Source organism: Prevotella sp. C561 (genome assembly GCF_000224595.1).
Classification (GTDB): Bacteria; Bacteroidota; Bacteroidia; order Bacteroidales; family Bacteroidaceae; genus Prevotella; species Prevotella jejuni.
This window is the reverse complement of the sequence record NZ_JH114148.1, coordinates 1-57,671: the sequence shown is the minus strand read 5'-3', so window position 1 is coordinate 57,671 and position 57,671 is coordinate 1. Positions and strand designations below refer to the sequence as shown.

At 42.7% G+C, this 57,671-nt stretch carries 39 protein-coding genes, 5 tRNA genes, 1 rRNA gene and 1 pseudogene (1 of these 46 running past the window's edge); 18 read left to right on the top strand and 28 right to left on the bottom strand.

Annotation, left to right across the window (positions count from 1 at the left end; translation table 11 throughout):
* The 3 genes from HMPREF0666_RS10690 to HMPREF0666_RS10680 form a co-directional block, all read left to right on the top strand.
* Positions 1 to 1,389 carry the 3' portion of a TonB-dependent receptor domain-containing protein gene (locus tag HMPREF0666_RS10690; RefSeq protein ID WP_009012382.1) on the top strand. The gene continues 1,431 nt to the left of window position 1, outside the view, so 1,389 of the gene's 2,820 nt are visible here — the last part of the coding sequence; its start codon lies off the left edge, out of view; its stop codon occupies positions 1,387 to 1,389.
* A gap of 16 nt (positions 1,390 to 1,405) precedes the next feature.
* Positions 1,406 to 2,692 (top strand): hypothetical protein, encoded by a 1,287-nt coding sequence (locus HMPREF0666_RS10685; RefSeq protein ID WP_042856298.1) that lies wholly within the window; start codon positions 1,406 to 1,408, stop codon positions 2,690 to 2,692.
* A gap of 329 nt (positions 2,693 to 3,021) precedes the next feature.
* Complete coding sequence (locus HMPREF0666_RS10680) at positions 3,022 to 3,708, top strand: four helix bundle suffix domain-containing protein (RefSeq protein ID WP_009012380.1); 687 nt, start codon at positions 3,022 to 3,024, stop codon at positions 3,706 to 3,708.
* Between the two features lie 344 nt (positions 3,709 to 4,052).
* Here the strand turns inward: HMPREF0666_RS10680 and HMPREF0666_RS10675 are convergent, their stop codons facing one another.
* The 18 genes from HMPREF0666_RS10675 to rpsU form a co-directional block, all read right to left on the bottom strand.
* A complete protein-coding gene (locus tag HMPREF0666_RS10675; RefSeq protein WP_004361672.1) occupies positions 4,053 to 4,382 on the bottom strand; it encodes a DUF3467 domain-containing protein in 330 nt (109 codons plus the stop codon).
* A gap of 276 nt (positions 4,383 to 4,658) precedes the next feature.
* The gene (gene rpoC / locus HMPREF0666_RS10670) at positions 4,659 to 9,029 is read right to left on the bottom strand and encodes a DNA-directed RNA polymerase subunit beta' (RefSeq protein ID WP_009012378.1); all 4,371 of its coding nucleotides are present in this window, start codon (positions 9,027 to 9,029) and stop codon (positions 4,659 to 4,661) included.
* 28 nt (positions 9,030 to 9,057) lie between these two features.
* Positions 9,058 to 12,867: a DNA-directed RNA polymerase subunit beta gene (rpoB, locus tag HMPREF0666_RS10665; protein ID WP_009012377.1), complete on the bottom strand. Its 3,810-nt coding sequence runs from the start codon at positions 12,865 to 12,867 to the stop codon at positions 9,058 to 9,060.
* Positions 12,868 to 13,015: 148 nt separating this feature from the next.
* Entirely contained in the window at positions 13,016 to 13,393 is a 378-nt protein-coding gene (gene rplL / locus HMPREF0666_RS10660) for a 50S ribosomal protein L7/L12 (protein WP_009012376.1), read from the bottom strand.
* 63 nt (positions 13,394 to 13,456) lie between these two features.
* On the bottom strand, positions 13,457 to 13,975 hold the full coding sequence (rplJ, locus tag HMPREF0666_RS10655) for a 50S ribosomal protein L10 (protein WP_009012375.1): 519 nt from the start codon (positions 13,973 to 13,975) through the stop codon (positions 13,457 to 13,459).
* Between the two features lie 18 nt (positions 13,976 to 13,993).
* Positions 13,994 to 14,686 (bottom strand): 50S ribosomal protein L1, encoded by a 693-nt coding sequence (rplA, locus tag HMPREF0666_RS10650; protein WP_009012374.1) that lies wholly within the window; start codon positions 14,684 to 14,686, stop codon positions 13,994 to 13,996.
* A gap of 21 nt (positions 14,687 to 14,707) precedes the next feature.
* Entirely contained in the window at positions 14,708 to 15,148 is a 441-nt protein-coding gene (gene rplK, locus HMPREF0666_RS10645; RefSeq protein WP_009012373.1) for a 50S ribosomal protein L11, read from the bottom strand.
* 54 nt (positions 15,149 to 15,202) lie between these two features.
* Positions 15,203 to 15,751 (bottom strand): transcription termination/antitermination protein NusG, encoded by a 549-nt coding sequence (gene nusG / locus HMPREF0666_RS10640; RefSeq protein ID WP_009012372.1) that lies wholly within the window; start codon positions 15,749 to 15,751, stop codon positions 15,203 to 15,205.
* Between the two features lie 11 nt (positions 15,752 to 15,762).
* Positions 15,763 to 15,954, bottom strand: a complete 192-nt coding sequence (secE, locus tag HMPREF0666_RS18695) for a preprotein translocase subunit SecE (RefSeq protein ID WP_004361442.1) — start codon at positions 15,952 to 15,954, stop codon at positions 15,763 to 15,765.
* 17 nt (positions 15,955 to 15,971) lie between these two features.
* Positions 15,972 to 16,044: transfer RNA gene (locus HMPREF0666_RS10630), tRNA-Trp, on the bottom strand.
* A 60-nt stretch (positions 16,045 to 16,104) separates the two neighbouring features.
* Positions 16,105 to 17,301 (bottom strand): elongation factor Tu, encoded by a 1,197-nt coding sequence (gene tuf / locus HMPREF0666_RS10625; RefSeq protein ID WP_009012371.1) that lies wholly within the window; start codon positions 17,299 to 17,301, stop codon positions 16,105 to 16,107.
* 71 nt (positions 17,302 to 17,372) lie between these two features.
* Positions 17,373 to 17,444 (bottom strand) — tRNA-Thr (locus HMPREF0666_RS10620).
* Between the two features lie 10 nt (positions 17,445 to 17,454).
* Positions 17,455 to 17,527 (bottom strand) — tRNA-Gly (locus tag HMPREF0666_RS10615).
* 18 nt (positions 17,528 to 17,545) lie between these two features.
* Positions 17,546 to 17,627 (bottom strand) — tRNA-Tyr (locus HMPREF0666_RS10610).
* 27 nt (positions 17,628 to 17,654) lie between these two features.
* Positions 17,655 to 17,728: transfer RNA gene (locus HMPREF0666_RS10605), tRNA-Thr, on the bottom strand.
* A gap of 88 nt (positions 17,729 to 17,816) precedes the next feature.
* Entirely contained in the window at positions 17,817 to 18,116 is a 300-nt protein-coding gene (gene hpf / locus HMPREF0666_RS10600; protein WP_009012370.1) for a ribosome hibernation-promoting factor, HPF/YfiA family, read from the bottom strand.
* A 22-nt stretch (positions 18,117 to 18,138) separates the two neighbouring features.
* Positions 18,139 to 19,023: a tyrosine recombinase XerC gene (xerC, locus tag HMPREF0666_RS10595; RefSeq protein ID WP_009012369.1), complete on the bottom strand. Its 885-nt coding sequence runs from the start codon at positions 19,021 to 19,023 to the stop codon at positions 18,139 to 18,141.
* A 71-nt stretch (positions 19,024 to 19,094) separates the two neighbouring features.
* Positions 19,095 to 19,286: a 30S ribosomal protein S21 gene (gene rpsU / locus HMPREF0666_RS10590; RefSeq protein ID WP_009012368.1), complete on the bottom strand. Its 192-nt coding sequence runs from the start codon at positions 19,284 to 19,286 to the stop codon at positions 19,095 to 19,097.
* A gap of 667 nt (positions 19,287 to 19,953) precedes the next feature.
* On the opposite strand from rpsU, the gene HMPREF0666_RS17400 reads away from it, so the two are divergent.
* Positions 19,954 to 20,148 (top strand): hypothetical protein, encoded by a 195-nt coding sequence (locus HMPREF0666_RS17400; protein WP_232214098.1) that lies wholly within the window; start codon positions 19,954 to 19,956, stop codon positions 20,146 to 20,148.
* 162 nt (positions 20,149 to 20,310) lie between these two features.
* On the opposite strand, the gene HMPREF0666_RS10585 is transcribed toward HMPREF0666_RS17400, so the two are convergent.
* Positions 20,311 to 22,095 (bottom strand): aminopeptidase P family protein, encoded by a 1,785-nt coding sequence (locus HMPREF0666_RS10585; RefSeq protein ID WP_009012367.1) that lies wholly within the window; start codon positions 22,093 to 22,095, stop codon positions 20,311 to 20,313.
* A gap of 266 nt (positions 22,096 to 22,361) precedes the next feature.
* Here HMPREF0666_RS10585 and HMPREF0666_RS10580 point away from each other — a divergent pair, with 266 nt between their 5' ends.
* Positions 22,362 to 23,354, top strand: coding sequence for a malate dehydrogenase (locus HMPREF0666_RS10580; protein WP_009012366.1), 993 nt, complete (start codon positions 22,362 to 22,364; stop codon positions 23,352 to 23,354).
* Positions 23,355 to 23,579: 225 nt separating this feature from the next.
* On the opposite strand, the gene HMPREF0666_RS10575 is transcribed toward HMPREF0666_RS10580, so the two are convergent.
* From HMPREF0666_RS10575 to gltX, 8 genes are all read right to left on the bottom strand, one after another.
* Positions 23,580 to 24,827: a hypothetical protein gene (locus HMPREF0666_RS10575; protein ID WP_009012365.1), complete on the bottom strand. Its 1,248-nt coding sequence runs from the start codon at positions 24,825 to 24,827 to the stop codon at positions 23,580 to 23,582.
* A gap of 115 nt (positions 24,828 to 24,942) precedes the next feature.
* Positions 24,943 to 27,117, bottom strand: coding sequence for a TonB-dependent siderophore receptor (locus tag HMPREF0666_RS10570; RefSeq protein ID WP_009012364.1), 2,175 nt, complete (start codon positions 27,115 to 27,117; stop codon positions 24,943 to 24,945).
* Between the two features lie 1,358 nt (positions 27,118 to 28,475).
* Complete coding sequence (gene nanU / locus HMPREF0666_RS10565; protein ID WP_009012363.1) at positions 28,476 to 30,065, bottom strand: SusD family outer membrane lipoprotein NanU; 1,590 nt, start codon at positions 30,063 to 30,065, stop codon at positions 28,476 to 28,478.
* A 19-nt stretch (positions 30,066 to 30,084) separates the two neighbouring features.
* A complete protein-coding gene (locus tag HMPREF0666_RS10560) occupies positions 30,085 to 33,438 on the bottom strand; it encodes a TonB-dependent receptor (protein WP_042856294.1) in 3,354 nt (1,117 codons plus the stop codon).
* A 647-nt stretch (positions 33,439 to 34,085) separates the two neighbouring features.
* On the bottom strand, positions 34,086 to 35,174 hold the full coding sequence (gene trpS / locus HMPREF0666_RS10555) for a tryptophan--tRNA ligase (RefSeq protein ID WP_009012361.1): 1,089 nt from the start codon (positions 35,172 to 35,174) through the stop codon (positions 34,086 to 34,088).
* A 40-nt stretch (positions 35,175 to 35,214) separates the two neighbouring features.
* A complete protein-coding gene (locus tag HMPREF0666_RS10550; protein WP_009012360.1) occupies positions 35,215 to 35,703 on the bottom strand; it encodes a hypothetical protein in 489 nt (162 codons plus the stop codon).
* On the bottom strand, positions 35,700 to 36,935 hold the full coding sequence (locus HMPREF0666_RS10545) for a 3-deoxy-D-manno-octulosonic acid transferase (RefSeq protein WP_009012359.1): 1,236 nt from the start codon (positions 36,933 to 36,935) through the stop codon (positions 35,700 to 35,702). The genes HMPREF0666_RS10550 and HMPREF0666_RS10545 overlap by 4 nt, the downstream gene beginning before the upstream one ends.
* 33 nt (positions 36,936 to 36,968) lie before the next feature.
* Positions 36,969 to 38,486, bottom strand: a complete 1,518-nt coding sequence (gene gltX / locus HMPREF0666_RS10540) for a glutamate--tRNA ligase (protein WP_009012358.1) — start codon at positions 38,484 to 38,486, stop codon at positions 36,969 to 36,971.
* 140 nt (positions 38,487 to 38,626) lie between these two features.
* On the opposite strand from gltX, the gene HMPREF0666_RS10535 reads away from it, so the two are divergent.
* The 13 genes and pseudogenes from HMPREF0666_RS10535 to priA all read left to right on the top strand — a co-directional run bounded on the left by HMPREF0666_RS10535 (position 38,627) and on the right by priA (position 56,042).
* On the top strand, positions 38,627 to 40,678 hold the full coding sequence (locus HMPREF0666_RS10535; RefSeq protein ID WP_009012357.1) for an HD family phosphohydrolase: 2,052 nt from the start codon (positions 38,627 to 38,629) through the stop codon (positions 40,676 to 40,678).
* A gap of 532 nt (positions 40,679 to 41,210) precedes the next feature.
* Positions 41,211 to 42,896, top strand: a complete 1,686-nt coding sequence (locus tag HMPREF0666_RS10530) for a membrane protein (RefSeq protein WP_009012356.1) — start codon at positions 41,211 to 41,213, stop codon at positions 42,894 to 42,896.
* Positions 42,897 to 43,154: 258 nt separating this feature from the next.
* Positions 43,155 to 43,763 (top strand): hypothetical protein, encoded by a 609-nt coding sequence (locus tag HMPREF0666_RS10525; RefSeq protein WP_009012355.1) that lies wholly within the window; start codon positions 43,155 to 43,157, stop codon positions 43,761 to 43,763.
* Positions 43,764 to 43,799: 36 nt separating this feature from the next.
* Complete coding sequence (locus HMPREF0666_RS10520; protein WP_009012354.1) at positions 43,800 to 44,375, top strand: cob(I)yrinic acid a,c-diamide adenosyltransferase; 576 nt, start codon at positions 43,800 to 43,802, stop codon at positions 44,373 to 44,375.
* A gap of 53 nt (positions 44,376 to 44,428) precedes the next feature.
* Positions 44,429 to 44,650, top strand: a complete 222-nt coding sequence (locus tag HMPREF0666_RS10515; protein ID WP_004337463.1) for a DUF2795 domain-containing protein — start codon at positions 44,429 to 44,431, stop codon at positions 44,648 to 44,650.
* Between the two features lie 580 nt (positions 44,651 to 45,230).
* Positions 45,231 to 46,184 carry a type IX secretion system membrane protein PorP/SprF gene (locus HMPREF0666_RS10510; RefSeq protein ID WP_009012353.1) on the top strand — a complete coding sequence of 318 codons (954 nt, stop codon included), beginning with the start codon at positions 45,231 to 45,233 and terminating at the stop codon, positions 46,182 to 46,184.
* A 9-nt stretch (positions 46,185 to 46,193) separates the two neighbouring features.
* Positions 46,194 to 47,675: an SUMF1/EgtB/PvdO family nonheme iron enzyme gene (locus HMPREF0666_RS10505; protein WP_042856286.1), complete on the top strand. Its 1,482-nt coding sequence runs from the start codon at positions 46,194 to 46,196 to the stop codon at positions 47,673 to 47,675.
* On the top strand, positions 47,676 to 48,473 hold the full coding sequence (gene gldL, locus HMPREF0666_RS10500) for a gliding motility protein GldL (protein ID WP_009012351.1): 798 nt from the start codon (positions 47,676 to 47,678) through the stop codon (positions 48,471 to 48,473).
* 64 nt (positions 48,474 to 48,537) lie between these two features.
* Positions 48,538 to 50,128, top strand: a pseudogene (gldM, locus tag HMPREF0666_RS10495) (gliding motility protein GldM).
* Positions 50,129 to 50,246: 118 nt separating this feature from the next.
* Positions 50,247 to 51,290, top strand: a complete 1,044-nt coding sequence (gene gldN / locus HMPREF0666_RS10490; protein WP_009012348.1) for a gliding motility protein GldN — start codon at positions 50,247 to 50,249, stop codon at positions 51,288 to 51,290.
* Between the two features lie 259 nt (positions 51,291 to 51,549).
* The gene (locus HMPREF0666_RS10485) at positions 51,550 to 52,179 is read left to right on the top strand and encodes a porin family protein (protein WP_009012347.1); all 630 of its coding nucleotides are present in this window, start codon (positions 51,550 to 51,552) and stop codon (positions 52,177 to 52,179) included.
* Between the two features lie 712 nt (positions 52,180 to 52,891).
* Positions 52,892 to 53,731, top strand: a complete 840-nt coding sequence (locus tag HMPREF0666_RS10480; RefSeq protein WP_009012346.1) for an alpha/beta hydrolase — start codon at positions 52,892 to 52,894, stop codon at positions 53,729 to 53,731.
* A 4-nt stretch (positions 53,732 to 53,735) separates the two neighbouring features.
* Positions 53,736 to 56,042 (top strand): primosomal protein N', encoded by a 2,307-nt coding sequence (gene priA, locus HMPREF0666_RS10475; protein ID WP_009012345.1) that lies wholly within the window; start codon positions 53,736 to 53,738, stop codon positions 56,040 to 56,042.
* A 1,388-nt stretch (positions 56,043 to 57,430) separates the two neighbouring features.
* Here the strand turns inward: priA and rrf are convergent.
* A 5S ribosomal RNA gene (rrf, locus tag HMPREF0666_RS10470) occupies positions 57,431 to 57,543 on the bottom strand.
* Positions 57,544 to 57,671: the final 128 nt, after the last annotated feature.

Here is a 57,671-nt window from a genome sequence, read left to right as displayed (position 1 = left end):
CTCTCACAGATTGCACGTCAGTATGAAACACTGAACAGTATATCGGCTTCACGCTTTAGAAGTGATATTGATAACCTATCAGCTGCTACCGAACGGACGGTGACAGAATCGACCTTTGAGCAACGAACATGGGGTCTTTACGGCGAGGCTTTCCTAAATTATGACAACCGACTGTTTATTAATGCAGGCCTAAGACGTGACGCATCCAACCTCATTGGTAGGAATGTGGCAAGTATCTTCTATCCTTCTTTAAGTGCGTCATACAACCTCAAGAACCAAAAGTTCCGCATTGCCTACGGTGAGAGTGGTCGACTCCCCTACCCTACAGATGCCCGCACATCCTACGTGATGAGTGGGACCAGCGCCTATGGTCCTATTGTCAAGCCACAATACAAAGGAAACCCAGACATTAAACCAGAGCGCATGAGGGAGATTGAACTGGGAACAGACTGGACTATTCGTAACAACCATACGCTAAGTCTGACACTCTATGCGCAGTACACATCGGATGCCATTATCTATGATGAGCTCCTTTCGAGTGATGGATGGATTGGAAGTATCCCTCGCAACGTTGGACGTGTAAAGGGTCATGGACTTGAGTTAAGCTACAATGGAAATCTGTGGAGGCAGGCCAATCGTCATTCTCTCGATGTATATGCAAACCTTAACTATCAGATGAATAAGGTGACTGACACTGGTGGAAGGGATATTGACAACTATCCTAATGTAGTGAAAGAGGGTCAACCAGTTTATGCATTCTATTATCATACAGTAGAGAAGCCAGCCTTCAATGCTGATGGTACATATAATGCAAATATAGGAGCAATAGAAAGCAAGGATTATCAGTATCTTGGTAAACCCTTCCCATCGGTCAATGGTTCGTTTGGTTTCGATTTGAAACTATTTAAGAACATCACTTTCGGAACAAAATGGAACTATGCATTAGGGGCATCAGTCTATAACCAAAGTTTCTATAACGTAGCTGGATTGGGCGATAACCTCAAGAAACGTAACGATCAACTGCAAGCATTGGCTAACACCACAGTAGGGACAGCAGAATACAATCAGATAGCTGAGGAGTTAGCTCATAGTGCACGCTATAGAGCAAACTACATAGAGAAAGCCGATTTCCTGCGTCTGTCGACCCTTTACTTAGGTTATGACCTTTCGTCACTCTCACGTAAGCTAACAAAGAATGTCGTTAATGGTATGCGTTTCTCCTTTGCTATACAGAACGTGTTTGTCCTTACCAACTACTCAGGTGCTGACCCTCAAGTAGAAGGCAATGGTGGAACACGCAAACAAAGAGGTATCGGAAGCTTGTCACGTGACATCACCAACACGCCTCATCCACGTACTTACACAGCAACGCTAAGTTTCACATTATAAAAAAGAACACATGACAATGAAGAAGTCAATATATACCCTCCTTGCCCTCGCACTACTGCTCACAAGCTGCGACTCGTGGGTAGAGAACGCAGGGACGCCAAGTAATACACTTACAAAAGAACAATTGAATAAGTCTGCGATGATTGCTATCGTCCAAACAAATACTATCAGTGATGGTCCATTGACAGCTTATGTGAAGACACTACAGGGTGATGCAGCTTCAGCAGCCTTCCTCGCATTAGGTACGACAGTCGACGAACTGACCGAAGGGACAATTCCTAATGCTCTCCTTTACCGCCAGATAGCAACAGACAACCTCACTCCTACATCCGGAACACAAAGTGACTTGTGGAATAAAATACACAACTACTATGCTCGAAGTGTCGAACTGTCAGAGATTGCAGGTCAGATAACAGGAGCTAACGCTGAACAGACTGAGATTATAAAGGCATACGGCAAATACGTGGGACACCTCCATGCTGGCTATGCACTTCAACTGCTTGCTGAGTCGTTCTCAACCACTCCTGCAGCAGAAGGTGGTTCTGTCATCCTTAACAAGACTGTGGTGTCACACGAAACGATGCTAAATCAAGCTAAAGAACAGTATGAAGCAGCAATGAAAGAGGTTCAGTCTGACGCACTGAAGAACTATAGGGGGTTTGACAATGAGGCTGCCAGTAGACAGATAAAAACCTATGAACTGAAACTCGCTATGCACCTTGGACAGTATGCTGAAGCAAAGTCCTTGATAGGAGATGCACTGAAAGATGGTGAGAGCGTAGAGGTTATCTATAACAATGATGGGACTGATAACCCTCTTTACAGTGCGATTGGTCCTAATAGTCGTGACGTACAGGTAAGTCCGTCATTAGAGGCTGCAAGAACAACAGATGCTGAGAAGAAAGCTCTTCCACTGGCCCATGCAAGTGTCGACAAGAAGAACCCTAATCGTTATAACATTTATGCTTCGGCTTTAACAAGAAAGGGTACATTGACAATATCAGACGAGAATGATATCCATCTCGTCAAAGCAGAACTCATTGTAAGGGGTGTTATGACAGGTGATGCACTGACAGAAGTAAACAAAGTCATTGGGAAGTATGATACTGCAAGTCAGCTATCAACGGTCCCTACACTCCCTCAGATAGCCGCTCTGCGTCGTATCTTCCTTGCTTTTCGTGGTGAACGAACTGCAGATATCCGCCGTGGTTTGGAACAAGGAACAGCTGCAACAACTTGGTCAAACCGTAAGATTAAGTGGCTGCCAATGCCTGAGAAAGAATTACAAAGCCAAGGGCTATAAAGCATATCATATAACTATATTATCTGTAACGGACGCACAATCTCTGCGTCCGTTATTATTTTCTTCTCTTTCAAACAGGTGTAAACCTAAATAAGAATAGATGTTTGACGAGTTTTCAAGGGAGTGTTTGTAGGCCCTCAAAAAGATATCTTCTTGAAATCTAACGGTCATTAAGTCATAATCAACTCAGTACCTATATTATCTAAGCCATGCTTTCTACGTCGCTATAAGCTAACTATTAATTCTATGGGAGGAATAACTTTTGAAAGACATCTATTGACTTTATTCCTCTCTTTTTGTATCTTTGCTTTCAAAAGAAAACAATTTATATGAAAACAAACCTACCTGAGAGTGCTCAAGATAATAATGAGGACAAAAACATACTACGAAAGAACCAACAATGGAAGACATTGCGTTTCTATCAAAAGACTGATACTCTATATCAGTTAACTTTCTCCTTCTGTAAACGATTTCTTCCTCTCTATGGAGACCGCACAGTTGACCAGATGGTACAAGCGGCTCGGTCGGGAAAGCAAAATATCATCGAAGGAACAGAAGATGGTGTGACGTCTACTGAAATGGAGCTGAAGCTTATTAATGTAGCACGTAGCAGTCTACAAGAACTAAGAGCTGATTACGAAGATTACATCAAATCGCGACATCTTCAATTGTGGGGAAAGAATCATCCTCGCTATATCCCTCTCCTCAATTTCTGCAGGTTGAATAATGATTATGCTGCCTATAAACCATTCATCTATCGGTGGACAGCAGAAGAGTTCTGTAATACTGCTATAACCCTCTTACATATAACTGACCGAATGATGTGTCGCTATCTTGAACATCTTCAGAAAGCTTTCATTGAACAAGGAGGGATTAAAGAGCGAATGTATGCTGCCCGAACTGGCTATCGAAGGCAGCAAGACGAACTTATAAAAAGACTACAGGAAGAAAACAATGAACTGAAAGCTGAAAATGAGAGGCTAAGAAATGAGTTATTAATAATGAAGAATAAATGACAAGAGTATTTCTTTAGAGAAACAAGCAGGACTGCCAGAATTGGCAGACTCATCAGTAAAAGCAAATAACCAATAAGCTGATTGCTTAGCATGGCTAAGAATGCTAGCATGGCTAGAAATGCTAGCATGGCTAGGAATACTAGCATGCCTAGGAATACTAGTATACCTAGAAATGCTAGTACGGCTAGGAATGCTAGCTTGCTAGAGACGCTAGCTTGCTAGAGACGCTAATATAACCAGAAGGACCCTCACCGCCCTCCTATCCCACACCATCCTATCATATAAACAACAAAGCCACCCAATACCTTGGGCGGCTTCATTATTTATTCCTTAAAGAGAGCTGTTTATGCATCAACCTTACCAGGACCGAATGGAGCAATCGTACGTGGTTCCTGCTCTGGCTCATGGCGATCAATCTTTCCAAACTCTTTCTCATAACGAACGACATTGTCCTGCAAAGCTGCAAGAAGACGCAATGCATGTTCTGGAGCTATGATAACACGACTTGTAACAGTTGCCTTTGGTACACCTGGAAGAAGTGTAGCAAAATCAAGTACAAACTCTGAACTTGAATGAGAAATTATCTGGAAGTTTGTATAAACACCTTTAGCGATTTCTGGTGAGAGATCAATCTGTAACTGCTGACCCTCTTGATTCTGATTGTTATTGTCCATTTTAATTAAAAGATTTAGATAATACTTTATTACTAATGCAAAGATAATACATTATTATCATTTGCCCAAATGTAATAACAAAACTTTTTACCTCATATATACATGGCAATAGAGAGAACACAAATAAGGAATAACTACTAATCACATAATGATTAAACTACACATTACGCTTTTGCTTATGTGCATTAGACAACTTAAGCCTATATATTAAAACTAAAAAGGGATCTGCAGAATAGACTGCAAATCCCTTATTATCTATGTATGAAAGGCTAAGGATTACTCCTGCGTAGCCTCTGCTTCTTGCTTAGAGAAATCAAGAACATTCTTCTTGTTTGCCTCCATGCGCTCATGCTCCTCCTGAGAACCAACGATAATCTTCTGCCACTGACGAAGACCAGTACCAGCAGGGATAAGGTGACCGCAGATAACGTTCTCCTTCATACCCTCAAGACTATCACTCTTACCACGGAGAGCAGCTTCATTAAGAACCTTTGTTGTCTCCTGGAAGGAAGCAGCACTCATGAAGCTCTTCGTTCCAAGAGCAGCACGTGTGATACCCTGGAGTATCTGGGTAGCAGTAGCCTGAACAGCATCACGCACCTGAACGAGCTTGAGGTCACGGCGCTTAAGACTTGAGTTCTCATCACGCAACTTACGTACTGAGAGGATCTGACCCTTATAGCAGTTCTCAGAATCACCTGGATCGGTAACAACCTTCTTACCCCAGATACGGTCATTCTCTTCTGCAAAGTCGAGCTTGTCAATAAGCTCCTGCTCAAGGAATGTAGTATCTCCTGGGTCATCGATACGTACCTTACGCATCATCTGACGGACGATAATCTCAAAGTGCTTGTCATTGATCTTCACACCCTGAAGACGATAGACATCCTGAACCTCATTAACGATGTACTCCTGAACGGCGGTAGGACCCATGATAGACAAGATATCAGCTGGGGTGATAATACCATCAGACAATGGTGTACCAGCACGAACAGCATCATGTTCCTGTACAAGAATCTGCTTAGACAAGCTTACGAGATACTTACGCTGCTCACCTGTCTTAGAAGTAACGATAATCTCACGGTTACCACGTTTCACCTTGCCCATAGTAATCTCACCATCAATCTCAGATACAACAGCAGGATTAGATGGGTTGCGAGCCTCAAACAGCTCAGTTACACGTGGAAGACCACCAGTGATATCACCAGCACCACCAACAGAACGTGGAATCTTAACGAGTGTCATACCCGTCTTAATCTCAGCACCATCGAGAAGTATCTGCTCCAAGTGACCACCTACAGGAAGGTTGTATGTTCCGAGGATATCAGATGCAGCATACTGTCCATCAGCACCCTTCTTAGCACCAACCTTAACAATGTCAACTGTAGGAAGTTTTGTCTTATCACGTGAATCTATAATGATACGCTCAGTAAGACCTGTTGCATCATCAGTCTCTGCCTTATAGGTAACACCTTCTATCACGTCGTGTAGACGGAGAATACCAGCATACTCACTTACGATAACGGCATTGAATGGGTCCCACTTACAAATCAAATCACCCTTCTTAACAGTATCACCAGACTTGAAGTACAAAGAACTACCATAAGGAACATTATCTGTAAGCATGACAATACCTGTAGTTGGATCAACGAAGCGAATTTCAGCCAAACGGCTTACAACCATTTGACACTCCTTGTCTTCATCGTCAACGAATGGTACGACACGAAGCTCGTCGAACTCAATCTTAGCATCATTCTTAGCTGTGATAGTTGCATTTGCTGCAGCATTACCAGCCACACCACCGGCATGGAACGTACGAAGCGTAAGCTGTGTACCTGGCTCACCAATAGCCTGTGCAGCGATGACACCAACAGCCTCACCCATCTGTACCATACGGGCTGTAGCAAGGTTACGTCCGTAACACTTCTTACAAACACCCTTCTTACTCTCACAAGTGAGTACAGAACGAATCTCAACCATCTCGATTGGAGACTCCTCAATAGCCTTGGCCTTTGATTCTGTGATTTCTTCACCAGCAGCAACCAAAATCTCACCTGTAGTAGGATTGATAACATCATGAACAGACACACGACCTAAGATACGCTCATAGAGACTTGCAATCGTTTCATCACCATTCTTTAAGGCACGACACTCAAGACCACGAAGTGAACCACAGTCCTCCTCATTGATGATAACATCATGAGAAACGTCTACAAGACGACGTGTCAAATATCCAGCATCGGCAGTCTTCATAGCCGTATCAGCAAGACCCTTACGAGCACCGTGAGAAGCAATAAAGTACTCCAACACAGACATACCCTCCTTAAAGTTAGAGATAATTGGGTTCTCAATAATCTGAGCACCTTCAGCACCTGCCTTCTGTGGCTTAGCCATAAGACCACGCATACCAGCAAGCTGTGCAATCTGGTCAGCAGAACCACGGGCACCAGAGTCAAGCATCATATATACAGCATTGAAACCCTGGTCGGCCTCTGTCATGTGTTTCATAACGGCCTGCTTAAGGTTATTGTTTACGTGTGTCCACGCATCAATTACCTGATTATAACGCTCCTTATCTGTGATGAAACCCATTTCGTAATTAGCCTTCACTTGGTCTACCTCACTCTGACCCTTACCTACGATATCTGTCTTCTCAACAGGAACAATGATATCATCGAGGTTGAAGGAAAGACCGGCAACGTAGGCCATACGGTAACCGAGGTTCTTAATACCATCAAGGAACTCACAAGCACGTGCCATACCGACAGCCTTAATTACATCGGCAATAAGTCCACGAAGAGATTTCTTTGAGATGATACCATTGAAGAAACCAATCTCAGTTGGAATAATCTGATTGACAATTACACGACCAACTGAAGTCTCAACCATACGCTTCTGGAGTTTACCATCAACGAGGTCATCAACAATTACCTTTACCTGTGAGTGGAGGTCACACTTCTTCTCATTGTAAGCGATAATTGCTTCCTCAGAGCCGTAGAATGTAAGACCTTCTCCCTTAGCACCTGGACGAATCTTTGTAATATAGTAGAGACCAAGCACCATATCCTGTGAAGGAACGGTGATAGGGGCACCATTAGCTGGATTAAGGATGTTATGACTCTGAAGCATCAACACCTGTGTCTCCAACACTGCCTCATTACTCAATGGGAGGTGAACAGCCATCTGGTCACCATCGAAGTCAGCATTGAACGCTGTACATGCCAATGGATGCAACTGAATAGCCTTACCTTCAATAAGTTTAGGCTGGAATGCCTGAATACCAAGACGGTGAAGTGTCGGAGCACGGTTCAACATTACAGGGTGACCCTTCATTACATTCTCAAGGATATCCCAAATTACTGGCTCACGACGGTCTACAATCTTCTTAGCACTCTTTACAGTCTTCACAATACCGCGCTCAATGAGCTTACGAATAATGAATGGCTTGTAAAGCTCTGCTGCCATCAACTTAGGTAGACCACACTCGCCCATCTTCAACTCAGGACCAACAACGATAACTGAACGTGCAGAATAGTCGACACGTTTACCGAGGAGGTTCTGACGGAAACGTCCCTGCTTACCCTTCAAAGAGTCAGAGAGTGACTTCAAAGGACGGTTGCTCTCGCTCTTCACAGCTGAAGACTTACGACTGTTATCGAAGAGTGAGTCAACAGCTTCCTGTAGCATACGCTTCTCATTACGGAGAATTACCTCAGGAGCCTTAATCTCCATCAAACGCTTCAAACGATTGTTACGGATGATAACGCGACGATAGAGGTCATTAAGGTCAGATGTTGCGAAGCGGCCTCCATCCAATGGGACCAATGGACGAAGCTCTGGTGGAGTAACAGGGATAATCTTCATAATCATCCATTCTGGATTATTCACACCGATTGACTGACGGAAGCCCTCTACAACCTGCAGACGCTTCAAAGCTTCTGTCTTACGCTGCTGACTTGAGTCAGTTGTTGCACGGTCACGCAATTCTCCAGCCAAACGATCAAGGTCAATGCCTGTGAGGAGGTCGTAAATTGCTTCTGCACCCATCTTAGCAATGAACTTACTTGGGTCAGAATCATCCAAACGCTCATTACCCTCTGGGAGTTTATTATCAAGGATATCGAGATATTCATCTTCAGAAAGAAGGTCGAACTTATGAGAACCATTCAAATCCTCATCTGTATCGGCATTCTTCATACCCTCTACGACACCCGGCTGGATGACAACATATTTCTCATAGTAAATAACAGCATCAAGCTTCTTGGTTGGCATACCGAGAAGATAACCAATCTTGTTAGGAAGGCTACGGAAATACCAGATGTGAGCAACAGGGACAACTAACTCAATATGTCCAGCACGTTCACGACGCACTTTCTTTTCTGTTACCTCAACACCACAACGATCGCAGACAATACCCTTATAACGAATACGCTTGTACTTACCGCAGGCACACTCGTAGTCCTTGGTAGGACCAAAGATACGCTCGCAGAACAAACCATCGCGTTCTGGTTTATAGGTACGATAGTTGATAGTCTCTGGCTTGGTTACCTCACCAAAAGAGTTCTCGAGAATCTCTTCAGGTGAAGCCAGTCCGATAGTAATCTTGCTGAAATTACTCTTTACTTTATTATCTTTCTTAAAAGCCATGTTTTACTTCTATTATGGGGTGTACGTATTAATCAAGTTTGATACTCAGACCGAGACCACGAAGCTCGTGTAACAACACGTTGAGTGACTCTGGAATACCTGGAGTAGGCATTGGCTCACCCTTAACGATTGCCTCGTAAGCTTTTGAACGTCCTACAACATCATCAGACTTGATTGTCAAGATTTCCTGAAGAACATGAGAAGCACCGAAGGCCTCGATTGCCCAAACCTCCATCTCTCCGAAACGCTGACCACCAAACTGTGCTTTACCACCGAGTGGCTGTTGAGTAATCAATGAGTATGGACCGATACTACGAGCGTGCATCTTATCCTCAACCATGTGACCAAGCTTCAAGAAGTAAGTAATACCTACTGTAGCTGGCTGATCGAACTTCTCACCTGTCTCACCATCATAGATATAGGTAGAGCAGAGATTTGGCAGACCTGCCTTATCTGTCCACTCCTTCAAGTCAGAAAGCTTAGCACCATCGAAGATTGGAGTAGCAAACTTAACACCCAGCTTACGACCTGCTGCACCAAGGATAGCCTCGAATATCTGACCAAGGTTCATACGTGAAGGCACACCCATTGGGTTCAATACCAAGTCTACAGGACTACCATCCTCAAGGAATGGCATATCTTCGGTACGTACAACCTTTGATACAATACCCTTGTTACCGTGACGACCAGCAAGTTTATCACCTACCTGAATCTTACGTTTCTTAGCGATATAAACCTTAGCCATCTGCAGGACACCAGAAGGAAGTTCATCCCCAATAGTGATAGCAAATTTCTTACGCTTCATCTCGGCATCCATCTGCTTGTACTTACGGATGAAATTCATAATCAACTTCTGAATAAGAAGGTTGGTATGCTCATCATCAGTCCAGCCATTTGATTGGATACCCTCATAATCAAGGTTCTTCAATGCAGCTACAGTGAACTTGCTTCCCTTAGTGATAATCTCTGCGTCAGAGTAGTCTTTAACACCTTCTGAGACCTTATCTTCTGTCAACTCAAGCAACTTATCAACCAAGAGATCCTTCAAGTCATTTATCTTAGCCTCCTGCTCTTCGTCAATCTTAGCAAGAATATTCCTATCCTGACGCTTGCTCTCACGAGTCTTAATAGCGCGGCTAAAGAGTTTCTTATCGATAACAACACCACTCAATGATGGGTTAGCCTTCAATGAAGAATCCTTAACGTCACCAGCCTTGTCACCAAAGATAGCACGGAGAAGCTTCTCTTCTGGAGAAGGATCACTCTCGCCCTTAGGAGAAATCTTACCTATCATGATATCGCCTGGCTCTACACGAGCACCAATACGGATAATACCATTATCGTCAAGATCCTTAGTAGCTTCCTCGCTCACGTTAGGAATGTCAGCAGTGAACTCCTCAACGCCACGCTTTGTTTCACGAACTTCAAGTGAATACTCATCAACATGAACAGAAGTCAAAACGTCTTCACGAACCATTCGTTCGGAAATAACGATAGCATCCTCATAGTTATAACCTTTCCATGGCATGTAAGCCACAACAAGGTTACGACCCAATGCCAACTCACCATTCTCTGTAGCGTAACCCTCTGTGAGGATATCTCCCTTCTTCACACGCTGCCCCTTATCACAAATAGGACGAAGGTCTACAACCATATTCTGGTTAGTGCGACGGAACTTAGGAATACGATATTCTTTCAGAGCAGGCTCAAAGCTTACAAACTCCTCATCATCTGTACGATCATAGAGAATACGGATTGTTGTAGCATCAACATACTCGATAACACCATCGCCTTCTGCTGTAACCATAGTACGTGAATCTTCACATACCTGCTTCTCAAGACCTGTACCAACGATAGGTGCATCATTATGAAGCAAAGGAACAGCCTGACGCATCATGTTACATCCCATCAAAGCACGGTGCCCATCATCATGCTCCAAGAATGGAATCAGACCAGCTGATACAGACGCAATCTGCTGTGGAGAAACATCAATAAGTGAAACAGAATCAGGAGCAACAACTGGATAGTCAGCATCCTGACGACACTTAACGACGTCACGAATAAATGTACCATCTGCATTCAATGGAGCATTACCCTGTCCGATAATCCTATCCTCTTCCTCTTCAGCTGTTAAGAAGACAACATCCTTATTGTCCATGTCAACCTTAGCATCATGTACACGACGATAAGGTGTAACAATGAAGCCAAGATCATTAATCTTAGCATACATACAGAGTGACGAAATCAAACCGATGTTAGGACCTTCAGGAGACTCAATAGGACAAAGGCGACCATAGTGTGTATAGTGAACGTCACGTACCTCGAAACCTGCACGCTCACGAGACAAACCACCAGGGCCAAGAGCAGAAAGACGACGCTTATGAGTTACCTCTGCCAATGGGTTGGTTTGATCCATAAACTGACTCAATGGATTAGTACCAAAGAATGAGTTAATGACACTTGAGATAGTCTTTGCATTAATCAAATCCGTTGGCTGGAACACTTCACTGTCACGAACGTTCATACGCTCACGGATAGTACGATTCATACGTGCAAGACCAATAGAGAATTGGTTAGCTAACTGTTCACCTACAGTACGAACACGTCGATTTGATAAGTGGTCGATATCGTCTACTGTCGCATTTGAATTAATCAAACTAATGAGATACTTAATAATCTCAATGATATCGTCCTTTGTCAGCACACGTACATCCATATCCGTTTCCAAATTCAACTTCTTATTGATACGGTAACGGCCTACCTCACCCAAGTCATAACGCTTGTCTGAGAAGAATAAGTTCTGGAACACCTCACGTGCACTTGCATCATCAGCAGCATCAGCATTACGCAACTGACGATAGATATAATTTACAGCCTCAATCTCTGAGTGGCTTGGATCCTTAGCTAATGTGTTGAAGATAATAGAGTACTTACTTGCAGCCTCTTCATCTTTATGTAGCAAGATTGTTGAAACAGAACTATCAAGAATCTGATCAACATTATCTTCTGTAATGATAGTCTCACGTTCAACAACAACCTCATTACGTTCGATAGATACAACTTCACCGGTATCCTCATCAACGAAGTCCTCAGTCCATGACTTCATCACGTTACCGGCAATCTTACGACCAATAGCTGCCTTAAGGTTTTTCTTATTTACCTTTACCTCCTCACAGAGATCAAAGATTTGAAGAATATCGCGATCCGTCTCATAACCAATAGCGCGAAGCATTGTGGTTACAGGCAACTTCTTCTTACGGTCAATATAAGCATACATAACATTGTTAATGTCAGTAGCAAACTCTATCCATGAACCCTTGAACGGGATGATACGTGCACTGTAAAGAACAGTACCATTTGCATGAACACCTTGACCAAAGAACACACCCGGAGAACGATGTAACTGGGAAACAACAACACGCTCAGCACCATTGATAACGAATGTACCATTGCTGGTCATGTAAGGGATTGTACCCAAAAATACATCCTGAATAAACGTTCCGAAATCCTCGTGATCAGGGTCAGTACAATACAGTTTCATCTTAGCCTTCAAAGGTACACTGTATGTCAATCCACGCTCTAAACACTCATCAATAGAGTATCTTGGTGGATCAATATAGTAATCCAGGAACTCAAGGACGAAATTATTACGCGTATCGGTGATAGGGAAATTCTCTGCGAACACCTTATACAAACCGTCATTCTTGCGTTCCTCAGGCGGAGTATCCAGCTGTAGGAAGTCACGGAAAGACTTCAACTGCACATCGAGGAAATCCGGATATGGATACGGATTCTTAACGCTGGCGAAATTTACTCTGGGTTTATTTTCTAATGCCATAACTGAAATTAAATATTCAAATGTTTAAAGTCCAGCGGCGGACTAAAAAGGGGAAAGTACCCTTATATATGTCAAGAGACACAAAAAGGTTAGGACTCACCTACTTGGTAAATCCTAACCATATTATATTATGTAAGGAGAAGTAGAATTACTTCAACTCTACCTTAGCACCCTCAGCCTCAATAGCAGCCTTCAGGTTCTCAGCCTCAGCCTTAGCCATGCCTTCCTTCAAAGTAGAAGGTGCACCGTCTACGAGGTCCTTAGCTTCCTTCAAACCAAGACCACAAGCCTCCTTAACTGCCTTAACAACCTTGAGCTTGTTAGCACCAGCTTCAACGAGAACTACGTCAAACTCTGACTTCTCTTCAGCTGCGCCACCTGCAGCAGCTGCAGCAGGACCAGCTACAGCAACAGCTGCAGCTGCAGGCTCAATACCATACTCGTCCTTGAGGACAGTTGCCAACTCATTTACTTCCTTAACAGTAAGATTTACTAACTCTTCTGCAATAGCTTTTACGTCTGCCATTTTATTCTAAATTTTAATTTTTTGTTCTAAAAATAATATATCTATTTGACTTTATTAGATTTTTTACTCAGGACGCTCGCCTAAAGTCTTAAGCACACCATGGATGGTGCCAGCACCTGACTGGAGAGCAGAAACAACGTTCTTTGCAGGAGACTGCAGCAATGCCACAACATCTGCAATAAGTTCGTTCTTGCTCTTGAGAGCTGAAAGTTCTTCGAGTTTTTCAGCACCAACGAACAGAGACTCCTCTGCGTAAGCAGCCTTAAGAGCAGGAATACCTTCCTTCTTATACTCCTTCAACAACTTTGCTGGTACGTTAGCAGTATGTGTAAACATAACTGCAGTATTACCCTTTAAAGAACTATACAGTGGTTCAAAATCTACATCTGAAGCTTCAAAAGCCTTATGAAGAAGATTATTCTTCACGACAACCATATTGATTTCGCTCTTGAAACACTTGCGGCGAAGAGAACTTGTAGCCTCTGCATTCAATCCAGTTACATCAACCAAATAGAAATGAGGATAGTTCTTTAACTTCTCACCGAGTTCAGCGATAATTGTATCTTTTACTTCTTTTTTCATTGTACAAAACTTTTAGAGTTATTCAACTGATTTAGGATCAATCTTGACACCCTTACTCATTGTGCTAGAAATAAAGATACTCTTGATATATGTACCTTTAGCAGCAGCAGGCTTCAACTTGATAACAGTAGAGATAAACTCCTTAGCGTTACCATAAATCTGCTCAGCAGTCATGCTAACCTTACCGATTGAAGTATGGATAATACCAGCCTTATCAACCTTAAAGTCAATCTTACCCTGCTTAACATCCTTAACTGCCTTAGCAACATCCATAGTTACAGTACCACTCTTTGGGTTTGGCATCAATCCACGAGGACCGAGGACACGACCCAAAGGACCTAACTTACCCATGCATGATGGCATAGTGATGATAACATCAATATCAGTCCATCCGCCCTTGATCTTTTCGATATATTCATCGAGACCAACATGATCAGCACCAGCTTCCTTAGCGGCAGCTTCCTGATCAGGAGTACAGAGACAGAGCACACGTGTGACCTTACCAGTACCATTTGGAAGTGACACGACGCCACGAACCATTTGGTTAGCTTTACGTGGGTCAACACCGAGGCGAACATCAACATCTACAGAAGCATCAAACTTAGTAGTAGTAATATCCTTTACCAACTGTGCTGCTTCATTCAATGAATATGCCTTCCCTGCTTCAACCTTCTCAGCTACTGATTTCTGATTTTTTGTCAGTTTACTCATTTTTACTTTTGAAGTTTAAAATTATTTACCAGGGAAGTCCCCTTTTACAGTGATACCCATACTACGAGCTGTACCAGCAATAAGTTTCATTGCACTCTCTACTGTGAAACAGTTGAGGTCTGGCATCTTATCTTCTGCGATAGCCTTTACCTGCTCCCAAGTTACGGATGCAACCTTTCTGCGGTTTGGCTCTCCAGATCCGACCTTCACCTTGGCAGCCTCCATCAGTTGCACTGCAGCAGGAGGAGTCTTGATGATAAAGCTGAAAGACTTATCGTTGTAGTAGGTAATAACGACTGGAAGAACTTTACCAGCCTTGTCCTGGGTACGGGCGTTGAACTCCTTACAGAATCCCATAATATTAATACCCTTAGAACCCAATGCTGGGCCTACTGGAGGGGAAGGATTTGCAGCGCCACCTTTAATCTGTAATTTGATTAATCCAGCTACTTCTTTAGCCATTTCTTTGTTAATATTAAAAATTAAACTATAAGTTGAATAGTATCCGTAACAACACTATTCCTCTTTTGCGACTTGCATAAAACTTAGTTCCAATGGATTTTGACGACCAAAAATCATCACCATCACCTTCAGTTTATGTTTCTCAGCATTAACCTCTTCGATTATACCATGGAAACCACTGAAAGGACCATCAGTAACCTGAACAGTTTCACCAACTACGTATGGTACATTCTGAACTTCTTCAAGTTCAGTATCTTCCACATTACCCAACAGACGATTAATATCTGCCTGGCGTACTGGTGAAGGGTCAGACATACCTCCGAGAAAACCTAAGACATTAGGCATAAAACGCAACGTAGAAGCGATATCAGCAGTCATGTTAGCTTGAACAAGTACATAACCAGGGAGACTTAACTTCTCCTTTACAACACGCTTCCCATCTTTACGCACAGTAGCGTGTTTTTCCATAGGTAACAAAACCTCAAAAACACGCTCAGCAAGTTTTTCGTTCAGACGCAATTGAGCATCGATATATTCCTTTACCTTTGCCTCTTTGCCACTGACAGCACGAAGAACATACCATTTCTTTTCTGTCTCTGCCATTTCCTAATGAATTATCTTGGGTATACAAATTCCATAACACGCTGGAAAACTGAATCCATAGCAAACACTACCAATGCAATGATAACGGAAGCAGATATAACTACCATTGCACTATGTGTAAGCTGTGCGCGTGATGGCCATGTAGTTTTATGCGCAAGTTCGTCGTAGCAAGCCTTGCAATAATTAACTATCTTATTAAACATAAAATCTATTCTTTTTGCACGGGTTGAAGGGCTCGAACCCTCGACACCTGGTTTTGGAGACCAGTGCTCTACCAACTGAGCTAAACCCGTAAGTTAGTTCCCGATTCCCAAGAAAACCGGGAACTATATCTTGTAATATAAGATTACTGATTAGTTTACGTCTGGGAGAATCTCTGTAATCTGACCAGAACCTACTGTACGACCACCCTCACGGATAGCGAAACGAAGACCCTCGTTCAAAGCAACCTTATAGATCAATACAACCTCAATCTCTACGTTATCACCTGGCATAACCATTTCAACGCCCTCTGGGAGGTGGATTTCACCTGTACAGTCCATTGTACGGAGGTAGAACTGTGGACGATATTTGTTACCGAATGGAGTATGACGACCACCCTCTTCCTTCTTCAATACATAGATAGATGCCTTGAAGTGATCGTGAGGAGTGATAGCTCCTGGGTGTACGACAACCATACCACGCTTAACCTCAGCCTTATCGATACCACGGAGGAGGAGACCTACGTTGTCACCAGCCTGACCAGTTGGAAGGTTCTTACGGAACATCTCAACACCAGTGATAACAGACTTCTTGTCCTCACCGAGACCGAGCAACTGAACCTCATCACCTACCTTACAGATACCAGTTTCGATACGACCTGTAGCAACAGTACCACGACCTGTGATAGAGAATACATCCTCAACAGGCATCAAGAATGGCTTGTCAATCTCACGCTCTGGCTCTTCAATCCAAGTATCAACAGTGTTCATGAGCTCCATTACAGAGTCAACCCACTTCTCAACACCATTAAGAGCACCGAGTGCAGAACCACGGATGATAGGAGTATCCTCCTCATAACCGTACTGCTCGAGAATCTCACGAACCTCCATCTCAACGAGGTCAAGCATCTCCTCATCGTCAACCATATCACACTTGTTCAAGAATACAACCAAGCGAGGTACGTTTACCTGACGAGCGAGCAATACGTGCTCACGAGTCTGAGGCATAGGACCGTCAGTAGCAGCTACAACCAAGATAGCACCATCCATCTGAGCAGCACCAGTTACCATGTTCTTAACATAGTCGGCGTGACCCGGACAGTCTACGTGTGCGTAGTGACGGTTAGCTGTTTCGTACTCAATATGTGCAGAGTTAATGGTAATACCACGCTCTTTCTCCTCAGGAGCATTATCAATCTGATCGAAAGACTTAACATCTTCTGTACCGAAGCCCTTCTCGTGAAGAACCTTTGAGATTGCTGCAGTAAGAGTGGTCTTACCGTGGTCAACGTGACCGATAGTACCAATGTTTACATGCGGTTTGGTGCGCACGAATTCTTCTTTAGCCATAGCTTTTTCTTATTTAATATTAAATGAATAATCTGTGCTTTTAGTTACACTAAATTAATAACAATTAGCAGAGCTGTAACTGAGAGTTGAACTCAGGACCTCTTCCTTACCAAGGAAGTGCTCTACCACTGAGCTATTACAGCAAAAGCTTAGAGCGGAAAACGGGGCTCAAACCCGCGACCCCCAGCTTGGAAGGCTAGTGCTCTATCAACTGAGCTATTTCCGCAAATTACATTTCTCAATGTGGGTAGTGATGGATTCGAACCACCGAAGCTAGAAGCAGCAGATTTACAGTCTGCCCCATTTGGCCACTCTGGAAACTACCCTCAGAAATGTATCCCCCTTTCAAGGAGAGCCTCTTGTCGGATTCGAACCAACGACCCCGAGATTACAAATCACGTGCTCTGGCCAACTGAGCTAAAGAGGCATTACTTTGCAGCCGAAGGCTACTTGTCGTAAAACGGCTGCAAAGGTAAGACTTTTATTTTAATCTCCAAAATATTTGAGAGATTTTTTTAATGCTTTCTTTGTTTTTCCTTAAACTTGGTGAGCTGAACCTTCATCGCATCTAAACAATTATCGATACCTTCTTCAAAAGTATCGCAAGTCTTTTCAACAAACAAGGTGTTACCTGGTACTGTTACTGATAGACTTGTTGTTTTATTTAAAGCTGTTGCTGGTTTCTCAACCTTCAATTGCACCTCTACTTTCTGAATGTCTTCGTAAGACTTTTCTAACTTCTCAGCCTTCTTGGTGATAAAGGCCTGTAACTTCTCGGTTGTGTCGAAATGAATCGACTGGATCTTAATTTCCATAGTTACCTCCGTTTTTAAAAGGTTAAGCCCTTGGATGGGCATTTTTATAGACTTTCTTCAACTGCTCAAAGGTTGTATGAGTATAAATCTCTGTCGTTGACAGACTCTCATGTCCAAGCAGTTTCTTTACACTTTCCAGTCCTGCATCATGATTGAGCATTGCCGTGGCAAATGTATGGCGAAGAACGTGTGGCGAACGTTTTTTCAACGTTGACACCTTTGATAGGTTTTTCTTAACCAATTCTCTCACCTGTTCACCTGTCATCCTTTTACCCTTCTCTGTTTGAAAGAAGGCTACGGAATCACCTTTTACAGTCGTATTGCGTACCTGTTGGTACTGTGCAAACAACTCGGTGAGTTCCTTTCCAAAGGGGATTATTCGTTGCTTATTTCTCTTACCTGTTACTTTGATTTCACAAGTGATATTATCAATATCCTTATCATCAAGACCTATCAATTCCGACAGACGTACACCCGTCTCATAGAATGTCACAATGATTGTACGTGCAAGTACATCCTTATAACTATCTGTCCACATCTTTGGATCCAGCAGTCTATCCATCTCCGACTCCTTAAGGAACTGAGGGAGCGGCTTTTGTTTTTTAGGACCTTGAAGACCATGAACAGGGTCTTTCTCAATAAGTTTACGGCGAAGTGCAAATCGATAGAACGATCTCAGCGCACTGAGCCTTCTATTGACCGACGAAGCAGAGTTACCTCTGTCCATCATGTACTCCATCCAATTTCTGACAACATCAGAGTCTACAGACTCCCAAGAGAGCAGCGGATCAAGTTCTTTATAAAACCGTTCAAACTCTATCAAGTCTTTACGATAATTGATTACCGTCAGTGGAGAATAATTTCTCTCGAACTTTATGTAATCTAAGAACTTATCTACCATCGGCACATTGTCAAACCATTTATATGGCAACGAATTTACGGAAATTAATCCAGACCACCAAATTTTTAAAGAAGATTTTACTCTTCTGCGTCGCGAAGATGCTGTACGTAAACGGCACGTTCCATCTTCAGGCGCTTCTTAACAGATGGTTTGTCAAACTGCTGACGAGCACGAAGCTCCTTAACAACACCTGTCTTCTCAAACTTTCTCTTGAACTTCTTGAGCGCGCGCTCGATGTTCTCACCGTCCTTTACTGGTACAATAATCATGCTTTTTGTTTTAAATTATTTATTAGTTAAACGTATTCAAAAGGGCATGACGCCACTTTTGCGCCTGCAAAGTTACACTTTATTCTCCTAACCTCCAAACGTTTGTGGATTTTTCTGCTTTGTTACCTCGTCTAAACATGTCAAACAGAACATTTCTTTATGCTAATTATCTACTGTCTTAATCAACTATCTAATTTATCGTAACAAGACTAATGTGCGTCTTATTATATGAGAGTTTTAGTTTATAACTCCATATTTTGGGAGAACCAAAAATATGTTCTTTTTTGAGAGAAAGTCCCCGAACCAACCCTATAAGGACCTTGATAAAAGAAGATAAAGTACGACACACGTGAGCAAAATTTTGTAGGGATAATTCATTCTTCCTTTTCCTCTCCATTCGAGAAGGGCTTGGGGATGATTCGAGAGAGGCCCCTTCTACATTCAAAAACATGCCCCTCTTGCCTAAAGAAGACGCCCTTCTTGGGGCAAGAAGGGCATCTTTTTCAACGCTATATATAACCTACTGATTTATTGCAGATTACAAGTTCTAACATAGAAGATATCTTACCCTTGTTTAAAGGGAGTTTAGCTCAAAACGTTGTAAGGATTTTTTTATTTTACTTTACCCTCCAAAGAATGGATTTATAATCGAGTTACTCGCATGGAGATGACGACAACTATAATAGCGCATATCATGCTTACAGGTTTCCACAGCCGAAACAGATATATAGTCACCCAAGCAGGGACTATGGAGAATGGTGGTTACTCCTCTTTCTACGAGTTCCCAACGTGTGCTACAAGCTGTCGCTCTATAAAACCAGACCATGAGAGAACGAAAGCCTCATCAACTTGTGCTACATAAAAAGGGACTACGTGGAGCACTCTCATGCATCATTACGGCATCTAAACACTTGCAGAGAAATAGAAACACAACCTATAAGTTCTGTTTGAAACATACCTCACAACGTTTGATATGTCCTACCTTCTTCGTATTGGGACAGAAGTTTTTTACGTACTATTGTACTTAAATAGCTTGAGTAGCTTCCTTCAGCCATGTTTTTTCAGCCTCATCAAGATAAGGCGACAGGGTCTCGTAGACACGACGATGATAGTTGTTCAGCCACTCACGTTCCTCAACACTCAACATCTCAAGTACTATCGGGGTTGTATCAATCGGTGCAAGTGTAAGTGTCTCAAACTTGAGGAACTCACCAAAAGCGGTTGTCTCCGCAGGAACAATGAGTAAAGTATTCTCTATGCGCACACCGAATTTCCCTTCAAGATAGAGTCCTGGTTCGTTGGTTACCGTCATACCAGCTTGCATAGGTGCTGGTCGCCACTCCATACGAATTTGATGAGGACCTTCATGTACATTGAGGTAACTCCCTACCCCATGTCCTGTACCATGCAGATAATTATAACCTTCACGCCACATCGGTGCACGAGCTATCGCATCCAACTGTGTTCCACAGGCTCCTGCAGGGAAATGAATCCTATCAAGTTGGATATGTCCTTTCAAAACTAAGGTATAGACTCGTCGTTGTTCCTCTGTCAGTTCACCCAAGGCAATGGTTCTCGTTATGTCTGTCGTACCATCTAAATACTGTGCACCACTATCAATAAGTACCAATCCATGTGGCTTTACTGGGATATCCGTCTCTGGTGTTGCCTCATAATGTACGATTGCTCCATGTTCTTCATACCCCACAATGGTGTCGAAGGAGATACCCTGAAACATAGGTTGCTCTGCACGTAGACCCGTCAAACGCTCGTCAAGCGATATCTCTGTCTCTCCGCCTTTCTCAACAGCAGCCTTAATCCACGCTAAAAACTTAACCATTGCGACTCCATCACGCAACATAGCCGCACGGAAGCAGTCCTGTTCAACCTTGTTCTTTATGGCTTTCATCATCGGTATTGGAGACGTTCCTACATGTAACTTTTCACTCTCCACCGCAGTAGATAAGTTGTAGTTAGTAGAACTAACGTCTATCAAAAGCGCTTTCCCAGCATATCTCTTCAAGCCCTCCACAACCACATCATACTCCTCTACATCTACATGCTCTGTAGAAAGATAGGCCTGCACTTCTTCTGATAATTTATCCTTATATATATATAAGGTAACTTTATCAGGAGCTATTAATAGATAAGAGACAAAGACCGGATTACAATGAACATCGTTTCCACGCAAATTCAGCACCCAAGCAATCTCGTCTAAGGCCGTAACTAACAGTCCGTCCGCACATTGTTTAACTAAACACTCACGTATTCGAGACAGTTTACTTTCTGTCGTCTCACCAGCATACTTCAATGGATGAAGACAGATCTTATTATTAGGAATGACAGGTCGGTCAAGCCATAGCACATCCATTGGATCATCAACACAACGCACCTGCATGTTCCCTTTTGTCGCCAAACTCTCTTTCAAATCAGCAACACTAACAAAAGTATTGACACTTCCGTCCACTCCAACAATAGGACTATCGTATTCTGTCAGCTCACTTGCTAACCACTCACTAATAGAAGGAGTACCTTCTACACGTTCTTTCATCAATAGAAACTCACTCCCCGCAAGTTCTTTTGCAGCTGCAATAAAGTAACGAGAATCCGTCCATAAGGCGGCGTGATGCAACGTTACTACGGCTGTACCAGCCGAGCCCGTGAAACCAGATATCCATTCACGAGTCTTCCAGTGGTCGGCCACATATTCACTATTATGGGGGTCACTACTTGGGAAAATAAAAGCAGTAAGCGCATTCTCCTTCATCCATCTGCGAAAAGCAACAAGGCGTTCATTGATTGTTTGCATAATATTTATTGGGTTAGAGGTTATAAAACAATACAAGAAAAGAAAATCTCTCCTATCCGCCTGCTAAGTTAATCAATAATTTCATAACATCCAAATCAAGAAGAACAAGAAATATCTATAAATGCAAAACCGACTTTACAAAGGCCCGCCCTTTTATAAATAATAACACAAATAATTCATTCTTTTTCTTCTCACATACTCTTTTTTTATTAACTTTGCGGTATCGAACAAAAGGGAAAATATACTTTTAAAATAAAATATTTATTATGAATTACTTAACAAACGAGAAACTTGTTATCGTCGGTGCAGGCGGTATGATTGGTTCAAACATGGTTCAGACCGCTCTCACACTCGGTCTTACTCCTAACATCTGTCTATATGATATCTATGAGCCAGGCGTTCATGGTGTATTCGACGAGATGGAGCAGTGCGCTTTCCCAGGTGCTAACCTCTCTTACACCGTTGACCCTGCTGAGGCATTCACTGGTGCTAAGTACATCATCTCTTCTGGTGGTGCTCCTCGTAAGGAAGGTATGACACGTGAGGACTTGTTGAAGGGTAACTGCAAGATTGCAGCTGACTTCGGTGAGAACATCAAGAAGTACTGCCCAGACGTTAAGCACGTTGTTGTTATCTTCAACCCAGCTGACGTTACTGCATTGACAGCTCTTATCCACTCTGGTTTGAAGCCAAATCAGTTGACATCACTCGCTGCTCTCGACTCAACTCGTCTACAGCAGGCTTTGGCTCATGAGTTCGGTGTACAGCAGGATAAGGTTACTGGTGCACACACCTACGGTGGTCACGGTGAGCAGATGGCTGTATTTGCTTCTCAGGTTAAGGTTGATGGCAAGCCATTGTCAGAGATGGGTCTCTCAGCTGAGCGTTGGGAAGAGATTAAGCATCATACAGTACAGGGTGGTTCAAACATCATCAAGCTTCGTGGCCGTAGCTCATTCCAGAGTCCAGCTTACAACGCTGTTAAGATGATTGAGGCTGCTATGGGTGGTGAGAAGTTCACCTTGCCAGCAGGTTGCTACGTTAACGACGAGAAGCTCGGCTTCAAGAACGTTATGATGGCTATGCCTACAACAATCGACGCTACTGGTGTTCACTACACTGAGCCAACAGGTACTCCAGAGGAGATGGCTTCTCTTCAGGCTTCTTACGAGCACCTCTGCAAGATGCGTGAGGAAATCATCAGTCTCGACATCGTACCAGCTGTTGCTGAATGGAAGAACGACAACGCGAATTTGTAAGTTAGTTGACGAGTTAACGAGTTGACAAGTTAACGAGTTATCTGATTACAAAGCAAAACATAAAAAGCAATCAACTTTTCGTTGGTTGCCTTTTTTATTGTACAAAGATAAGTTCGGTGACGAGTTAACAAGGTGACGAGTTAACAAGTTATATGTTTACAAAGCAAAATAAAAAGAGGATGTATCAATTTTGACACACCCTCTTCTCTATTATACAAAGCTTAATTACTTCTCAAAGCTATGGAAGAAGCAAGGGTTACCCTTCACTTGAATGATAGGACCTGATACTTCTTTCGTATCTGGATTGTAAGTGTAGAAGCCTGTAGCCTTCTTATTAGCACTACCGAAGACTATCAAATTCTTATGCTTAGCAACTGCAATACATTGAGGATTAGAAATCTCCATTCCGTTGATAAGCGTCATCGTCTTTTGCTTCAAATCAACAACGATTGGAACAGATGTAAAGCTGAGGTATGGATTTGTCAGACCATCAGGAGCAAGTGCGAATGAGTTTCCATAAATATATAGTAAACCCTTACCCGCATAACACATAGCTACGATATAGTCTATATGCTTGGTTGAAAGACCTGCAACCTCTGTCTTATCAAGACGAATCAGGAAGTCTGGGTCAATCTCTGTAGAACCATTCTTTATACGAGCGATACCACCATTCAGTCCAGGAACAAAACCGAATGAACCAACACAGTTAAAGTAAATATCCTTATTCTCATCCATAAAGATTGAACCAGCATCAATAGGACGAGTAGCAAAACACATTCCCAAAGACTCATTAACAATGTGTTTCTCCACCTTATTTGTCTTCACATCAATCATAGCAAACTCTATGTTATTACGTGTTGGCATATACTGAGCATTCATTTGGTTCAGTCCAACAAAGAGTTTACCATCACGAATAATCATTGCAGCAGGTGCAACCCTCGTATCTGACTGTTTCAGATTATTAAGGTCAATATCAGCAATCTTTGTCATAGTTGTTGGGTTGAATACCATCACAACACCAATACCTTGTAAACTGACGTATGCTTTCTCACTACTTGCTTCTACGATGTTACATGCTGCAGCACCAGCAGGAATAGACAAGGCGCCTTCTTTCTTCCATGTACCATCGTTCATAATTCTATAGCGGTTTATCTCTGCCTTCGTATTACCCATATAATCAGGGAAAGTATAGACATTGCCCGACTCTGTTACAATTGGCGTAGAACCAAAACCGCAAGGAATACTATTGCTATTATCATAAGTACCAGGCAACAGACTTGGTAATGCTTGTAAATATACATTACCACTATTACCCTCTGGATTGGTAATTCCCGTTGCGAAGACAACTCCATGGAAGTCCTTATTACCAGGATTAGGTTTAGGACCAGGTGTTGGGTCGTCACCATTGTTTCCACAAGCGGTAAACATAGCCATCACAACAATGGCTGAAAGAATTGATTTGAGCTTTTTCATTGTTCTCTTTATTTAATATTAATATTATCTCTATAGACACACAAGATGCCCTTTCTTTATGAATCATACTTTATTCTTTCATGTAACTTAATGCAAAATAAAGTCTTATTGCCTCTTACTTCAGAAGGTATCTTACCTTTACTCCTATATATCTTCCTGGCAGAGGACGATTAAATTCTGATACAACACGGCGATTAGTGAGATTCTTTACTTTAAATGTCAGAACCCATTGGTCGTTCTTGAAACTATGTTCTATGGCTGCATCCATCGTCAACGCAGAAGGAATCTTCTTATCTTGATACCGACTTACTTCAAAATCATAGAAATACGTATGCACGTACGAAGCGTCAAAGAGGAAACGGGTGTTCTGTTCCTTTCCTCCAAAGAGATTCTCTTTATGGAACTCTGCGCCAAAGTTTGCTAACAAATAAGGTACGTTTGGTATACGTTTCATATAAGTGGGATTCTCGACAGTAGTACCAGGAGTTAACTTTCTCACGTCACGAAGGTCTTGATAAGTACCATTCGCATAAAGATAGAGTACTGGACAGACATCTCCTTTAACATCAAGTTCAACACCTCTCGTACGAACACTACCAAAGTTACGATAGCGAGCCATCGTAGGAATCATATCAGGCGTGAACCTTATCATGTCTTTCAACTGATTATAAAATCCATTCAACTCTATCTCAACAAGTCCTCCATCTTGTTTTAAGTGACGATAAAGCATACCAAGATTGACACCAGATGTACGCTCAGGCTTCAAAGCTGGGGATGCAAGGATAGAATATCCATTACCTATCAACTCCTCACTTGTAGGTATTCGCACCTCTGAATTAAAAGAGCCCTTTAGCATCAAATCGTCTGTAAACTTATAACGAAAGGCATCACTAAAACCGAAATAAGATTTAAACACCTTTACAGGCTCTGGTGATCGTACCGAATAAACATCAATACTACGAGAATGAGATGAGAATATAAAGTTCTTAAACGTAAAAGCGTTTTGGAAACGACCATCAAAGAGGGTCAAATCGTATGATAAACCCGTTGTTAAGGTTTTCATCTTACTTGGGAAATTTGACTGAAATCCCAAGGCTTTATCCATTAAAGAGTCGTTTGGATGAAGTGAATTCCTATCAAAGTAAACATTCAGATTAACACCATGATGCTTATCTATGGTATATCCCAAATTAAGCTTCGACGTCAACTCGTTCGACCGATTTCTTCCGTCTGAAGGGAAGTTATTCTGCTCTCCTCCGTATGGAGAGACTGCAGGCAACTTGTTTCCGTCCCAATCATAACGATTTGAAGCCTTATCATTCAAACCATACCTGCCAATGAAATATCCTATATCAAAATCAAAATCGAGACCATCCAAAAAGAAATTCTTACGCTTTAGTGTCAATGTCGTCAATCCACTAACAGAATGGTTATAAGCCTCACGCACATCAAGGTCTATCCCTTGTATCTCCTGACGTGTCTTTAAGAAAATCAATTCCCACTTCACTTCATCAAACCACCATTTCGTAGCCTTAACTGACATTCCAGCCATGACTTTACTGAACTTATCATGATCTCTTTCTACTATTCTATTATCAAGATTTGCCAGGGTCATCTTATAATTGTTCTTTGAGAACGAGAAGGCTCCACCAATACCAAATTGTAGACCAGTTTTATGATTGGTACGCTTAAACACCGTTGATACCTGATGTGTGTTGAATGAACCCAGTTCGTATGAGAAATCAAAATAAACTGGTGGGTATTCCTTTGTTACTACATTAACAGCTCCGCCCAAGGCTGAGCCACCAAACTTATAAGGAACAATACCTTTATAAACCTCAATGCGCTCTATCATATTCGTTGGAATATCATTTAAGGCAACAAAGTTACTCAATTGCGACATCGGAATTTCATCCACATACATCCCCATACGCTTACCTTCTAAGCCACGGAGAGAGATGCGAGAGGCACTACCTAAACCTCCTGTGTTTCGTACAGTGACACCAACTGTACGCGCAAGTACGTCATTAATATTTGTCGCCGTACCTTGTAACTGACGCTGTCCTATAACAGATATAGGCATTGCCGACTCCTTCAACTTCCTAATCTCGCTACGTGCTGTCACCATAACTTCTTTCATCTCAACAGTTGTATCACGCTTATTCACCTCTTGTGCATTTCCACTAAGCATGAAAAAACTTGAAAAAAGTATTAGGCAAATCGCCTTTCTATATAACGAACAACTATTATACACCCCTGTACAGATAAGTATTTTTCTGTTATTCTTCATCTAACTTGTAGTTTAAAGACTCCGTGCTACAACGAATAGAGTCTTAAGTAAAAAATATGTATTCAACTATCGATACAAAGGTATTAATATTCTATAGAGCGTGCAATACCTAAAAGTTAGTAAACCAACTGACAATAAGCAAGTCTACTATTAGAACAAATAGTCAAATGTATAGATTATTGGTTACCCAGCACCATCAGTGTTCGCTATAAATATTACATGTACTAAATATCAGTTCACCATTAAAAGATAGAACATAAAACTCTTTATAATATATAATAAACATACAGTAAGGTACAGCGAATTAATTGATATAAAATGCTTATCTGATAATACTTATAGAAAATATACCATCTTGCTAATTACAAGCAAAAGAAAGGGTCCTCAGCATTTTAGGGTGATAATGATTTGCCTAAGCTTAGGTCTCTGACAAAAAGTCACACAGAGAAAAGGCGAGTACGGAGTTTATTAAAACAAAACACTGGCACGCACGTAGGCACCATCGGTGCGGGGGGCGACGTAGATAGTTTGTCAGCTTCGTTTGAGACTTTATACCCAAAGCATTTATCTCAAGAGTTATCAAGAATCTGTACACTACACCTCTTTTGATCTTTGTGCCATTAGCTCCTCCGTGCTATTGCCTTTACCTCCGTTCACTCCGTAACTCTATGTACCTTATTATATATGAGTTTTAGTTTATCATTCCATATTTCGCAAGAACCAAAAACCATTAAACAGTAGACAGATATTGTTGAGATTTTTTGCTAACCACTTTCTTCTCCATTCGACAGAAGGCTGAAGAAGCAAGAAGAAGAGGCTCGTTAGTATTCAAGAACATGCCTTTCTTGCATGTTGAAGACGCCCTTCTTGATGCAAGAAGGACATCTTCTTTAATATTGAATGCAACTTGTTGATTTACAATTTATTATAAATCCTATGAATAAGGATATTATACCCTTGCATTGAAGCTATCTGACTCGATTGGATGTAAGGTATTTTCATAAGATTGTGGTAGCAGCATCCTACTGGCGAAGTTCCCTTTCTAAAGTGTTTCTCTATCCCTAAGGATGTTATGAAGGATACCTACAAAACTGTTAGATCCATCTTCAGCCAACTTTGTCAGTGATATAACAGCCAGCTTCGTCTCATAAGCCTACTAAAAAGTTATCAGAAATCTGTACGCTACACCTCCGTGACTTTGTCTTTACTTCCGTCCCTCCTGTCCTTCTGCGTGCCTTATTATATGAGAGTTTTAGTTTATCATTCCAAATTTTGGAAGACCCAAAAGAAAAAGGGGAAAGACGAGAACACTTTCCCGCACCTTCCCCTATAGAAATAAAATTCAATGGTTTTTTTGATTAATCTCCGTAGCCCGGAGTTTGTACCAACTCAGCATTGGTTGACTTCGTTGTCTCATCAATAGGCCACAACAAACGATTTGCGTTTGCCGTTGAATACTTAGTAGCCTTATCAACCAAACGGATATCGTGCCAACGCTTCCCTTCAAACAAGAACTCACGCATACGCTCTTTAAGGATAGCCTCTATTGGGTCCTCATCACCACCAACAAATGGGTTATCGGTGTAGAAAGTGGTCAGCGCAGTACTACCGCCAGTACTTACATCATTTGGATATTGCACCTCTGTATGAGCATTGAAGTAGGTTGCACCGTATGCACGACGACGAACTTGATTGATTTCTGTTGATGGGTCCTGACCTAAGAAAGCCTTAGCCTCAGCAATACCAAGCAGACACTCTGCATAACGATAGATAGGTTGATCATCATACCATGATGTGGCAGAACTACCAGCAAGCAATGTCCCGTGGAACTTATTACAGATATTACCCACGTAGGAACCATCTGAAGCCTGATAAACATCAGCCAAAGAAGCTTTCTTACGCTTGTCATTATCATTTGTATAGAGTTTCGTCCACAAACGTTTATCCAATGGGAAACGCATTACACCACTACCTAAACGCAGGTTTAGATTCGGTGACTCACTAAACTGAATTGCCTGACCAGCATCGTTATGCAGACGATAAGCACCTACATTCTGCTTGTTCATTACGAGTGAAGTGTAAAGTCCGCCCCACAAAGAAGTTTCGTTCTCACGATTATGGAGTGCATAGATAATCTCTTTGTTCTCCTTGTTATCATAAGCAAAGACATCTTCAAAATTATCAAGCAGACTCACATCCGCATTATTTTGAACATCTTGATAAGCTGTAAGCGCAGTCTGATAGTCGGCAGTACCACCACCCATCTGCTTTCCACTCCACAGGTAAACCTCGCCCTTGAGCATCTTCGTTGCAGCAAGCGACCAATAAGTACGACCATTGGTGAACTTATAGTTATTGTTATAAGCGGTCTCTGAAGCCAAGATGTCTGCCTTAATCTGCTTCATTACGTCAGCAGCAGCATCCTGCTTACGGGCAACCTTACTCAAGACGATAGTTTTTCCTTCCGTATGTTGTAGATAGACAATAACATCACCATAGGTGCGGAGCAACTGAAAATACAAGAAGGCACGCATACCATGAGCCCCTCCAAGATAGCTATTCTTCTCCGCATCGGTAAGATAGTCGGCTTCCTTCACCTTATCTATCATCAAATTGATTTGGTTGATACCAGTGTAAAGACCTCCATAGTTGCCTACCACCGCACTACTCTTCTCAAGTGTGTTATTCCATAGACGGTCATACCCCTGTGGAGCCTCACCACTAAAAGCGGTTCCACTATAGATATTACTTCGCATCTCACCCCAGACGATATACTTGTCGGCATAGCTTCGCATCCAAGAACTCAGTCCTTGATTGAAAGCTTGTACTTGATCAGGATTCTTCCAGTAGTTTGCATCGGTAATAGTACTAACTGGCTCAATGTCCATACAGCCTGTCAGAGCTAAACCGAGAGCTGCAGCTGTTATATAGGATAGTAACTTTTTCATTGTAAGTAACATTGCTTAATTAAAATGTAACGTTTAATCCAAAGATAAGTGTACGTGGAGTTGGATAGCGACCGTAGTCATATCCACCTGCCGGCTCTGGCGAAGCACCGTCATAAGGGGTAAGATAGAAGAGGTTCTGTCCTGTCACATAAACATTGGCATTCGCCATCTTCATTGCCTTAATCCATGTTCTTGGTAAGGTATAACTCAATGTTATCTCACGCAAAGCCATGTAACCAGCCTTCTCGAAGAACTTAGAGCCTTCACGCCAGATATTCTGCTTATTCAACTGGTCGGCATAACTGAATGCTGGATAGCTGGCACCTGGATTGGTCTCAGTCCACATATCCTCTACATTCTCTATAAGATTGAACTGTCCTTGATACTGTCCCATAGAGCGAGCCTTGAGGTCATTGTAGATTGTATGACCCAAAGCGTAATCGAAACGAGCAAATAATGAGAGGTTCTTATAGCTTAACGTACTTGTCCAACCACCTGTTACCGTTGGTCTTGAGTTACCCAACACCTTGCGGTCGAGTGAGTTGATGATACCATCTTCATTGATATCCTCCCAGCAAACATCACCAGGTTCAATAGCCTTCCAGCCTGTTGAGTTCTTATAAAGCACTCCTGTCTGTGGGTTTATCTCATCAGCAAGACCTGGACCGTACAACTTTGCAATGTTATCAATACGCTTGTTAGCATTTGCCTTTACATCATCCCAATCTCTAAAGATGTGATCTTGGCTGTAACCATAGAGTTCTCCGAGTGTTCCACCCTCACGATAACCACCAATCCACTTAGTTGGAGTCTTGCCATCAGCGCCAACCTTGCCTGCAGCAACCTCTACTCCTTGGAGTTGATTGAATGGACGGTCGCTCTTAGGAAGCTGAATAATCGTATTCTTTACGGTTGAGAGATTAAAAGAGAGGTCCCAACGGAAACTGTTCTTCAGGTGAATAGGAGTAGCACGCACCTCCATTTCAAAGCCTTGATTACGCAACTTACCCAAGTTTGTTTGGATAGAAGAGAAACCTAAGTAGGAAGGAAGACTCACGCTCTGAAGCAGATTACTCGTATTACGAACGTAGTAATCGAGAATCAATGACAAACGATTCTTAAAGAAGCCGAGGTCAAGACCAGCCTCAAACGTGTGACTCTGCTCCCACTTTAAGGCTGTATTCACAAGCGAACGGTCGTAGAAAGCTGTGTTACCATGATAGTTTGTAAGTTGGTCATAGATTCCATAGATATAGAAATCACCAATACCACTCACATTACCATTGCTACCATAACTGATACGAGGCTTGATATTGCTAACAAAGTTCGACAACTTAGACTCCTTCCAGAAGTCTTCTTCCATCATGTTCCAGCCCAAAGAGATACCAGGGAAGAAGCCCCAACGGTTATCTTTCAGCTTAGAGTTACCATCATAACGGAATGTGAAGCTAAGCAGATACTTTTGTTTGTAATCATAGTTGAAACGTCCAAAGAGAGACTCAATACGATTACCAGATTTCTCAGACTTAGGATTGCTATCCTTATCAGCACCAGCATTGAGTGTAGGGATATCATCTGTAGGTGAATTCTTTGTAGAAGCATTCATCCAGAAGTAGTTATAATCATAATACTCAGCACCCAACATCAAGTCAACATTATGATGTTCAGCAAACGTATTGAAATAGTTCAACGTCGTATTTAGCTGTATCTGTGTATCCTTAAACATATATGCGTAGGCACGACGGGTCGTGTTTATGCTATTAGGATTGCTCTGTGTGTAATAAGCTTTATTGAAACTTTCATTCTGATTCAGCACATGATAAATAGATCCATTAGCTGACATCTTCAGATGCTTAGGTATTAATGTCAAGTCAAAGCCTATGTTGAAGGTTTCTGAACGTGAACCATTCTCCATCGTGAGTTTATCATTCCAATACATATAGTTACCATCTGAGCTACTCCAACCTGGTGCTGGAGAGCCATCAGCAAGGTAAGGATTCCATGTAGGACGCTGTGAACGGGTACGATAGAACAAAGAACTCCATGAACCAAAATAACTATCTGGCTTCGTAAACCATGTGTACTGCGCACCAGCACGTACCTTCAACCAAGGTTTGATTTGATAGTCACCCTTCACGCTACCAGTGAAACGACGGAAAGAAGTATTGCGTACAACTCCATTCTCATTATAGTAACCTAAGGAAGCAACGAAGGATCCCATGTTATTACCACCGCTGAAGCTCAGATAATGGTCTTGCGTAAGGGTTTGATTATGGTAGATTGCATCTTCTAAAAGACCTCCATAATCCTTAAAGATAAGCTTTGCACCGTTTGTAGCACCATAGTAAGGGTCGTCCATAACCTCCCATCCTTCTTCAGTTAGCAGTCTCTGGTGTTCAGGGTTGGTTGCATCGTAATACATAACATCCGTTCGTGGAGTGTAATCAGTATATCCACGGCCAGAATAACCATTCTGTGCATCGACATTAGCAGCCCTTCCATGTCCTTCCATAGCATCTGCATAACGCTTGAAGCCCATTCGGTTATAGTAAAGATAGTTGCGGGCATTCATAAACTTGTAGTCATCACGTTTGAAGTTTACACCTACCTTCAAACGATAGTTAATGCTTGAACTTCCTGCTTGAGCGCGCTTTGTTGTAACAAGGATTACACCACCGTTTGCTCTCGCACCATAAATTGCTGTTGAGGCAGCATCTTTCAAAACTTCGATAGACTCGATATCAGCTGGGTTAATCTCTGACAAAGTACGCTCAACACCATCAACGATAATCAATGCAGGAGCACTTCCTGTGATAGAAGCACCACCACGCAAGGTGATAGAAGGCGCAGTACCTGGCTGACCAGAGCTATTGACAACCTGAAGACCTGTCACACTACCCTGCAACGCACTACCGACATTTGAGAAAGCTGCCGCATCTAACACCTTATTATCCATCTTAGAGATAGCTGTTGTCAACGTAGCACGCTTCTGTTGACCACCGTAACCTGTCACAATCAGCTCGTTTAGCGCATGTTGCTCCTCTTTCAACTTCACTTTAATGTCCTGTCCATCCCATTTCAACTCCTTTGATTCCATACCAATGTAACTGATAACAAGAACACTACCAGGAGGGATATTCGACAGTATGAAACGACCGTCTAAATCAGTGGCGGCCCCATTACTTGTACCTTTCACTTGAACAGTGGCACCAACAATGGGTTCGCCTTGTTCATCAAGAATAACACCTGTGCATCTTCCTGATTGCTGTACGCTCTGAACAGGCAGCTTTGACACAGCATACCCTTGCGTTGGCATCAAGAATGACACACTCATGCATAACGTAAAACCAATTGGCTTGATGTGTAAGATCATACGCATCTAACTTTTTAATAGATAAAGATTGTTTAGTATCCTCCGCAAAGCAGTTGGCAAAGAGAGACATGCCTCAACCACACGAAAGAATATAAAATTATTATATGAAATCTTATTTATGTTCACGAAATTAATAGGTCAATACGGAAGAGAGACTTTTCTTCTCACCGCTGAAGACGCTATTCATCGATATTATATTGTTTAAGTTGGTTGAGACAAAAGTAGGGACTTTTTTTAGTTGCCACAAATTATACTAATAAATATTTTCTAAATAATCATTAATTTTAATCAAGGCGAGTGTAAACTCTACTGACTATCAGACGAAAAAGGGGTCTTCATCTACCTTCCTCCACCCAATATAAATAATAACTGAGGCTTAAAAAATGGTTTACTTTTAGTAGTATGGCTCTTTCCGACCAATAAATCGTTCGAAGAATTAGGACTTATTGTAGCGTGCTAAGCCTCCGCACCAATGGTGTTAGGCGTCCGCACCATACGTTCGGGGCGTTCGCACGTACGTTAAAAAGGTAAGAAAAACTTAATCAAAAGTACTAACTGCAAGACTATTAGACACAAAAAACAGTCTTATTCCTTCTATAAAAAGATGGAATAAGACTGCTATATGACTTTAAAGCAGAGCTAAAGACTTACTTCTGTCTGAATCGCTCAGCCTGACTTTGTATCAGTTCTGTATCCTCGAAATAGTTAATCTGCATAGCTGCACGCACCTCTTCCATAGTCTGGGCAGCGGTCTCGCGTGCTTCCAATGAACCCTTCTTGAGGATATTATAAATCTCTGGGATATCCTGTTCATACTCACGACGGCGCGCACGGATTGGATCCAACATCTTATTCAAGACACTATTGAGCAACTTCTTACACTTCATATCACCGATACCACCGGCTGTATAAGCCGCTTTCAACTCATCAAGGTTCTGGAACTCTGGCCAGAATTCAGCAAAGTCCTCATCAGTAGAGAAGGCATCAAGGTAAGTAAACACAGCATTACCCTCAACATGACCAGGATCAGAAACATTCAAGTGAGTTGGGTCAGTGTACATTGTCTTCACCTTCTTCCATACGGTATCAGCATCATCAGAGAGATAGATACAGTTACCAAGGCTCTTACTCATCTTCTCCTTACCATCTGTACCAGGCAGACGACGTGCTGTAGCGTTCTCTGGCAACATAATAGCAGGCTCAACGAGTACTGGTGCATAGATCTGATTGAAGCGACGTACGAGTTCACGAGTCAACTCCAACATAGGCTCTTGGTCCTCACCTGCAGGCACAGTCGTAGCCTTGAAGGCTGCAATGTCAGCTGCCTGAGACACAGGATAAGCAAAGAAACCCATTGGGATATTGGCTTCAAAGTTGCGCATCTTAATCTCTGTCTTCACCGTTGGGTTACGCTGAACACGGCTTACACTAACAAGGTTCATCAAGAAAGTGGTCAGTTCGGCTATTTCAGGAATCTGACTCTGTATGTAGAGTGTACATTTCTCTGGACTCAAGCCAGCAGAGAGATAATCTAAAGCTACCTCAATAATATTCTGTCGAATCTTCTCTGGGTTGTCAGCATTATCTGTCAACGCCTGTACGTCTGCCATAAAGACAAACATCTTATCGTAGTCTCCGAGGTTCTGAAGTTCCACACGACGGCGGAGAGAACCCACGTAGTGACCCAAGTGAAGTTTACCTGTAGGGCGGTCACCAGTCAAAATAATCTTTCCCATTTATCTTTTTCTATTTTATTCGTTATATATACTGTTGAAGCTATTCATCATGTGCATGTGAAGATAAGGTATCCTCTTCCTCTTCCTGATTCTCTTCAACCTGTTCTTCTTCCTTTTGTTTCGGCACTTCAGGTGCTGCAACAACCGTATCAACAGATGGAGTCTCCTCTACTTGAACCGGTGTTTCGTATGGAATAGTATCGTTAGGAATAGAATCACTCACCGTGGTCTCTGGCGAAGATGACCCCATAGCATAATAAGCCCCTACACCTCCCGCCAGTAAGAGGAGTCCAATCACAACACCCCAAAGGATTGCATTATTACCCTTCTTAGCTGTTTCTGCCTGTAACTGCTGGGGTTGTGGCGTCATACCAGCAGACTGATCATATTGTTGACCAGCACTTACCAATGGCAGAGTCACCTCCATGATACCATGACAATGAGGACAAGTACACTCGATGGTCTGTCCTTCTTCAGCCTCAACGATAAACTGTGTACCACAGTTATCACATGTTATCTGATATTTCATAACTTTACGTTGCTTAGAACTTTATTTGTTGCACCAGCCAGACTCTCGACATAATCTCCCGCTAAAGACCCACATGTCTTGCGGTATTCTTCATCTTCAGCGAACTGATTCATCAACAGACTGAAACTCTCAAGATCGAAGATCTCAAAGCCTCCACCAACCCGCAAGAGTCCTTGTGCCTCTGCGAAATGCTTATTGTTTGGACCGAAAAGAACTGGCATATCCCATACTGCTGCCTCAAGGACATTGTGGATTCCTACTCCAAAACCACCTCCTACGTAGGCTACATCGCCATAATGATAGATGGATGACAGCAATCCAAAACAATCAATAATCAACACATCTGCATCAGCAACAGTCTCTTCAGTTGCCTGCGTGTAGCGTATTACCTTCTTGTCCTCAATCAGTGAGAGGATGGTCTTGAGATGGTCTTCCCCTATAACATGCGGTGCTATGATGAGTTTCCAGTCTTTATGCTTATTAAAGTACTTAAGGAAGATTTCTTCATCAGGCTGCCATGACGATCCTGCAACGAAGACTTTTCTCCTATCAGCAGCATCCCGATTGACGAAATTCTCCACCAATGGCAGTTTCTTGCTTGCCTCCTTAATTTGCAAAACACGGTCGAAGCGAGTATCCCCTACCACCATAGCATCAGAAATACCAATCTTATTTAAGAGCTCCTTACTCTCCTCATTCTGTACAAAGAAGCGACTGAAACATCTTAAGACACGACCGTAACCACTGCCATACCACTTAAAGAAGATCTGATCTGGGCGGAAGATGCTTGACACACTATAGACAGGAACACCACGATACTGCAGGATATGCAAGTAATTATACCAGAACTCATACTTAATGAAGAAAGCCATAACAGGCCGTACTGTACGTAGAAACTTACGTGCATTGCCCACCGTATCTATTGGTAGATAGGTAATAATGTCTGCTCCTTCATAATTTTTCCTTATCTCGTAACCCGAAGGAGAAAAGAAGGTAAGCAATATCTTGTATTGCGGATAGTCTTTCCGTATTTGCTCTATCAATGGTCGTCCTTGTTCGAACTCGCCCAATGAGGCTGCATGGAACCAAACATATTGAGCGTCTGGTTCCACTTTCTCACGTAAGACCTTCACTGCCTCCTGCTCGCCTCGCCACATCTTACGTAGCTTTTCATTGAAAAGACTACCGACAGCGATGCCAAGCTGCATGGCATACATTATTATATTATACATACTCGGCTCAATTAATTTAGCCTTTCAGAAGGCTTATCCCAACACCTCGATGGCCTTGCACATACGCTTCAAGGTCTCCTCTTTGCCCAGAAAGGCAGATATATCGAACATTCCAGGACCCTTACCAATACCAACGAGGGTGAGACGGAAGGCATTCATAATATCTCCAAGCTTATAGCCTTTGTCCTCTACCCATTTCATTACGACAGGTTCCTGACCCTCAATACTGAAGTCTTCTATTCCTTCCAACACCTCAGCAAGTTCGCTCATCTGCTGTGCAGAATACTCCTTCCAACGCTTCTTAACGGTCTTCTCGTCATAGCTTGTTGGCGCAATGAAGAAGAAAGAGCAAAGTTCCCAAAGTTCCTTAACGAAGCTAACACGGTCTTTCATCATGTGTACAACCTGTGTCACCTGCTCCATAGTAGCCTCAACACCATTGTTAGCTACGATTGGTGCAAAGAGTTGTGCTATCTCATCATCTGACTTACGGAGAATGTATTCGTGGTTAAACCACATACCCTTCTGATAGTCAAACTTAGCTCCGCTCTTTGAACACTTCGTGATATCGAATGCGTTAACAAGCTCCTCAAGCGAGAAGAGTTCCTGTTCTGTACCCGGATTCCAGCCCAACAAGGCCAAGAAATTAACTACAGCCTCTGGGAAATAACCACTCTCACGATAGCCTGAACTAATCTCACCAGTCTTAGGGTCGTGCCACTCCAATGGGAACACAGGGAAACCAAGGCGGTCACCATCACGCTTACTGAGCTTACCCTTACCCTCTGGCTTCAACAACAAAGGCAGATGGGCAAAACGTGGCATGCTATCTTCCCAACCAAAGGCACGATAAAGCAATACATGTAACGGTGCACTTGGTAACCATTCCTCACCACGAATAACGTGAGAGATTTCCATCAAGTGGTCATCAACGATGTTTGCAAGGTGATAAGTTGGTAATTCGTCTGCGCTCTTGAACAAGACTTTATCATCAAGGATATCGCTCTTGATGCAGACATCACCACGAATCATATCATTGATATGAACTTCCTCGCCTGGCTCAACCTTAAAACGAACAACATACTGCTGCCCATCCTCTATCAGGCTCTCAACTTCCTCCTTAGACATCGTCAAAGAGTTACGCATCTGCAGACGTGTGTGCGCATCATATTGGAAATTCTCAATCTCCTTACGCTTCGCATCCAACTCCTCTGGCGTATCGAAAGCAATGTATGCTTTACCAGCGTCTAAGAGCTGATTGACATATTTCTTATATATATCACGGCGCTCGCTCTGCCGATAAGGACCATGTTCGCCACCAAAGCTAACACCCTCGTCAAACTTAATCCCCAACCATTCGAAAGAATCAAGGATATACTCTTCTGCTCCAGGAACGAAACGATTAGAGTCTGTGTCCTCTATACGGAAGATTAATTTGCCGCCATGTTGACGAGCGAAAAGGTAATTATACAAAGCAGTACGCACACCACCAATATGCAAAGGACCCGTAGGACTTGGGGCAAAGCGTACTCTCACATTTCTTTCTGCCATTGTCTTAAATATTATTTTTCCTGCAAAATTAATGTTTTTTTTGACTATACGCTATATTTTTAGTATTTTCGCAAGTTGTTAGAGGATAAACGTCAAGTTATTCAAACATTTATGTAACAAGATAATAACAATAGAATAAGATGATAAGATTTAAAAACATCAGCAGTCCCTACTGGCGCAATATGGTCTCAAGAATGGCATTGGTCATCGTTGCCGTCGTTTTGATAGTGCTTTTCTTACCCCGTACGCAAGGTAAACTTTTCCATTATGACGAAGGAAAACCATGGATGTATGGGCAGTTGATTGCTAAGTTCGACTTTCCTATCTTTAAGACTGAAGCAGCGTTAAAGGTTGAGAAAGACTCCATTACTAAACATTTTCAACCTTATTATAACATCAATAAGACTGTCGAGCAAAAGAAGATTGAACAGTTCCGTGAGGCTTATAAGAATGGTATCCCTGGCTTATCAGAAGCCTACGTCGATGCTATTGCACACCGTCTACATGAGATTTACGAGGCAGGAATCATTGATCCACAACAATACTCCACACTTGCCAAGGACAGTAACAACCTTATCCGTGTCGTTACAGGTAAGCAGGCTGTCAGTGTACCTATCAATAAGACCTACTCAACACTGGGTGCTTACGAACAACTTTTCATGGACCCTTTGTTAGGTCCGAAGCGTTCCGTTCTTCAGCAATGTAACCTGAACGACTACATCGAAGCAAACCTTGTCTATGACAAAGACCGTAGTGAAACGGAGATGAACGACATGCTAAGTCTTATTCCGCAGGCTTCAGGCATGGTACTGGAGGGACAACGCATCATCGACCGTGGTGACATTGTCGATGCAAAGACCTATCGTGTGCTTAACTCCTTTGAGCAAGCAATGGAGAAACGCAAGGCTACTGAAGACGAGATAACATCTACCTTCCTTGGACAGACCATCTACGTCTTAATCTTCATTTGCCTTTTCACACTCTACTTGGCACTCTTCAGAAAAGATTACTTTAATAAGCCACGCTCCATATCACTCCTTTATGTGATGATAGTCATCTATCCTATCCTCACATCTCTGATGATGGAACATAACATACTAAGTGTTTACATCCTGCCGTTCAGCATGGCACCTATTTTTTTCCGTGTCTTCATGGACTCGCGAACGGCTTTCATCGGACATATCACAATGGTCCTTATCTGTGCTGTGGCCGTCAAATACCAGTATGAGTTTATTATCGTACAAATCGTTGCAGGACTCATTGCGATTTATTCCCTACGCGAACTATCAAAGAGAATTCAGATATTCCTTACCGCACTCCTCGTGACCATCGGGTCGGCAGCTGTCTATCTTGCCCTCCAACTCATACAGGCCGACGACTTGTCAAAGCTCGACCACACGATGTACTATCACTTTGCTGTAAATGGTTTCTTCCTTCTCTTCACCTATCCACTGATGTTGGTCATCGAGAAAGCCTTCGGTTTCGTGTCTACAGTAACGATGTTTGAGTTGTCAAACACGAATAACGAACTCTTGCGCAGACTGAGTGAGGTGGCACCAGGAACCTTCCAACACTCTATCACCGTTGGTAATCTCGCTACTGAAATAGCAAGTAGAATTGGCGCTAAGAGTCAATTAGTGCGTACGGGAGCTCTTTATCATGATATCGGCAAGATGCTTAATCCAGCCTTCTTCACTGAAAATCAAGCTGGTATCAACCCACATGACAAACTAAACGACCTTGAGAGTGCACGTATCATCATCAGCCATGTGACGGAAGGACTTAAACTTGCCGAGAAATATAACCTCCCACGTGAGATTAAGGAGTTTATCACGACACATCATGGTACAGGTCTCGCAAAATATTTCTATATACATTATAAGAACGAACACCCAGACGAGGAGGTCAATGAAGACCAATTCCGTTATCCTGGTCCAAACCCTTTCACACGTGAGCAAGCTATCCTCATGATGAGTGACACCGTCGAGGCTGCCTCTCGTTCACTACAAGAATATACCGAAGAGAGCATCAGTAACTTGGTTAATCAGCTTATAGATGGACAAGTTGCCGATGGTAAGTTTACGGATTGTCCTATCACTTTCCGCGACATCACAGCTGCAAAGTCTGTACTCATCGAACGCTTGAAGGCTATGTATCACACACGTATTCAGTATCCACAGCTGAAAGTATAAGGAACTGAGAAGGAAAAAGAGAAAAGGGTAGAACAGTAATGAAGGTAGGGATTTCTTCCTTACCCTCCTACTGTCTTACCCTTTTGTCATTTACAAAACTCCTTACTATTATTCCCTTTCGATTTCTTCTTCCTAAAAATCCACTTTTTAGCCCCGTACAAATAACATGCACCAATAATGCTCTACATACGCTCTCGCCTTGTCAATGCCTAAACTCCCTACCCTACCGTACCAACAAGACCACTATCCTTCATTAGAAAGCAACCATATCACCTAATTCCAACATCCTTATTACGCTCAACAGTCCTATTACGCCTAAACCAATACTATCTTATCCACCTCCCCATCCCCCATTTGAGACACACTATAATATAAGGAATATCCGTCTACAACAACTTTCTACATCCTCTTATCCTACTGCACATTTTAACTAATAATGAGAAAAAGTAGGCTTTTATTTGGATATTTAGAACAATATTCATAACTTTGCAACCAAATTATATAAGTTTTATATACACTTACAATTCAAAAGATGAAGTATCAGAAGACAGCTCTTGCCGCTCTATTGCTTGCAATGACAACATCAACACAAGCCGGAGGATTGCTCACAAACACCAATCAGAACATCGCTTTCAACCGTAACTTTGCACGTGTCGGTGCAATTGGCATCGATGGTGTCTATTTTAATCCTGCTGGTGTAGCTTTCCTCGACCAAGGTTTTCACCTCTCTCTCAATTTCCAGAACGTATATCAGACACGTCAGATAACATCGGCTTTCAGCGTACCTGCTTTTGCTAACACCCCTTACGAGTATCCTTTTACGCTCAACGGTGGTGACAAAACTGATGGCAGTAAGTTTTATGAGGGCAAGGCTTCTGTACCTATTCTCCCATCTTTTCAGGTAGCATATAACAAAGACAAGTGGAGCTTCCAAGCTGGTTTTGGCTTGACTGGTGGTGGTGGTAAAGCTTCATTCAATGAGGGTTTGCCAAGTTTCGAACGCCAGATAGCTATTCTCCCAGCACTTATCAACCAACAGCTCCCTACCTTCTCGACACTCCTTGGCCAACAGGAGACTCCCGCAACATCCTATAGTATGCAGAGCTACATGAGTGGCCATCAGTATAACTTCGGTTTACAGTTAGGTGTTGCATATAAGATTAATGAGAACCTCTCAGTCTTTGGTGGTGCAAGATTCAATTATATCTATAATAAATACGAAGGTAATATTACCAACATCTCAGCTGACGTGAACGGAAACAATCAGAATCTCTACGAGTATTTTGGTTCAAAAGCAAAACTGCTAACCGAGAAGGCTGCTGCGCTACAGGCTCAGGCTGTGGCTGCAAAGACCCAAGCTGATGCCTATCAAGCACAGGCTAACGCTGCTACCGACCCTACAGCAAAAGCTCAACTACAAGCAGCTGCCAACCAATACGCAGCTGGCGCACAGCAGGCAAGTGCTGGTGCAAAGATGGTCAGTGCTGGTGCTGATAAGTTAAACAGTAGTAAGGAACTTGTGAAAGACCGCTATGTAGAGGTTTCTCAACGTGGATGGGGTATCACTCCTATCCTTGGTATTGACTACCGCACAGGTAAGTGGAACTTTGCTGCACGCTATGAGTTTACAACAAAGTTCAATATTGAGAACAACACAAAGCGTGATGACACTCAAAAGTATGAGAATGGTGTGAACACACCAAACGATATTCCTGGTATTCTGGCACTCGGTGCACAGTATGAAGTACTGAAGAACCTTCGCGTGATGGCAGGTTATAACCACTATTTCGACAAGGATGCCCGCATGGACAACAACAAACAGCGTTTCCTTAAGCACAACACACAGGAGTTCCTTGCTGGTGTTGAATGGGACATCAATCCATCTGTAACAGTCAGCGCAGGCGGCCAACGCACACTCTACGGACTTGGTGACGGTAAGTATCTGACCGACCTTAGCTTCGTGACAAGTAGCTACAGCTTCGGTGTCGGTGCTAAGATAAAGGTTGCCAAGAATGCTCACCTCAACGTAGCTTACTTCTTTACAAACTATTCTAAGTTTACAAAGAATTACGAAGATGCTATTACGATTGGTAGAGAACAGGTGACACAGCCTGACGGTACAATAAGCGTACAACCAAAGACACTTGCAACAAAAAATACTGACATCTTCACCCGTACGAATAAGGTGCTCGGTGTCGGACTCGATATTGATTTCTAAGCCACAACAAAACTACCGTTTTCATTACTAATACCATTATGAGGTGGTCGGAGTGATTCCGACTGCCTCATTTCTTTTCCTCCCCTCACATACTCATCATGAACAGATGCTTTACAAAACGCCATCAAAACAGAAAACAGAGACGATTTGTAAGGACCGAATAAAAGCGTTTCTGATAACTAAGAAACTACGTTTTTATTTCAAACCCTTCTGTAATAGAGGAAAAAATGTTAACTTTGCTGCCTATAATTATTCATCATGCTATATTATATTAAGCGTTCTATCGTCTGGCTAAGACGTGCACACCGTTCCAAAGGGTTTGGTGTACAGTCGCCTTGGGCATACCGTTTTATACGATATGTGGTGAATGAGCCTTATCCTTACTATAAGTATGAACAACTTGAAAAGCAGGTGTATGGCATTGACAAAAAGACTCGTAAGCTATGCAAACTATATTTCCGCTTGGCGAATTATCAACAACCTCATACCTTTATTGATTGCCACTCTACATCCTCATGCTATAAGATTTACGTAGATGCTGGCTGCCAAAAGGCTCAGTATAAGAAGCTAACTGGTGAGATGTCAGAAGCTGATTATTCGCAGTTGTTTGCTAACGTTGGGGAAGGTAGTATGCTGAGAGTACCCCTCATAGAGAACTATCGCTCAATTATCGATAAGTCGTTAGAACACCTCCCCTCGTCATCTATCCTCATTATAGAGAACATCAAACGAGATAAGGAGGCGGCAGACTATTGGCAAGAACTCGTTGCAGACCCACGCACAGGTATCAGCTTCGACCTATATTACTGTGGATTGATTTTTCTTAATAGAGATATGGTGAAGCAATCATACGTTGTCAATTTCTAAACCTACACACTGAAACGTTATAAATGTAATACTGTCATGAAGATATACACAAAGACTGGCGATAATGGCAAGACTTCCTTGTGCGACGGCAGTAGATTGCCGAAAGACGATATGCGCATAGAAGCATACGGAACATTAGACGAACTCAACGCAAACATTGGGTTACTCATCGCCATGCTACAGTCAGACACGCCAGAAAAGAACCTTGCCCATGATAACAAACTCACGGAACGATTAGAAGAGATACAGGCAGAATTGTTCGTGATTGGGACGGAACTCGCCTATACCGAATGCAAGGTCAAGACGATTGTTAGTACAAAGGAAATGATTAAGAAGATAGAAGGCGACATAGACCTAATGGCTTCACAACTCCCTACACATCATCACTTTATACTACCAGGAGGGACCCTCTCGGCAGCACAAAGCCATGTTTGCCGCACAGTCTGTCGCCGTGCAGAGCGTCGGATTGTCACTCTTTCCCAGATGACAAAATATCCGGCAGAAATCTTAGAGTTTGTCAACAGATTATCAGACTACCTCTTCATTTTGTCACGATATTTGAACAATAATAGTAGAACAGGCGAAAAAACATGGGAAAATACTTGCAGATAAGAAAATAAATGTTACTTTTGCACGCACTAAGAAATATGTAAAAGAATAAGAATATGTATTGGACACTGGAATTGGCCTCTAAGCTGGAAGATGCTCCATGGCCTGCAACAAAAGATGAACTGATTGACTATGCAATGCGATCAGGTGCACCACTTGAGGTTCTTGAGAATCTTCAAGAGATTGAAGATGAAGGAGATGTCTACGATAGTATCGAAGATATATGGCCTGACTACCCTTCAAAGGACGATTTCTTGTGGAATGAAGACGAATATTAAACAATAGGAAAGAGTTTGTATCACACTGGTACAAGCTCTTTTTTGTTGTAGGTTATGGCCTGCAAAGGCCGAGATTACTTCTCCAACTAAGATGTATATGCCCCCTGTGCTATATATAGAAAAGGTGTTATTGGCCTTTATTCGTTTAGAACACAAGCACTATTAAAGAGAAGACTTACGCTGTTGAGATAAAAAATATCATTACAAAACAGCCACTATTATACTTAGTTATTTATTGACCCATTCCCGCTATTTTCCTCTTTATAACCTTCTTGTTATCAAACGGTTGTAAACTCTATTTTAGAAGGGGCTTAATAAGGGTGAAGAAGGGCGTCTTCAACATGCAAGAAGGGCATGTTCTTGAACATAGTTAGGCCTCTTCTTGAAGCAAAAAGGGCGTTGACATAAACCGTACCTATGAAATATAATTACAAACAACACTTCTCTATGTACTCCTTCATACAATTAAGAAGATAGAAAAACACACGTATGTTTATTCTTCCACAGCAAAGAGATACGTTTACGTCTTTATCAATCAGCCTTAATATTTATAGCTTAGAAGGCAATAAACCAACCTGTGATGCGTTATAAAAACGTGTTTAAACGTTTCATATTCATATTTTCACTTGTCTGCCTGACAGCTATCTCTGTCAAGGCACAGTATGATCCGTCTTATAGTCACTACTGGGCGATGGAGCCATCGTTCAACCCTGCGACTGTAGGAAAGGATAATAAGCTGAATGTTGTGGGTGCATACGCGCTCGACTTTGCTGGTTATGAACACAACCCAAACACTTTCTACGTAGGAGCTGACATGCCCATCTATTTCATGAAACAATATCATGGAGTGGGACTCTCGATACTTAACGATAAGTTAGGTGCTTTTGTGCATCAGCGAGTGGCAGGACAATACGCCTTTCGCAAGGACCTTTTTGGGGGAATGTTAGCTGCTGGTGTTCAGGTAGGAATGCTTTTTGAGAAGTTAGATGGCTCTAAGTTAGACCCAGAAGAGGCAAGCGACCCAGCTTTAACACAGGGAGAAGTCAGTGGGCACAGCCTTGACTTGGGAGCTGGAGTTTATTATATGCGTAAGAATTGGTATGTTGGTGCATCCGTACAGCACCTCAATGCGCCCTTAGTAGAACTCGGTGAGACCAATGAACTACAGATAAATCGAACATATTATTTAACGGGTGGATACAATATTAAACTACGAAATCCGTTTCTAACAATACCGACTTCGGTCTTGGCACGGTATGATGGTGTGAACTATCGGGCTGACATCACGGCTCGACTGGTCTACACGCATGAGAAGAAAGTGCTATATGGAGGTGTATCTTATAGTCCAACAAACTCAGTGAAAGCCATGATTGGCGGTACTTTCCATGGTATCAACCTGGGCTATAGCTATGAGATGTACACAGGGACAGCAGCCTTCAAGAATGGTAGTCATGGACTATTCGTCAGCTATCAAACTGATATCAACCTGCAGAAGAAAGGCAGGAACAAACATAAAAGCGTAAGATTTCTATAGAAAGATATAATGAAAATGAAGAAAAGTATAGTTGCCATTTGTCTTGGTGCACTCGTCTTGGGAACATTGACAGGCTGTTTCGCTGGTAAGTCAACCGCTTCGTCTGGTCGTGGCGGTGAGGTTACTGGCGTTGGTGGAGGGCGTCCTTTCCGCGAACCAGCACCTTACGGCATGACACTTGTCAAGCGTGGCTGGTTGAGAATGGGTTTGGAAAAGCAGGACTCCCTATGGGGTAAGAAGACTCCTGTTAAGGATATCTCTGTTGATGGGTTCTGGATGGACGAGACAGAGGTGACCAACTCCGAGTATAAACAGTTCGTTGAGTGGGTTCGTGATTCAATTATTCGTACACGCTTAGCCGACCCTGCATACGGTGGTGATGAGACTTATATGATTACAGAAGATAAGAATGGCGACCCCGTCACACCTCATCTTGACTGGAACAAACGTCTCCCACGTAAGCCGAACGAGGATGAGCAACGTGCGTTTGAGAGCCTTTATGTGACGAACCCTGTCACTGGCGAGAAGAGTATCGACGCACGTCAACTGAATTATCGTTATGAGATATACGACTACACGGCTGCTGCCTTGCGTCGTAACCGCCTAAATCCACAAGAGCGTAACTTGAATACTGACATCACTGTCGACCCTAATGAGGTGGTGATGATATCAAAGGATACGGCATACATCGACGAGAATGGCGCTATACATAACGAGACTATCAATCGCCCATTGACGGGTCCTTGGGATTTCCTCAACACCTATATTGTCAATATCTACCCTGATACGACTTGCTGGGTGAACGATTTCCGCAACTCAGACAATGAGATCTATCTCCGAAACTACTTTAGTAACCCTACTTATAACAACTATCCTGTTGTCGGCGTAACGTGGGAACAGGCCAATGCCTTCTGTGCTTGGCGAACAGAATACTTGCTTAAGGGGCTCGGTAAAGAGGCTCGGTACGTACAGCGCTATCGCCTTCCTTCAGAGGCTGAATGGGAGTATGCGGCTCGAGGAAAGAACCAAGACGAATTCCCTTGGGACAATCAAAACGTGAAGAACGGTAATGGTTGCTTCTATGCTAACTTTAAGCCAGACCGCGGAAACTACACTAAAGACGGCAACTTGATTACGAGTAAGGTGGGTATCTATGGTGCAAACTCTAATGGACTATATGATATGGCAGGCAACGTTGCCGAGTGGACAAGTACTATCTATACAGAGGCTGGTGTCGACGCAATGAATGATCTCAACCCGCAGTTAGACTATAAAGCAGCCAAAGAAGACCCTTATCGCCTGAAAAAGAAGAGTGTTCGTGGTGGTAGTTGGAAAGACCCAGAGAGCTATATCCGTAGTGCTTGGCGTACTTGGGAATACCAGAACCAACCTCGAAGCTACATCGGTTTCCGTTGTGTTCGTAGCCTTGCAAGCTCATCAAGTGAGGCCGCTAAAGAGAATAAGAAAAGCAGTAAGAAAAAGAGAAGATAAATGACACAGTACAGCAAATACAACTTTGTTTACCATCTACAGAAGTGGATGGATAGCGTTCCAGGACAAACATTCCTCAACTATGGCTATAGCTGGGGTGCTTCGGTGGTTATTCTCGGAGCTTTATTCAAACTTACTCACCTCCCAGGAGCTAATATTATGCTCTATTTCGGCATGGGCACTGAGGTTATCGTGTTCTTCCTATCTGCTTTCGACCGTCCTTTCGATAAGACAGACGATGGTCGTGACCTCCCAACACACGTCACCGAGGAGTATCTTGAGGATAAGGAGAGTGCTGTGGAACGCCCTACTGCTGCAAAACAGGTACAACACAGTGCCACAGAGAACCTTGCACAGAGTGTTCAACAGGCTATGCCTTCTGCCAGCGACATCGCTGCTGCCGTTGTTGGCCAGCAGAGTAAGGCTATCGCAGACGCACAACAACAGACGCCTGAGATGGTTGAGGCACAGACGAACTACGTCTCTGCACTGCAGAGTCTGACGGAGATGTTAGGCAAGGTGAACGACCAGAGCCAGCGTCTGACACGTGATAGCGAAGAGATGGAGAACCTTAATCGTACGCTTACGGGTATTGCAAAGGTTTATGAGATGCAACTAAAGGGTGCGAGCCAACAGATTGGTACAATCGACCAAATTAATGAGCAGACCCGTAAGATGGCTCAACAAATTGAGCAACTCAATAGTATCTATGCCCGAATGATTGAAGCTATGACGGTCAATATGCGGGTGGCAGCACCGGCTGCGACTGCTCAACAGACCAATTCTGAGAGCTTATAACGATGTATTATGGTAGGGAAGAGAATGCTTTATAGCCCTCTTCTCACTGCAAATAATAGAATTAATGGCTATTAAAAAGAGAAAGATTTCCCCTCGCCAGAAGATGATTAACCTCATGTATATCGTCCTCATGGCTATGTTGGCATTAAATATCTCCACCGAGGTACTCAATGGCTTCTCCGTTGTCGAGGAGAGCCTTAATCGCACAACGGGAAATTCATCCAAGGAGAACGAGGCTATCTTTGGCGAAATAGACCAAATGATGCGCAAGAACCCACAAAAGGTTAAACAGTGGTTTGTGATGGCATCAACGGTTAGAGAGATGAGTGACTCTCTCTATAATTATGCACAAGCACTGAAAGTAGCCATCGTTCGTGAAGCTGATGGTGAGAAAGGTGACCCCTTGAAAATAGAAGGGAAAGACAATATTGAGGCTGCCAGCTATATCATGCTGAACCCTGCTAACGGACAGGGGCACAAGCTCTACGAAGCTATCAACAACTATCGAGCACGTATCCTACAGTTCGTAACAGACCCACGACAAAAGAGAATCATCGCAAGTAACCTCTCTACGGAGGTTCCAAAGCATTCCATGGGGAAGAATTGGGAGGAGTATATGTTCGAGAACATGCCTGTTGCAGCGGCCGTAACGCTCCTCTCGAAACTACAGAGCGATGTTCGCTATGCTGAGGGAGAGGTTTTTACACACCTTAGTGGCCAATGTCGGCTTGAAAGACCTACGTGTCAACAAGCTACAGGCTTTCGTTGTTCCAAGTCAGACACGCCTTTATCCTGGCGAGACCATGACGGCACAGATGTTTATGGGGGCTGTTGACTCTACACAACAACCACAGGTCTATGTCAACGGACAACTTATCAAGGGTAATCAGATTACCGTCAAGGCAGGTGCACCAGGTAAGCATACATTAAGCGGATACATCCTTATTAAAGACCTGACCGGTAATGTATTGCGTAGAACCTTCTCACAAGACTACTGGGTAACGGGTGGTCCGCAACCTAAAGAGTATATCAGTCCACAAGGAATGCAGAAGGTTCCTCCATTCGATGGCATGGCCACGATCGCAGCCGACCTCATGAATGTTCTCTATGCGGGCTTTGATAACCCCATCACCATCAGTATTCCGAACACATCTCAGAGTGATGTACAGGCAACGATGTCGGGAGGAACACTCGTCGCAAGGGGTGGCGGTCATTTTATTGCACGTCCTTCAACCGTAGGTCAACCAGTGACGATAGCCGTTTCTGCCAAGGGTAGGAAGATTGGAGATTATAAGTTCCGAGTTAGAAAATTGCCGGATCCATCGCCATATATAGCTATGGGTGCAGATAGATTTAAGAGTGGAGCCCTCTCTAAGGCTGCCCTTATGTCAGCGCCAGGCATCCAAGCCGCTATTGATGATGGTCTGCTTGACATTCCTTTCAATGTAACCAGCTTCCGTGTAGTCTTCTTTGACAACATGGGTAACGCTGTTCCATTAGCAAGTAACGGTGCTTCGTTCTCTGCACAACAGAAGGAACAGTTCCGACAGTTGAGTCGTAACAAGCGTTTCTACATCACTAATGTTGTCGTTCATGGGCCAGATGGTACCACTCGAACGCTCAATGGCAGAAATATGGAGGTTATTGTGAGGTAGTAGTTGACGAGTTGACGAGTTGACAAGTAGACGAGTTATTAGATAACACTGCTGCTATAACGGCTCATCACATGCTATGTCTGCCCCTCGCTTTTAGTAAAGAACAAACAAAACAACAATGAAAAAGATATTTCTCATAGTCTGCACAGCGTGTTTGGCACTCTCTGTAAGTGCACAGCCTGCTGCACGTCGTAATCAACAACAGCGTCAATCGCCTGCTAACACCATTACAACACGTGCGCAGATATCCTTCCCTACAACGGCTCCTATGCAAGAGGACGTTGTTTGGAGACGTGATATCTATCGTGAACTCAAACTTACCGAGGATGCAAATGCGGGTTTGTACTATCCTACAGAACCTGTTGGCTCGCAAATGAATCTCTTTACTTACATCTTCAAGTTGATGATGAGTGGCCCTAACCGTGGTGGTATTGCGGCATATAACTACCGAATGGATGGCAATGAGATATTTACTGACTCTGCACGTATCAAACCTTTGCAGTTCCTCGATAACTATCATATCTTCTACGAACGCACCGACCACGGTATTCGACTTGATAATAGCGACATTCCATCAGGTGAGGTTAAGGGCTACTACCTCAAAGAGAGTGCTTATTATGACCAAGGTACAGCTACCTTCCATCGTAAGGTTGTTGCCCTCTGTCCGATTATGTATCGTGAAGATGACTTCGGTGATGGGGAGGTTAAATACCCATTATTCTGGGTTCGTTACGATGACTTGGCTCCTTTCCTTGCTAAGCAAACGATTATGACAAGTAATCTGAATAACGCTGCAACAATGAGTGTTGACGATTATTTCACGATGAACCTCTATAAAGGAAAGATTTACAAGACAACCAATATGCTGGGTAGAACACTCGCACAATACTGCCCTAATGACTCTGCGATGGCTGCTGAACAGAAGAAGATAGAGCGTGAATTGGTTGAATTTGAGAAGAACATCTATGGTGACCCTGCTCGACGTGATAGCCTTGACAGTATTGCTGCTGCCAAGGAGGGTGAGAATGCACCACGAAAATTGGGCCGTTCACGCCGCACAAGTCCGTCTACAAGCAGCGTTAGACGCTCTCGCCGCCCTTCTTCTAATGGTAGTGCTGCCGCTTCACCAGCACGTGTCACCGTTCGACGCGAGCGTCATTAATAATTTTTCTTAAGGTTGGTTCTATAAATTCCTCGATGGAATCTGCCTTTAATGAGTTATACTTAAAACATCATTAAAGGAATTTTATAGAACCAACCTTAATTAATTCTAATTGGGCAATAATACTCTTTCTGATAGGGTTTATGTATAAAGATGCTCGAATAGTAGTACTATTTCGGGTCCTCTCTCAGATGTGTAAGCATATAAACTTTGCATGATGAGGAGTGAACTTAGTTCTTTATCATTAACACTTAAGGTTATGAAGAAAATTATCTCATTGGCTTTCTTAGCCCTATCATTTATCTTCTCCACCCCTATTCAGGCTGACGAACCATTGAAATTTGGTGTGAAAGCAGGATTGAATGTAAGTGATTTCTACTTTGATAGTGATGTCTTTGACAAAACTAACCAAGCTGGCTGGTTCATTGGACCAACGGTAAAATTCACACTACCCGTTGTTGGCTTAGGTATGGATGCTTCTGTCCTATACGACTATCGTTCTGCTAAACTCGATTATGCCACGATGACGCAGACTGTTAAGCAACAGCAGATTGCAATACCAGTGAATGCACGATACTCTATCGGCTTAGGCAGCATGGCAAGTGTATTCTTCTTTGGTGGTCCGCAAGTCGCTTTCAACATTGGAGAGAAAGAGTATCAATGGAACATGAGTAGTACCTACGCCTTAAAGAATAGTAATTTCAGTATTAATCTTGGCTTTGGTGTTACTGCATTTAAGCACCTGCAGGTGAGTGCCAACTATAATATCGCTTGCGGAAAGACTGGTCATGCTACCTGGAAGACGGCTACCAATGCTGCTACATCGGCCTTTAAGAAGAAGGATAGTCGTAATAGCTCATGGCAGGTGGGGGTGGCTTATTTCTTCTAAAACGAAAGACGTCAGCATTACTCGTCTCAAATACGCACAGAGGGAACTGTCCGACAGATACAAAACGAGTATCCTCACCAGTGAGAACAGTATTCTCAGATTGGTGAGGATGCACTTATAAGAAGGGGAGAAGACGACGAACTTTCTAACAGACAATGTAAAGATATTTCATTAACTATTCTTCTCTCCATGCAAAATGAGGCCGAATAAGAGGTAAGAAAACGCCTCTCTACGGTCGAGAACATGCCTTTCTTGGATATTGAAGACGCCCTTTTTGAAGCAAGAAGGGCGTCTTCTTTAATGCCATGTATAACAGGTTGGTTTACTGAATGTTACGAGCTCAACTTTAAGAAACATCATACGCATATATTGAGGGAATACATACTGCTACGATGTAATGATTTTTCATAACCAAACTAACAGTTTTGAAATATAGAGGGATTAATGCACATAGCATAGATGAAGTATTGCTTCACACGAGAAGATAGAGTTCATGAGTTAAAATCTTGCTATTCGTCTGTCAATTCAATAGACGATTAAGTGTGTGTTCTCCTCATATCTCTCCCTAAACGTAAACTTGTTGAGACGCAAGGTGACCTTAGCTAACCGAAATCACATGATATTGTTTTTTATATTATTGTCCTATAAAGTTATCGTTCTTTCTTTTTTCTTTGTACATTTGTATTCAGACCGACTTAAAATACTTGATAGAATGATGCTGAATAGAATAAAGTTCTTCTTAATCGTCGCAGTGTTGTTACTTACTCAATCATTGGTATTAATGGCGCAGAAAAACTCTTCTGATGTAAATTACATGACAGTGAATGACCTTCCTTACTCGGTAAAGACGGATTCTTACGCTCGCGAACGTCTAAAAGTTGATGTCTATTACCCACAAACGTTGAAGAATTGTCCGGTTATAGTCTGGTTTCATGGTGGTGGACTAACTTCTGGGCATAAGGGAATACCCGTCGAACTGAAGAAGAAGGGCTTGGTCGTTATTGGTGTCAATTATCGACTGCTACCAAATGTGACGATTGACAGCTGCTTGGATGATGCCGCCGAGGCCGTAGCTTGGACTTTTCGTCATGCGAAAGAATACAACGGAGACTGTCGAAAGATATTCGTGACTGGCCATTCTGCTGGTGGATATCTGACGATGATGGTTGGTTTGGACAAGGCACTGTTGGGTAAGTATGGGGTTGATGCTGATAGTATTCGTGGCTTGATACCCTTTAGTGGGCAGGCTATCTCCCACTTTTCTTATCGAAAAATGCATGGAAGGGATGCACTTCAACCGCTTGTTGATGAATATGCACCACTCTATTGGGTCCGTAACTTGGTTCCGCCAATGGTCTTAATCACCGGAGATCGAAACATGGAACTGTTCGGTCGTTATGAGGAAAATGCTTATCTATGGCGGATGTTGAAACTCTGTGGACACGAAGAGAGCTATCTGTATGAACTTGGAGGACACGACCATGGAGCAATGATGCACCCTGCTTTTCACATTCTCTTGGATAACATAAACAGAATATTGGATAGAAAATAAGCTAATGACATACGCAAATATCATATTACCCTTACCTTTAGATGGATTGTTCACCTATACGATACCAGATGCACTGGCTCCTAAGGTGCAGGTCGGTGTGCGTGTTATTGTCCCATTAGGCAAGAGTAAGCGATATGTAGGTATTGTTGCTGAGTATCCTATTACTCCCCCTGCAGCTGAAAAGGGAATAGGGAATGGCGAAAAGAAGATTGTTTATAAAGACATTCTTGAGGTATTAGACGCTACTCCGGTGCTCCTTCCACAGCAGCTGAGGCTTTGGTATTGGATTGCAGACTATTATATGTCACCTATCGGGGATGTCTATAAGGCTGCTTTGCCATCGGGTTTGAAGGAACAAGATGGCTATCGACCACGAACAGAACTTTATATCCGACTGGCAGATAACTTTCGCAATGAACGTACACTTACACTTGTGATTGACTCTATGAAGCGTGCAACCAAGCAAGTGGATGTTCTTATGGCTTATCTACAGCTGGCTGGTGTCGATGAAATGGACCAAATTTCGCCCCAAACAGAGTTTCGTGAGGTGACAAGAGAGGAATTGATGAACGTCACCCACGCTTCTATCGGTATCATTCGTGCATTATTAGATAGGAAAATCCTTGTCACCTACGAGAAAGAGGTTGGCCGATTAAATCATGGTAGTCCTTCCCGTCCTGAGAACATGAAGCCTCTAAACGAAGCACAGACCGAGGCTTACAATCAGATTCTCATACAGATGATGGGGCATAGAGTGACTTTACTGCATGGAGTGACGTCTTCGGGAAAGACTGAAATCTATATTCACCTTATTCAAAAGGCTATCAATGAGAAGAAGCAGGTGTTATATCTACTGCCTGAAATTGCTCTTACAATACAGATTACAGAACGTCTGAAGGCTGTATTTGGCGATCAGTTGGGTATTTATCATAGTAAATACAGCGATGCGGAACGTGTTGAAATATGGCAAAAACAGTTATCTGATAATCCATATAGTGTTATCTTGGGTGCGAGAAGTGCCATTTTTCTCCCATTTCATCGACTTGGATTGATTATTATCGACGAAGAACACGACCAAAGTTACAAGCAACAGGACCCTGCTCCACGTTATCATGCTCGCTCGGCCGCTATTGTCTTGGGACAGATGTATCCTGAGGAGAAAACGCTCTTAGGGACGGCTACGCCTTCAATGGAAAGCTATTACAACGCAAAACAAGGGAAATATGGACTTGTGGAACTGACTCGACGATATAAGGACATACAGTTGCCGAAAATAGAAATCGTAGATATAAAAGATCTATACCGCCGTAAGATAATGAAAGGGGCTTTTTCTCCTCGCCTACTCTCTGCTGTTCGTGAAGCTTTGGGACGTGGTGAACAGGCTATCTTGTTCCAAAACCGACGAGGGTTTGCACCGATGGTGGAGTGTAGACAGTGTGGTTGGGTACCGAAATGTCCGAATTGTGATGTGTCTCTGACGCACCACAAGAATATGAACTACCTGTCTTGTCACTATTGTGGATACACAATGAAGGTGCCGGATGTATGCCCTTGTTGTGAAAGTGAAGACATACGAGGACGTGGGTATGGTACGGAGAAGATTGAAGACGAGATAAGCTTCATTTTTCCTGAGGCTCGCATTGCACGAATGGATCTTGATACTACACGCACACGTAATGCTTACGAGCGTCTGATTAACGATTTTTCTGCTGGTAAAAGTAACCTTCTGATAGGCACACAGATGATTACGAAGGGGCTTGACTTTGATAAGGTTTCGGTCGTAGGTATCCTTAATGCAGACTCGATGTTGAACTTCCCTGACTTTCGAGCATACGAACAATCATTTATGATGATGAGCCAGGTGAGTGGACGTGCGGGTAGGAAAGGGAAACAGGGATTAGTTATTCTGCAAACAAAGAGCCCCGACTTGCCCATTATTCAGCAAGTCGTACATAATGATTATCAGTCGTTCTACAACGATTTGCTTGTCGAGAGGCGTGATTTTCATTATCCTCCGTTCTATCGACTCATCTATGTCTATTTAAAACACAGAGACGAGAATATAGTAAATACTGCTGGTTTGGAACTTGGTAGTAGATTACATGAGGTTTTCGGTGACCGTATCCTCGGTCCTGACAAACCTGCTGTGGCACGTGTCAAAACTTTAAGTATAAGAAAAATCATGCTTAAACTGGAGATAGGCATCGATTATGCCCGTGTCCGCCAATCTCTCCATAATACCATACACGAACTTCTAAAGGATAAAAGATATGGTGCTCTCCAAGTTTACTTTGATGTTGACCCATTATAATTCAGCCCTTCCACCAAGCAAACACCCCATATACTTGATTCTCAACTATTACAATAAACGATTAATAGCCGTCTTCTCTCTAACTCCCATCAGAACCTTCCAATTTCTTCCAAATACCTCTTAAAATCCTCTCTAAATTTCCTCTATCCACTCTAGAGTCCCCTCTTAATCAACTCTAAAGCTCCCTCTAAATACACTCTGGAGTCCTCTCTAAATCCATTCTACCCACTAAAGTTTCACTCTAAATACCTCTCTAACTCCATTCTACCCACTCTTACTCTACTCTAAAGTCCTCTCTAAATCCATTATACCAACTCTAGTTTCACTCTAAATACCTCTCTAAATCCTCTCTACCTCCATTCTACCAACTCTTGCTCCACTCTAATTACCTCACTATGTCCCCTCTAAATCACCTCCTCTACATGCCAGCCGTACCTTAACCACTGTCACCCAAAGCGCAATAAATAACATCCTTTTGTGCCTCTTAATATGTTAGAGAAAATATTTAGGACATCTCCTAATAACTTACTAAATAAAACTAATTACCCATCAAAAAACTTCTGTAAATCTAACCTGTAGCCATTCTAAAGGGACTTTGGTGATATAATCTATTATACATTATAATACATTAATATATACCAATGCGTCTCATAATAATTCAGTGGTTACCCTAATAATCCCATTAATCTTATCTGCCATATAACATTAGACTTATAATCCTCATTACCCAATACTATCAGCCCTATTAGTTATTAGTTTCATTAGCCCTATCTGCCCTACGCTATTAGACTCATTAGTCTTATCAGCCCTACGCTATTAGGCCCATTAGTCCTATCAACCCAACACCATTAGGCCCATTAGCCATATTCTATTAGCCCCATTAGCCCTATCAGCCCTACGCTATTAGGCCCATTAGCCATATCAGCCTATCACTATTAGCTCCATTAGCCTTATCAGCCCAACGCTATTAGGCCCATTAGCCTTATCAGCCCAACGCTATTAGGCCCATTAGCCTTATCAGCCTTACACTATTAGCCCCCTCAGCCCAATCAGCTCCTGTTCTATTAGGCCCATCAGTCTTATTAGCCCAACGCTATTAGGCCCATTAGCCTTATCAGCCCAACGCTATTAGGCCCATTAGTCTTATCAGTCCAACACTATTTGGCCCATAAGCCCTATCAACCCTAAGGCCCATAAGCCCTATCAACCCTAAGGCCCATAAGCCCTATCAGCCTTACACTATTAGGCTCATTAGCCATATAAGGCTCATTGCTTTTATTAGCCTCATTAGCCCATAAACATCACTCACAACACAACATCAACACCTATCAATAATCAACCAACAACAAAAAAGAGCCTTGAAGATTTCTCTTCAAGGCTCTCGTAAAAGAAGGCGGCCACCTACTCTCCCGCATTGCATTGCAGTACCATCGGCGCAAACGGGCTTAACTTCTCTGTTCGGAATGGGAAGAGGTGGGACCCCGCCGCAATAACCACCTAATATTTCTCTCGGTTGACTTAGTTCACAGTTGACAAGTTGACTAATTATTGCCTTTATTCTTGTCGTCTTTCTGTCTTCTTATCAGTAGCTCCGTTGTTAAACATTTGTCCATAGAACTAATAACTTGT

Bases quoted from the DNA above. Each gene is read 5' to 3' on its own strand.
- nanU (WP_009012363.1), bottom strand. From the start codon at position 30,065: ATGAAAAAGTTACTATCCTATATAACAGCTGCAGCTCTCGGTTTAGCT.
- HMPREF0666_RS10675 (WP_004361672.1), bottom strand. From the start codon at position 4,382: ATGGACAATAACAATCAGAATCAAGAGGGTCAGCAGTTACAGATTGAT.
- rpoB (WP_009012377.1), bottom strand. From the start codon at position 12,867: ATGGCATTAGAAAATAAACCCAGAGTAAATTTCGCCAGCGTTAAGAAT.
- HMPREF0666_RS10575 (WP_009012365.1), bottom strand. From the start codon at position 24,827: ATGAAAAAGCTCAAATCAATTCTTTCAGCCATTGTTGTGATGGCTATG.
- HMPREF0666_RS17400 (WP_232214098.1), top strand. From the start codon at position 19,954: ATGACGACAACTATAATAGCGCATATCATGCTTACAGGTTTCCACAGC.
- HMPREF0666_RS10530 (WP_009012356.1), top strand. From the start codon at position 41,211: ATGAAGTATCAGAAGACAGCTCTTGCCGCTCTATTGCTTGCAATGACA.
- HMPREF0666_RS10560 (WP_042856294.1), bottom strand. From the start codon at position 33,438: ATGATCTTACACATCAAGCCAATTGGTTTTACGTTATGCATGAGTGTG.
- HMPREF0666_RS10505 (WP_042856286.1), top strand. From the start codon at position 46,194: ATGAAAATGAAGAAAAGTATAGTTGCCATTTGTCTTGGTGCACTCGTC.
- HMPREF0666_RS10545 (WP_009012359.1), bottom strand. From the start codon at position 36,935: ATGTATAATATAATAATGTATGCCATGCAGCTTGGCATCGCTGTCGGT.
- HMPREF0666_RS10510 (WP_009012353.1), top strand. From the start codon at position 45,231: ATGCGTTATAAAAACGTGTTTAAACGTTTCATATTCATATTTTCACTT.
- HMPREF0666_RS10525 (WP_009012355.1), top strand. From the start codon at position 43,155: ATGCTATATTATATTAAGCGTTCTATCGTCTGGCTAAGACGTGCACAC.
- HMPREF0666_RS10535 (WP_009012357.1), top strand. From the start codon at position 38,627: ATGATAAGATTTAAAAACATCAGCAGTCCCTACTGGCGCAATATGGTC.
- tuf (WP_009012371.1), bottom strand. From the start codon at position 17,301: ATGGCTAAAGAAGAATTCGTGCGCACCAAACCGCATGTAAACATTGGT.
- rplA (WP_009012374.1), bottom strand. From the start codon at position 14,686: ATGAGTAAACTGACAAAAAATCAGAAATCAGTAGCTGAGAAGGTTGAA.
- HMPREF0666_RS10580 (WP_009012366.1), top strand. From the start codon at position 22,362: ATGAATTACTTAACAAACGAGAAACTTGTTATCGTCGGTGCAGGCGGT.
- rplK (WP_009012373.1), bottom strand. From the start codon at position 15,148: ATGGCTAAAGAAGTAGCTGGATTAATCAAATTACAGATTAAAGGTGGC.
- HMPREF0666_RS10685 (WP_042856298.1), top strand. From the start codon at position 1,406: ATGAAGAAGTCAATATATACCCTCCTTGCCCTCGCACTACTGCTCACA.
- nusG (WP_009012372.1), bottom strand. From the start codon at position 15,751: ATGGCAGAGACAGAAAAGAAATGGTATGTTCTTCGTGCTGTCAGTGGC.
- HMPREF0666_RS10570 (WP_009012364.1), bottom strand. From the start codon at position 27,117: ATGAAGAATAACAGAAAAATACTTATCTGTACAGGGGTGTATAATAGT.
- gldN (WP_009012348.1), top strand. From the start codon at position 50,247: ATGAAAAAGATATTTCTCATAGTCTGCACAGCGTGTTTGGCACTCTCT.
- gltX (WP_009012358.1), bottom strand. From the start codon at position 38,486: ATGGCAGAAAGAAATGTGAGAGTACGCTTTGCCCCAAGTCCTACGGGT.
- rplJ (WP_009012375.1), bottom strand. From the start codon at position 13,975: ATGAAAAAAGAAGTAAAAGATACAATTATCGCTGAACTCGGTGAGAAG.
- HMPREF0666_RS10485 (WP_009012347.1), top strand. From the start codon at position 51,550: ATGAAGAAAATTATCTCATTGGCTTTCTTAGCCCTATCATTTATCTTC.
- HMPREF0666_RS10585 (WP_009012367.1), bottom strand. From the start codon at position 22,095: ATGCAAACAATCAATGAACGCCTTGTTGCTTTTCGCAGATGGATGAAG.
- secE (WP_004361442.1), bottom strand. From the start codon at position 15,954: ATGTTTAATAAGATAGTTAATTATTGCAAGGCTTGCTACGACGAACTT.
- trpS (WP_009012361.1), bottom strand. From the start codon at position 35,174: ATGGGAAAGATTATTTTGACTGGTGACCGCCCTACAGGTAAACTTCAC.
- gldL (WP_009012351.1), top strand. From the start codon at position 47,676: ATGACACAGTACAGCAAATACAACTTTGTTTACCATCTACAGAAGTGG.
- rplL (WP_009012376.1), bottom strand. From the start codon at position 13,393: ATGGCAGACGTAAAAGCTATTGCAGAAGAGTTAGTAAATCTTACTGTT.
- rpoC (WP_009012378.1), bottom strand. From the start codon at position 9,029: ATGGCTTTTAAGAAAGATAATAAAGTAAAGAGTAATTTCAGCAAGATT.
- HMPREF0666_RS10515 (WP_004337463.1), top strand. From the start codon at position 44,429: ATGTATTGGACACTGGAATTGGCCTCTAAGCTGGAAGATGCTCCATGG.
- HMPREF0666_RS10520 (WP_009012354.1), top strand. From the start codon at position 43,800: ATGAAGATATACACAAAGACTGGCGATAATGGCAAGACTTCCTTGTGC.
- HMPREF0666_RS10680 (WP_009012380.1), top strand. From the start codon at position 3,022: ATGAAAACAAACCTACCTGAGAGTGCTCAAGATAATAATGAGGACAAA.
- HMPREF0666_RS10550 (WP_009012360.1), bottom strand. From the start codon at position 35,703: ATGAAATATCAGATAACATGTGATAACTGTGGTACACAGTTTATCGTT.
- priA (WP_009012345.1), top strand. From the start codon at position 53,736: ATGACATACGCAAATATCATATTACCCTTACCTTTAGATGGATTGTTC.
- HMPREF0666_RS10480 (WP_009012346.1), top strand. From the start codon at position 52,892: ATGATGCTGAATAGAATAAAGTTCTTCTTAATCGTCGCAGTGTTGTTA.
- rpsU (WP_009012368.1), bottom strand. From the start codon at position 19,286: ATGATTATTGTACCAGTAAAGGACGGTGAGAACATCGAGCGCGCGCTC.
- hpf (WP_009012370.1), bottom strand. From the start codon at position 18,116: ATGGAAATTAAGATCCAGTCGATTCATTTCGACACAACCGAGAAGTTA.